This is a genomic window from Hafnia alvei, assembly GCF_900095695.1.
GTDB lineage: Bacteria > Pseudomonadota > Gammaproteobacteria > Enterobacterales > Enterobacteriaceae > Hafnia > Hafnia alvei_B.
On the sequence record NZ_FMIQ01000070.1, the window covers coordinates 57672 to 115342 of the forward strand.

The following is a 57671-nucleotide window of genomic DNA, read 5'->3' on the forward strand; positions in this document are numbered from 1 at the left end:
TGCAGGTTAGGATTCGCCGACAGGGATGTCGGCGAAAGAACGGAGGAGCCAGGATGGCGATTGCCGTTCGTTCCGTTAAAACCGAAATGACGAGATGAAGGAACCTGCGTAGCAGGCTGAGGGACGGTGCCGAGCCGGGTCGCTAGGGGGCGGCGGTGAGCCCCCTAGCACGGACGCCCGCACTATTTTGATATTAGCACCGATGCGTTAGGCGTACGTAACATCACACAGCACCTATACTCATTAAGTTACTCATTTGTAAATAAACGTTTATCCCGGCAATGATAGGTTGACGGCAAACGGTCGGCTCCGCAAAATCGCTGGCTCATTATTTCCGGTGGAAGAATTATGGAAGCGTACCTGCAACACTTGGTGACCCAATCGGTAACCTACTCTCTGATCGCCGTGTTTTTAGTGGCGTTTTTGGAGTCTTTAGCATTGGTCGGGCTGCTTTTACCAGGTACGGTGATGATGGCAACGCTGGGCGCATTAATTGGCAGCGGACAGGTGAATTTCTACTATGCGTGGGGTGTGGGGATTCTGGCGTGTTTTGCCGGCGATTGGGTCTCCTATTTTATTGGCCGCGCTTTCAAAGATCCGCTCCATCGCTGGTCATTTATCAAGAAAAACAAAGCGCTGCTTGATCGAACCGAACATGCTCTCCATCGTCATAGCATGATGACGGTGCTGATTGGCCGTTTCGTTGGCCCAACGCGGCCGGTTGTACCGATGGTGGCGGGCATGCTGGCACTGCCGCCACGCAAATTTATTCCACCTAATATTATTGGCTGTATCACGTGGCCGCCGGTGTATTTCCTGCCGGGGATCTTAGCCGGTGTCGCGATTGATATACCGGCAGGCAGCGGTAGCACGTTATTCAAAGTGTTATTGGCGTTGGTAGTGGTTTCGATTTGGATTGCGGCGTGGCTGAGTTGGCGCTGGTGGCGAGAGGGCAAACGCTCGGCGGATAAACTGTCTCAGTGGCTTACACCGTGGCGTCTACGTATTGCAGCCGTTGCCATGTGGATCGCCGCCGTAGTGAGCTTTGTGCTGATGCATAACCACCCGCTGATGCCAATTTATCGCTCGCTGCTGTGGAAGGTGGTGCAGTTTTAGTTGTGTGGGTAGATTCTTTGAAGTGTATGGAGAGCGAGTTAATCGATGGAGATGATGATGAAAACTGTAACGGTAATTTTATTGTTTTTGGTATTTAGCAGCTATTCATTTGGCGAGGAAAACAATGAACCTTCAGATATCGCTGAATTTACTATAACCGCCGAGAACTGTGAACATTTTGCAGGTGAGTGGGATAACACCCTTCCCGAAGAAAATAAGAAGATGATTGAAAAATCAATCGCTCAATATTGCGGTAAAGCAAAAAAAGACCTACCTGAGTTAAGAAAAAAATATCAAAACAATAAGGATGTTACCGAAATTTTATCAGGCTATTCATTTTAAAATACCGCTACCGCCCCAACAACGCCGCAGCCGCCGGATCTTTTCCATCTAACAGATCTTGAGTGGTGCCATCATAGGCAATGCGCCCATCGGCAACCAATAATGTACGTGTGGCGATACGTGCGGCGTCATCAAGATTATGTGACACCATCAGCAGGGTGAGATTTTGCTCTGAACAAACCTGTTCTAATAGCTGTAGCATTTCTCCTCGCAGCGCGGGATCGAGCGCGGAGAAAGGTTCGTCGAGCAGTAAAATAGGCTGGTCGCGTAACAAACAGCGTGCCAGTGCGGCGCGCTGGCGTTGACCGCCGGAAAGCTGCGACGGCAATCGCGGTAGGCAATCAAGAATTCCCACCTGCTGAGCAATTTCATTCATGCGCTTTTTCTGCGTGCCATTTAGGCGTAATCCCGCATCTAACCCCAACCCCAGATTTTGCTCAATGCTTAGATGAGAGAACAAATTGTTCTCTTGGAACAGCATCGATACCGGGCGTTTGGACGGCGGCGTACTGGTGTGATTCACGCCATCTAACGTTACTGTGCCTTTATCGGCCATCAAAAAACCAGCAATCAAGGCCAGCAGTGTACTTTTGCCCGCACCGCTCGGGCCCAAAATGGCCACGCGTTCTCCGGCGGAGATGTTAAGTGAAAAACGCATCGGCTGATGCTCATAGATATAAGTGAGATCGTTCAGCGTAATCATGATTTATCTCGCCCCGGAAGACGTTCCAGCAGAGTGAAAAGTAAGAAGCACAAGATCAGCAATAACAGCGCGGTGACCGCACCGTCTTGGCTACGATAGGCGCCGATTTGCTGATACAGGTAGAAAGGCAGCGTACGGAATTGCTCGTTGCCAAACAGGGCAACCACGCCAAAATCGCCTAAGGACAGCACGCAGGCAAACGCCATGGCTTGAGAAAGCGGGCGTTTGAGCGCGCGCAGCTCTATCAGCCTTAATCGGTTGAACCCCTGAATTCGCAGCGATAGACAGAGCGGATTGTAGCGCTCGGCCAAATCGCGCATAGGGTTTTCTAACACTTTAAGCGCGTAGGGAATGGCCATTAATGCGTTGGTTAAAATCACCAGTCCATAGGCCGATTGTGGAATGCCAATAGTATCGGTTAGCAGTAAAAAGAAGCCTGTTGCGAGCACGATACCGGGCATGGCTAATATCAGCATTCCGGTCAGTTCCATACCTTGTCCTAACCAGCGATGCTGGCGTAGCAGAAGTTCACGGCTGCTCCATAGCAACATCATCGTTAGCGTTACGGCCAGCAAGCCAGCGCCTAGCGCAATTTTTAACGATGTGAACGTGGCCTGCCATAGCACGGGCTGAGTCAGCACGCTGGCAAAAGCATGATTCGCGCCGTCTGCTATCACCGCGAGCAGCGGAGGAAGGATAAGCAACAGCGCGCAGAAAATCACGCCGCTATCCAGCAACCGCGCCGCCACGTTATCGACGGGATTACGCCATTTCAGCGCTCGCGTATGACCGACTGGCAGGATGCCGCTAAGCTTTTGACTCAGCAAAACTAAACCCAAACAGCACAACAGTTGCAGTATGGCCAGCAGTGCGGCGCGGCTGAGATCATAGTCGTAGCTTAAAGCCTGATAGATCGCCAGCTCGATGGTGGTTGCCTGCGGGCCGCCGCCGAGAGAAAGCACGGTGGCAAAGCTGGCGAAACACAACATGAATATCAGCGCGCCGGCGGGCAGAATTTGGCGGCGTAGATAAGGCCATTCAACAAAACGGAACTGTTGCCAATTGCTCATGCCAAGCTGGGCGGCTAGTTGGCGCTGTTCGGTCGGAATATTTTCTAAGGCCTGAAGTAGTAAACGTGCGGCGAGCGGCAGGTTAAAGAAAATATGTGCCAGCAAAATGCCCTGTAAGCCGTAGGGCGAAAAGGTGTAATCAAGGCCGAGAAACTGACAAATCTGTGCCAGCCAGCCCTGTCTGCCATACACGCTGAGGATCCCAAAGACCGCGACCAGCACGGGCAATACCAGCGTCATGGCGCACAGGCGTAGCAATAGCTGACGGCCTAAAAAACGGCGGCGAAACAGCGCCCGAGCCAGCAAAATAGCCGGTAGAACCGAGCAAACGGCGGAGAGAAACGCCTGCCAGAAGGTGAAACGAATAACGTGCCACAGATAATCGTCTTGCCACAGGCTACGCCAATCCGACTCTGGCGCATGGCGCCAGAGTGAACCAAATGATGCCGCTGCGATGGCAATAATCGCCATCGCAGCGAACAATCCAGGGATTAACCAGAACGGAATTAACGGCTGACGGCGGCTTGCCATGAGCGGATCCATGTTGCGCGGTTTTCAGCCACTTCGGCAGGCGTAAATTCTAAGGCTTTTGCTGGAACTTTCAGCTGTTCAAAACCCGCAGGCAGCGTGGTTTTAATCACCGGATACATCCAGTTGCCGGTTGGCATTTCGTTCTGGAAAGCTGGAGTGGTAATAAACTGCATAAATTTCTGTGCTAGCTGCGGTTGCTTGCTACCGGCGAGCTGAGCCGCAACTTCTACCTGTAAGTAGTGGCCTTCGCTTAATTCGGCGGCTGCGTAGTTCTCTTTTTTCTCTTCGATAATGTGATACGCCGGCGACGTGGTGTAGCTCAGTACCAAATCTGCTTCGCCTTTCAAGAACAGGCCATAGGCCTCACTCCATCCCTTGGTCACCGTCACGGTTTTCTTCGCCAGTTTTTGCCACGCCTGCGGAGCGTCGTTGCCGTAAACCTTTTGCATCCAAAGCATTAAACCTAACCCCGGCGTGCTGGTGCGCGGATCTTGATAAATCACTTTCCATTTCTCAGGACCATCGACCAGCTGTTTCAGACTGGTAGGCGGGTTTTTCAGCGTGTTTTTGTTGTAAACGAAAGCGAAATAGCCGTAGTCATAAGGCACAAAGGTTTTATTCTGCCAGCCACCGGGAACGGTGAGCGACTGAGCATCGACTTCGCTAGGTACAAACAGGCCGGTTTTTTCGGCGGCTTGCACTAAATTATTGTCCAACCCCAATACTACGTCGGCGCTGCTTTTTTTGCCTTCCATGCGAACTCGGTTAAGCACCGAAACGCCGTCTTCCAGCGCCACAAACTTCAGCTCGCAGCCACACTCTTTTTCAAACGCCGCTTTAACCTTCGGGCCAGGGCCCCATTCAGCGGCAAAAGAATCGTAGGTATAAACAGTGAGAACGGGTTTATCAGCGCTGTGAGCCAACATAGGTGCGGCGATCAGCATTAAGGCAGGAATCAATCGTTTCAACACTTTGCACTCCGTGAGTTAAGTCAGGTCGCAAAGGTCTTTGAGCAAGCGTGGGTACACTCTCAAATCCCTCCGCCGGTGTTAGCCGGATCAGGTTCGACGGGTATCTCTCAGCAAAAACGTGCTGCGCAGGCGTTGATCCGATGTCGGGTAGTGCTCAGAATCCTCACATACTTTGTGTATGCTCCGGTTCTTCCGCGCTGACCGACACCAGCTGAACGCAGCTCGCGACGTTTTTAGATCGGCGATGGAAATTGCCGGTCTATTTTTTTGCACCCCGTTGAGAACAGGGCGCTATTGTAAAGAGAGCGTCTGTTATTAGAAAGGATTAATAACGTTACCGAGGTTTTTCACAACCGGTGGAAACGGTTAATTCATGCACATGACTGTCCGTGGGGAGCTCCGGTGGGGAGAACCACGCGGATTTGAAATCGAACCAGCCGAGCGTATTCATGCGCACGCCGCGCATGCTGTGTTGTCCGTGCAGTTTTAGCCAATGATGGAATAGGGGGTGAAGCTGATGTTCCTGCACCAAGCGTTGGCACCATTCGGCCATGGGGAGGGCATTGCTGCGCCATCGGCTGGCGTCTTGCTGTAGATCACCGCTGAGGCAGTACTGGAGCAAGGGGAGTTCATAGAGCATTGAAAATACGGAAAACTCTAGCGGCAAATAGAAATTAGCACTGCCGACCCAGAGATCGCTTTGCGCATCGCCTTCGTGCCAGCGACTGTAGCTTATCTCCTGCATGGTAAGCTCAACGCCATATTCGGCCAGCAACGGCTTAAGCGCTAAATAGATAGCGTGGAATTCTGAATGCTTGGTGTAGACCGTTAATGTTAAATGAGTGAGATGCTCGGGTTTTTTATTTTCACTGATCAATAAATTATGGTGCCAGCGCGGTAGGATGCCGTAGGCCGGTGACCAGTAACGTTGATGAATTTTTCCGGCTTTATTGAGCAGGGCAATCGGCGTCATGACCTGACAGAGCCATTCGCGCACCGCCGGATCGGAGGTCAACGGCGAACGTTGGTCGAACAGCATAAAGTAGCAGCCTTCTTCCAAGCGGCTTTCCAGCTCATCTTTACCCGTATCGTCGGATTGGAGCTGCACGCCTGCGTGTACCAATTCTTCTGAAATTTCAGGCAGAACCCAGATGTTAACTTCGTCAATTAGCGCACGGAAACCAAAGTAGTCGTCGTAAGCACGGATTTTCAGCTGTGTCTGCGTGTTACGCACCACCTGATAAGGGCCGGTGCCGATAGGCGAGCGCGTGAAGTTCGGTAGTGATTGCCATTCGTGTGGCAGGATCATGGCGCTGACGCTGCCCAGCAGCCACGGTAGCCATGCATCGGGCGTGCTTAAGTGGATGTCGATGACGTAAGGGTTGGGTGAGGTAATTGTTTTTAGATGTGAAAATAGCGGCTGATCGCGTAAACGCTCGAGCGATTGGATAACGTCGATCATTTCGAGTTCGCGGCCATGATGGAAACGGATCGCGGGACGTAGATAGAAGCGCCAGTGCAGGGGCGTAATTGCCTGCCAGTGATGGGCAAGATCGGATTCTAGTTCCCCATTTTCCTCATTTAGCTGGGTAAGTCCGCTGAAGATTTGCCGCGCCAAATGGGTTTCAGAGCGGCGCATTGGCGTTCCGGGGAGCAGATTAAACAACGGGCGATAGTAAAGAATGCGCAGAATATGCTTACCTTGGCGGAAGCTTCGGCCTAGCTGGGAGAGTAGCATTTGGCGTACTGAGCTGCGGTCGCCCACCAGTTGAACCAGTTGCTCAATATGATCCTGTTCCAGCAACTCCTCTGCGCGTAGCTGCTGTACCTGAAGGCCCGTTGACTGGAACGTTAGCGTTGAGCGCTTTCCTCGGCCAGACTCGGCCTGCCAATGCAGCCAACCTTGTTGTTGCATTGAGTTTAATAAGGTTCTGACATGACGACGTGAACAACTTAGCGTTTCTGCAAGCTCGCCCAGCGTGGTTTCCGCAGACTGGCCTTTGAAGCTTTGCCATAAACGTATGAACTGATGTTGTAATCGCGATGTCGCCATAAAAGAGGAACCTTTTTAGGTAAAGCTATCAATTTTTCTTTCCCTATATTACGCAGATAATTTCAGCAGATGAAAGAGAAAGAGGTGAGTAATCATTTGTCTCTCCGACATCAAAGAGTGTTTCTGAGTAATGGTGCTTTTCACCGACCAGCAGGTTTGCCTGCTGGTTTTTTTATATCCGTGTTCTGTTATCGTACGACACGCCGTATTTGCTCATGCCAGCTTAGGAAATCAGGATGACCTCTTTGTTGACTGCCCGCCGCCGAATTAACCCTATCTACGCCGCGTTTCTTATTGTTGCCTTTCTAACGGGGATTGCGGGCGCGCTTCAGGCTCCCACGCTGAGCTTATTTTTGACGACCGAGGTTAAGGTTCGCCCCCTGTGGGTTGGGCTGTTTTATACCGTCAATGCGATCGTCGGGATCGCGGTGAGTTTCCTACTGGCCAAACGATCCGATCGTCAGGGCGATCGCCGTAAACTGATTATGTTTTGCTGCGCTATGGCGGTTGGAAACTGCCTGCTATTCGCTTTCTGTCGCAGCTACTTGCTGCTGATTTCTGCCGGGGTATTTTTAGCCGCGCTGGCGAATACGGGAATGCCACAGATTTTTGCCTTGGCGCGTGAATATGCCGATCGTTCGGCAAGCGAAGTGGTGATGTTTAGCTCGGTGATGCGTGCGCAGCTTTCCTTGGCATGGGTTATTGGCCCGCCGTTGTCGTTTATGCTGGCGCTGAACTACGGCTTTACGTTTATGTATTTGATTGCCGCAGGCGTATTTGTGCTGGCGATCGTACTGGTAGCGTTGATGTTGCCGTCGATGCCGCGCACCGAAAGCGTGGGCGAAGCGGTCGTTATCCCGACCAATGCGTTTGGTGACAAGAATGTGGTTCTGCTGTTCATATCCTCCATGCTGATGTGGACCTGCAACACCATGTATATTATTGATATGCCGCTGTATATCACGCAAGATCTCGGCCTGCCTGAGAATTTGGCTGGTCTGCTGATGGGTATCGCTGCGGGTCTAGAGATCCCCGCCATGATTCTGGCGGGTTACTATGTGAAACGCTTTGGCAAACGTAACATGATGCTGTTTGCAGTGGCGGCCGGTATCCTGTTTTATGCGGGTTTGGTGCTGTTTAAATTTAAGCTGGCGCTGATGGTGTTACAGCTGTTTAACGCCGTTTTCATTGGCATTATTGCCGGTATCGGCATGCTCTATTTTCAGGATTTGATGCCGGGTAGGGCGGGCAGCGCGACTACCTTATTTACCAACAGTATTTCAACCGGTGTGATTATGGCGGGTGTTCTGCAGGGGGCATTAGCTGAAACTGTGGGACATCATGCGGTTTATTGGCTGGCGGCGGCGCTGGCGATTATGGCCCTAATTTTGTGTTCTCGTGTACGAGAGGCCTAGTTTGAGATTTAGGGTCGTATGAAAATGCGATCCTATTTAACTGCTAAGAAAATAACCAATTTGTCGTTTTTTGATACTGCGCAACGCCTTAGCCGAGCTATTCAGATAGCGTTAATGCAAGTGCATAGGCGTTACCTGCAAACAAAACATTTCAATTCACCTTGCCTGCGCACTAAACTCCTCTGCTTTTATTTATCTCCACCGGTACGGAGATGCCGACTCACCTAGGAAGAGTTGATAATAATATGGGTAAATTAACACCGCTAAAGCCTATACCTTCTCTAATTTCCATCGCCATCGCCCTGATTATCTGGTTTGTCATTCCCGTGCCTGAAGGCGTGAGCCCCAATGCATGGCATCTGCTTGCGCTATTTGTGGGTACCATCGCCGCTATCATCGGTAAAGCGATGCCGATTGGCGCGGTATCAATAATTGCTATTGCCTTAGTTGCGCTGACGCAGGTGACCAATCCGGGCAAACCCACCGCGGCTTTGGATGATGCGCTGAGTGGTTTTTCCAACCAGCTGATTTGGTTAATCGGGATTTCCATCATGATATCGCTCAGCCTGAATAAAACCGGGCTTGGGGCACGTATCGGTTACTATTTCATTTCGCTGTTTGGTAAGAAAACGTTGGGCATTGCCTATGCGTTGGCGTTGGCAGAAACCACGTTAGCGCCGGTAACACCAAGTAACACCGCGCGCGGTGGCGGCATCATTCACCCTATTATGAAGTCCATTGCCGACAGTTTTGGTTCGAAGCCAGAACCGGGCTCCACGCAGAAGATTGGTCGATACCTGGCACTGGTGAATTACAACATTAACCCGGTTACATCGGCGATGTTTATTACCGCCACGGCGCCAAACCCATTGATTGTAAATTTATTGCTGAAAGGCACTGGCTCAACGTTTGAACTCACATGGTCAATGTGGGCGATTGCTGCCTTGGTGCCGGGGATAATCTCTCTGTTGGTGATGCCGTTGATTGTTTACTGGCTATATCCGCCAACCATCAAACGAACGCCCAACGCGCCGCGCTTTGCCAAAGATAAGTTGGCGGAGCTTGGGAGTATTTCGTTAGCAGAAAAAATCACGCTGGGGGTATTTGCGTTATTGCTGTGCCTTTGGGCGGGAATACCTGCATTCCTTTTCGGCAGTGCGTGGGTGGTTAATCCAACCACGGCGGCGTTTATCGGGCTGGCGATCCTCTTGGCGACCGGCGTTCTAAGCTGGGACGACGTGCTGAAACACAAAGGTGCGTGGGACACGGTGGTGTGGTTTGCCGCGCTGGTGATGATGGCGACCTATTTAGGCAAGCTGGGCTTGATCAGCTGGCTTTCACAAAGTGTTGGCAATGCCATTTCTCATCTCGGTATGGGATGGGTAGGCGGGATGATCTTGCTGACGTTGGTTTATGTCTATTCGCACTACTTTTTTGCTAGCACCACGGCGCACATCACCGCGATGTTCGCCGCATTCTTCGCTGCGGGTCTGGCACTGGGCGCGCCACCCGCCTTGTTAGGTTTAGTGCTGGCGTTCTCTTCATCATTGATGATGTCATTGACGCACTATGGTACGGGCACTGCGCCGATTATCTTTGGTTCGGGCTACGTAACTTTGGGCGAGTGGTGGAAAACCGGATTTATTCTCAGCGTAGTGAACCTACTGATTTGGATTGTGATCGGAAGTTTGTGGTGGAAGTGGTTGGGGTATTGGTGATGAGTGAATTTTAGTTCCTCCATAGCACCCCACCCTAACCCTCCCCTTCGCAGGGGAGGGAACCGTTTCGTGATGTTATCTCGATCTAATTCTCCCTCTGGTAAGGGGGCGCTTGGTGGGGTAAGTAAGGGATTAAATTAGCGCAAAAACTCCGGTAATTTTTCCTCATAAGCGGATATAGCCGCTTCGTGCTGTAGCGTCAGACCAATGCTATCCAAGCCATTCATCATGCAGTGGCGACGGAAACTGTCTAGCTCGAACTTATAGGTTTTGCTTCCCGCATGAACGGTTTGCGTTTCCAGATCGACGGTAAACGATATTCCGGGGTTGGCTTTGACCTGTTCAAACAATTCATCGACTTCGGATTCGCTTAGCGTGACGGGCAACAGCTGATTGTTAAATGAGTTGCCGTAGAAAATGTCTGCGAAGCTTGGCGCAATCACCACTTTAAAGCCGTAATCGGTTAATGCCCATGGGGCGTGCTCGCGTGATGAGCCACAGCCGAAGTTTTCGCGCGTCAGTAAGATGCTTGCGCCTGTGAATGCAGGCTGGTTCAGGATGAAATCAGGGTTAGGTTGCTGGCCTGCATCGTCTAAAAAACGCCAGTCGTTAAACAGATGCTGACCAAAGCCGGTACGGGTGACCTTCTGTAAAAACTGCTTAGGGATAATCGCATCGGTGTCGACGTTCGCGGCGTCCAAAGGAACAACGATGCCGCTGTGCTGAATAAATTTAGCCATGTGTAGTGCTCCTTATCAGATCGCTGCGGTCGCTAATTCACGAATATCGGCAAAGTGCCCGCTTACTGCGGCGGCGGCGGCCATTGCAGGGCTGACCAGATGCGTACGGCCACCGCGGCCTTGGCGGCCTTCAAAGTTACGGTTGCTGGTGGATGCGCAGCGCTCGCCTGGATTCAGACGATCGTTGTTCATCGCCAAGCACATTGAGCAACCCGGTAAACGCCATTCAAAACCGGCCTCGATGAAAATTTTATCCAGACCTTCGGATTCCGCCTGTGCTTTCACAGGACCTGAACCCGGAACCACAATGGCCTGCACGCCGTTGGCAACCTTACGCCCTTTGGCGATAGCCGCAGCGGCACGTAAATCTTCGATGCGTGAGTTGGTGCAGGAGCCGATAAAGACCTTGTCGATGGCAACGTCGGTCAGCTTAACTCCGGCTTCTAAATTCATGTAAGCCAGCGCTTTTTCTGCCGAGGCACGCTCCATGGGATCGCTGAATGATTCAGGTGCAGGGATTGGCTGGTTGATGGCAATCACCTGACCTGGATTGGTTCCCCACGTGACCTGAGGGGCGATGTCGCTGGCGTTCAAGGTAACGGTGGCGTCAAATTGTGCTCCCGTATCTGACTTCAGCGTGCGCCAGTATTCCACGGCTTTGGTCCAGTTTTCGCCTTTTGGCGCAAACTGACGGCCTTTCAGATAATCAAAGGTCGTTTCGTCTGGTGCCACTAAGCCGGCTTTTGCGCCCATTTCTATGGCCATATTGCACAGCGTCATGCGGCCTTCCATCGACAGGGCTTCTACGGCTTTGCCGCAGAATTCCACTACGTGTCCGGTACCACCGGCGTGACCGATTTTGCCAATCACGGCCAGCACGATATCTTTGGCCGTAATGCCTTCGGCGGCATCGCCAGCAATTTCAATTTTCATGGTTTTTGCTCGGCCTTGCTTCAGCGTTTGAGTCGCTAAAACATGTTCGACTTCGGAAGTGCCGATACCGAAGGCCAATGCGCCGAATGCGCCATGGGTGGCGGTGTGAGAATCGCCGCAAACAATGGTGTTACCCGGTAATGTCATGCCTTGCTCGGGGCCGATAACGTGAACGATACCTTGGAAGGGATGATTCAAATCGTATAACTGCACGCCAAATTCTTTGCAGTTTTTCATCAGTTCTTGCATCTGGATACGTGCCATATCGCCGCAGGCGTTAATATCTTTGGTCTGCGTAGAAACGTTGTGATCCATGGTGGCAAAGGTTTTGCTGGTTTGGCGAACAGGGCGGCCCATTGCACGCAGACCATCAAACGCCTGTGGTGACGTGACTTCGTGCACCAAGTGGCGGTCGATATACAGCAGCGGCGTTTCGTTTTCAGCTTCATAAACGACGTGAGCATCAAACAATTTTTGATATAAAGTTTTCGCCATGATCAGGCCTCCTGTGCGATAAAGCGGGCAATTGCATCGCCCATCTCTGAGGTTGAAATCGCTTTACCATCACCCGCTAAATCGCTGGTGCGGAAGCCTTGCTCTAATGCTTGATTAACAGCTTGCTCAACGGCGTTAGCCGCATCGTCTGCATTCAGGCTGTAGCGCAGCAGCAGGGCAAATGACAGAATTTGAGCAATAGGATTGGCAATGTTCTTTCCTGCGATATCCGGGGCAGAGCCACCCGCAGGTTCATACAGACCGAAGCCTTGTTCATTCAGGCTGGCGGAAGGCAGCATGCCCATCGAGCCGGTGATCATGGCGCACTCGTCCGACAAAATATCGCCGAAGATGTTGGAGCACAGCATGACGTCAAACTGCGACGGATCTTTAATCAGCTGCATGGTCGCGTTGTCGATATACATGTGATTCAGCTCGACGTCTGGGTAGTCTTTGCCGATCTCAGTAGCAATTTCGCGCCACAAAATAGAGCTTTGCAGCACGTTCGCTTTATCAATGGAGGTCACTTTGCCACGACGTTTGCGCGCGGCTTCGAAGGCGATACGTGCGATACGTTCGATTTCAAAGCGATGATAAACCTCGGTATCGAAAGCTCGCTCATGCATACCTTGGCCTTCTCGGCCTTTCGGCTGGCCGAAGTAGATCCCGCCGGTTAATTCACGCACGCACAGAATATCGAAGCCGCGAGCGGCGATATCGCTACGCAGCGGGCAAAACTCTTCTAATCCTTCATATAAGCGCGCTGGGCGCAGGTTGCTAAACAGTTTGAAGTGTTTACGCAATGGCAATAATGCGCCGCGTTCAGGCTGCTGTGCGGGCGGTAGGTTCTCCCATTTTGGGCCACCGACGGAGCCAAACAGAATCGCGCTGGCTTGTTCACAGCCTGCAATGGTGGCTGCGGGCAAAGGCGTGCCGTGCTTGTCGATGGCTGCGCCACCGACGTCATATTCGCTGGTAGAAATTCTCAGGCCAAAGCGCTGGCGCACGGCGTCGATGACTTTGTAGGCCTGCGCCATAATTTCTGGACCGATGCCGTCTCCGGGTAAAACGGCAATGTGATGTGTTTGGCTCATAATTAGATCGCTTCCTGATTAGAATGAGAAGGTGATGTTTGTGTTTGGTGGATGCGCTGTTTTTCTTTTTCGACCTGCTGCGCACGCCAGATATTATTCAGTACGTTAATCAACGCCTGAGCGGAAGACTCGACGATGTCGGTAGTAATGCCGACGCCGTGGAAGCGGCGGCCGTTGTAATTGGCAACGATATCAACCTGACCCAGAGCATCTTTGCCTTGGCCTTTTGCTGAAAGCTGATATTTAATAATATCAATGTCATAGCCAGCGATACGGTTGATAGCTTGATAAACAGCGTCGACAGGCCCATTGCCAGTTGCGGCTTCTGCGCTGATTTCTCCGCCGATGTTTAATTTCACCGATGCGGTTGCCATCACGCTGGTACCCGACTGGACGCTGAAGTAATCCAAGCTGAAGTGCTCAGGCTCTTCCTGCTGCTTATTAATAAAGGCCAGCGCCTCTAAGTCGTAGTCGAATACCTGCCCTTTTTTGTCAGCCAGTTTCAGGAAGGCATCGTATAAGGTGTCCAGATTGAAGTCGGTACCTTCCTGATAACCCATCTCTTCCATGTGATGTTTCACGGCAGCGCGGCCAGAGCGAGAGGTCAGATTCAGCTGTACCTGATTCAAACCAATCGATTCTGGGGTCATGATTTCGTAGTTTTCGCGGTTTTTCAGCACGCCGTCTTGGTGGATGCCAGAAGAGTGCGCGAAAGCATTAGAGCCCACAATGGCCTTATTACCCGGGATGGGCATATTGCACATTTGGCTGATGAATTGGCTGGTGCGGTAAATTTCCTGATGGCGAATATTGGTATGCACACCCAGCATTTCGGAACGTGTACGGATGGCCATGATGACTTCTTCCAATGCACAGTTGCCTGCTCGCTCGCCAATACCGTTGATTGTCCCTTCGACCTGACGTGCACCGGCCTGAACCGCAGTAATGGAGTTGGCGACCGACATGCCCAAATCGTCATGACAGTGAACGGAAATGATGGCTTTATCGATGTTAGGCACGCGCTCGTACAGATTGGTGATGATGCCACCAAATTGATAAGGCGTGGTGTAACCGACAGTGTCGGGAATGTTGATGGTGGTGGCACCGGCCTTGATGGCGGACTCAACGATGCGGCACAGATTGTCTAACGGAGTACGGCCCGCATCTTCGCAGGAAAACTCAACGTCATCCGTGTAGTTACGCGCACGTTTCACGGAATGCACCGCCATTGCCACGACATCCTCAAAGGATTTTTTCAGCTTTGATTCAACATGCAGCGTGGAGGTGGCCAAAAATACATGAATGCGGAAGGCTTCAGCGACGCGCAGCGCTTCAGCGGCGACATCGATATCTTTATCTACGCAGCGTGCCAGTCCGCAGACTCGGCTGTTTTTGATGTTACGCGCAATGGTTTGTACCGATTCAAAGTCACCAGGGGAAGAAACGGGGAAGCCAACTTCCATAACGTCAATCCCCATGCGTTCTAATGCCATCGCGATTTGCATCTTCTCTTTGACGCTCAGACTTGCTTGTAATGCTTGTTCACCATCGCGCAGCGTGGTGTCGAAAATAATCACTTGTTGGCTCATGCAGGTTGCTCCTCAATCGTTCTTATTTGTCGCGTTGCGCTGCTTTTGATGTAAAAAAAAGCCCGCGCATTTGCGCGGGCTTTCTTGTGTTTGGTTGGAATCAGTTTTGATTACCGCCCACAGGCTCACCGCGCATGCTGGATGCGAGAAGGAGGAGGCTGAGGAGGCGAGTCGTCTGGATCATGTGATTCCGCTCTTAATCTGGGTGAGTAATTTCAATACTTAAAGTGATACTGGATAGCTAAAGTCTTGTCAACGGGTATTTCAGTAGGTGAGAAAAACTCATATCCGATGGGCCTAGTGATAAATATTCTTCTTATGAAGTAGTACAGGATTGTGAGGTGTCTCAGAAATTTTAATGAAACATTAGTTGGCTAATTACGATAGGGCTGTTCTATAACTTGGTTTGTTTCGGTGATAACTAATTGGATGAGAAGCGTATTTTTTAAAATATACATACTTATTATTCTTTGTTAGTTAACTATTGCTTCCTTGAATTTTAAGTACAACTAAATCATTAATCACTAGAATGCATTGGTGTTGAATGAATGAAAGGTTGATGAGTGACAGATGGCCTTTTGTGTCATTTTAATTCTAAATAAATCAATTTGTATTTATTGCTGTGTTTATTTTTATAGCTAGGGATAGCGTTTAAAAATTCCCAAACTGGACGGCTGAGCGGGGTTTGAATTTTCGGCTGTTTTCATATCTTAATTAATTCGTGGTTTTATTTTCTAATCGCGATGCTGAAATATAAATTATATTAGGTGATGTATGTCAGTACAAAACGAAGCTATGTCTTTGGCCGAGAATGGAAGTACAGAACTGGTTCAACTCAGAAACGTTGACCTTAATTTGCTGACTGTCTTTGATGCGGTTATGCAGGTGCAAAATATCACGCGTGCGGCACATGCCTTAGGTATGTCTCAGCCCGCGGTGAGTAACGCTGTTGCTCGATTGAAAGTCATGTTCAACGACGAACTCTTCATGCGCTATGGCCGCGGTATCCAGCCAACGCATCGGGCATATCAGCTGTTTGGTTCGATTCGCCAAGCATTGCAGATTGTTCAGAATGAACTCCCTGGCGCTGGCTTTAACCCGCTAGTAAGTGAACGTGTATTTAATGTGGCGATTTGTAGCCCATTAGATATTCGACTAACAGCAAAGCTATTTAATCAAATTAAAGAGAGCGCATCTCACGTTCAGTTACATTTAAACTCATCAGTAAATGAAAATATTGAACGTAAATTACGCTATCAAGAAAAAGACTTCTTGATTAGCTACAGTCATTTTGAAAGTGAAGAATACTCTTGCGAACCTCTATTTAAAGATGAGTTCGTTTTAGCCGTATCTAAGAATCACCCAAGAATTAATAATATGGTCAGCTATCAGCAGCTATTGGTTGAGCAACATGCTGTTGTTGGTTTGAATTTATTCTCATCGCTAAGCCGTAGTTATTATGAGGCGAGTGAGTTAGCCCGTTGTGTTGCATATCAAGGTACCGATATGAACAGCGTACTGAGCGTGGTATCTAAAACTGAAATGGTGGCTATTGCCCCACGCTGGCTGGTTGAGGATTATGCAGAACACTTGAATCTTTCTGTGGTGTTACTCAGTGATTTGGAGAGAGAACGTACCTGCTATCTGAGCTGGCACCATGCCGCAGAGCGTGATAGCGGTCATCAATGGATGAAAGCCGTACTGAGTGACTTTGGTAGTAAATTTTAAACTTCATGTTTAAATAATTAAGTTAATAAAGAGAGAGCATTAAGCTCTCTCTTTGCATATCTGGGGTTTGTCGCGCTGGTAGTGGTTTATAGATGCTAATAGCGGTTTTATTAGTTTTTTATATTATTTTGAATTCTTTTCATTCGTGGCGAACGGACCCAGTATTTACATTATTCTCTGCCATAGCTTGATGGATAATTATTCAAGAAACCCGTCTTTACTCACATTTTGATGTTCAATAATCGTTGACCCTTCGGCTAGAACAGGTAGACTTCGGCGAAAAGAGCGCACAGCTGTAAGCTGAATAAGATTTTTCACTCATATCTTACTGCGACATCCATTCCGATAAATTCAATGAACTTCTTCTATGATCAATGAGTTAAATAAATATCATTTAGTTGAACGAATTCAGCAGCAGATCAAAACCATACCGCAGCGTGTTGCGTTACGTGAGTGGTCTGCTCAAGGCGAAACTTCATTTACTTGGCAACAGGTAGGGCGTCGGGTTGAGAAACTCGCGCTGGCACTGTGCGCTTTAGGCGTTGATGTGCAGGATCGCGTGGCTATTTTTGCTCACAATTCAGTTTCTTGGACCTTGGTTGATCTGGCTATTTTGCATCTGCGAGCAATAACCGTTCCGGTGTACTCCACAAACACCGCGGGACAGACCGCCTTTGTGCTTAATGATGCTGACGTGCGCATCCTGTTTGTTGATGGCCAATCTCAATATAATGCGGCGCTGGCTCTGCGTGGTGTTTGTCCGCAGTTAGAACGCATTATTGTTATGTCGGACAGCATTGACATGCAGGGCTGTGAAATCGCCTGCACACTTGAAGATTTCGCTGCTAGCGCACAAGAATCTTATTTGCCTCAGTTGGCTGAACGTATTGCACAAGCTGATATGAGCGATCTGTTCACGCTTATCTATACCTCAGGCACGACGGGCGAGCCAAAAGGCGTGATGCTTAATTACACCAATATGGGCGCGCAGCTTCGCTTGCATGATGAGCGTTTAACCGTAACGGCCGATGATGTTTCTCTGTGCTTCCTGCCGCTTTCTCACGTATTTGAACGTGCATGGAGTTTCTATGTCATGCACTCTGGGGCGCAGAATGTGTACCTTGGCGATACCAATCAGGTTCGAGAGGCGATGCAATCGGTGAAGCCTACCGTTATGTGTGCAGTTCCGCGTTTTTACGAGAAAATTTTTAGCGCTATTCATGAAAAAGTGGCTCAGGCGAAGTGGCATAAGCGTGCCATGTTCAAGTGGGCTATTTGGGTGGGGGAAAAATGTTTCCTGACCGAGCGTACTGGGAACAAACCAAGCCCTGCGCTGATCGCGATGCATAAGTTAGCCGACAAGCTAGTTCTCAGCAAACTACGTGGAATTTTAGGTGGGCGAGTGCGTTTTCTGCCAGCCGCAGGTGCAAAGCTGGATGATAATGTCATCCTGTTTTTCCAAGCGCTGGGTGCCAACATTAAATACGGTTATGGCATGACAGAAACCTGTGCCACGGTATCTTGCTGGGAAGAGAACGATTTCCGCTTTGGTTCTATTGGTAAACCATTGCCTGACGTTGAAGTCCGTATCGGTCATGAAAATGAAATTCAGGTACGTGGCCCTATCGTCATGTGTGGTTATTTTAACAAGCCGTTGGAAACCGCCGCGACCTTTACTGAAGATGGCTGGTTAAAAACCGGTGACGCAGGGGCATTAGATGAGAACGGTAATTTGTTTATTACCGAGCGCTTGAAAGATTTGATGAAGACCTCTAACGGTAAATACATTGCGCCACAGATGGTTGAAGGCACCTTAGCGCAGGATCGTTTTATCGAGCAGGTTGCGGTTATCGCCGACGCGCGTAAATTTGTGTCTGCGCTGATCGTTCCGTGTTTTGAATCTTTGGAAGAGTACGCTAAGTCGATCAACCTGAAATATCACGATCGCTTAGATCTGCTGCGTCATAGTCATATCGTTGAGATGTTTGAGTTACGCCTGCGTGAAATGCAGAAAGGCTTAGCCAAATTTGAGCAGGTTAAACGCTTTACACTGCTGCCAGAGGCTTTCTCCATGGAACAAGGCGAGCTGACACCAACGCTTAAACTGCGTCGCAAGATTATTAACTCGCGTTACCAGATGGAAATCGAATCCATGTATTTGGAACGATAGTTGTAAACTGATCGTTGTAAACTGATTTTGCTCACCGGCCAGTATTTTTACTGGCCGTTTTGTTTTCTCAAACGGTCCTAACGTATTTTGGCGTGAGAGAATGATTTAGTTCTGTAATTTGGCTGAGCGCAGCGATAAGCGCGGAGCTAATTCCATAACTCTCAGCGTTTTATCCCTAAAAAATGGCTGAATACAGCAAGGTTGTCACTTCCTCTCTTTTCCCCACAGGTTTGTCGTTTGCGCACTTGTTATTCCCACGTTAAGGTAATGAATCAAACACAACACACAAAAAAACAGGGATCCACCCTGAATATGATACCTACGCAAAGTCAGCCTGGAGGCAAACCCATGGAGATGTTGTCAGGAGCCGAGATGGTCGTTCGATCGCTAATCGATCAGGGCGTAAAGCATGTATTCGGTTATCCGGGCGGGGCCGTTCTTGATATTTATGACGCCCTGCACACGGTTGGAGGAATTGAACACGTCCTCGTGCGCCACGAACAGGGCGCAGTGCACATGGCCGACGGATTTGCGCGTGCGACCGGAGAAGTGGGCGTGGTGTTGGTGACTTCAGGTCCTGGGGCAACAAATGCTATCACCGGTATTGCGACCGCTTATATGGACTCGGTTCCGATGGTCGTTATTTCCGGACAAGTCGCCACGTCTCTGATTGGTAATGATGCCTTTCAGGAGTGTGACATGGTCGGGATTTCACGCCCGGTGGTGAAGCACAGTTTTTTAGTGAAGCATACTGAAGATATTCCAACCATTATCAAAAAAGCTTTCTATTTGGCCTCGACAGGGCGTCCGGGGCCGGTCGTGGTTGATTTGCCCAAAGACATCATGAATCCGGCGATCAAACTGCCGTATTCGTATCCTGAAAATGTCAAAATGCGCTCGTACAGCCCGACGTTGCAAGGGCATCGTGGCCAGATTAAGCGCGCGCTACAAACGTTGCTGGCGGCGAAACAGCCGATTATTTATGCCGGTGGCGGCGTGATTAGCTCAGGCTGTCATGAGGAACTGCGCCAGTTAGCCGAACGCTTGAATATTCCAGTGACAACTTCACTGATGGGCTTAGGTGGGTTCCCTGCATCTCATGCTCAAAGCCTCGGCATGCTGGGTATGCATGGCACTTACGAAGCTAATATGGCGATGCACAACGCTGACGTTATTTTTGCCGTCGGTGTGCGTTTCGACGATCGTACCACTAACAATCTGGCAAAATACTGTCCTAATGCGACAGTGCTACATATCGATATCGATCCTACCTCGATCTCCAAAACCGTTGATGCTGATATTCCGATTGTGGGTGATGCCAAAGAGGCGTTGGCGACTTTCTTGGAGCAGCTAGGGCAGAAAGAAGCCAAGCAAGATTTCGATGGCCTGCGTGATTGGTGGCAAAACATTGCTCAATGGCGTGCCCGTAAATGCCTGAGCTATGACACGACCAGCGGCCGCATTAAACCGCAGCAGGTTATTGAAACTCTCCACCGATTAACCAAAGGTGAAGCTTACGTTGCTTCGGACGTGGGTCAGCACCAGATGTTTGCCGCCTTGTACTACGGTTTTGATAAACCGCGCCGCTGGGTGAATTCGGGAGGCCTAGGCACCATGGGCTTTGGCCTACCGGCTGCGCTGGGGATCAAATTAGCCTTGCCGGAAGAAACTGTAATTTGTGTCACCGGCGACGGCAGTATCCAGATGAACATCCAAGAGCTGTCAACGGCGCTGCAATATGATTTGCCAGTTGTGGTGGTGAATCTTAACAACCGCTTCCTTGGCATGGTTAAGCAGTGGCAAGACATGATTTATGCCGGGCGTCATTCACAGTCTTACATGGAATCATTACCGGATTTTGTGAAGCTGGCTGAGGCTTACGGGCACGTTGGGATCGCTATCCGCACGCCTGATGAACTGGAAAGCAAGCTGGAGCAGGCGCTGGCGGTGAAGAATCGTTTAGTGTTTGTCGACGTGACCATTGATGAAACTGAGCACGTTTATCCAATGCAAATTCGCGGTGGATCAATGGACGAAATGTGGTTAAGCAAAACGGAGAGGACTTAATAATGCGCCGGATTTTATCTGTATTACTGGAAAACGAATCAGGCGCACTGTCCCGCGTGGTCGGCCTGTTCTCTCAGCGTGGCTATAACATTGAAAGTTTGACCGTAGCCCCTACGGACGATCCCACGCTTTCGCGTATGACGATCCAAACCGTCGGCGATGCGAAAGTGCTTGAGCAAATTGAAAAACAGCTCCACAAACTGGTCGATGTGCTGCGCGTGAGTGAGTTGGTGCAGGGTTCGCACGTTGAGCGTGAAATCATGTTAGTGAAGCTACAGGCAACGGGCTACGGACGTGAAGAAGTGAAGCGTAGCACCGATATTTTCCGCGGACAGATTGTGGATGTCACTGCGGCGCTTTACACAGTTCAGCTAGCTGGCACCAGCGATAAGCTCGATGCCTTCCTAAGTGCCGTGCGAGAGGTTGCTGAAATTGTTGAAGTCGCTCGTTCAGGCGTGGTTGGGGTATCTCGTGGTGACAAAATAATGCGTTAACACAGGTCAATTTTCTGCGTAATAGTGCTATTTAGGGGCTCAGCTTTGTGCTGGGCCTCTTACTTTTTCTTATTTGCTGATGCCATTCAGCAAAAGCGGTTGCTCCTTTCTTCTTTATGCGGTTAGATCATTTGTATCGATGGCCATTCGGTCTTCTTAATTAATTTGATGCGTAAGGGGATAACGTGAAGTTGGATGAAATCGCGCGTCTTGCTGGAGTTTCGCGGACGACGGCCAGTTATGTCATTAACGGTAAGGCCAAACAGTACCGTGTGAGTGATAAAACGGTTGAAAAAGTGATGGCTGTGGTACGTGAGCATAACTATCATCCAAACGCCGTGGCTGCAGGTTTACGTGCTGGCCGCACCCGTTCTATTGGGCTGGTCATTCCTGATTTGGAAAATACCAGCTACACCCGCATTGCAAACTATTTGGAGCGTCAGGCACGTCAAAGAGGCTATCAGCTGTTGATCGCCTGCTCAGAAGATCAGCCAGACAATGAAATGCGTTGTATCGAGCACCTCTTACAGCGTCAGGTTGATGCCATTATTGTTTCAACCGCGCTGCCGCCGGAACACCCGTTCTATCAGCGCTGGGTCAACGATCCTTTGCCGATCATTGCGCTGGATCGCGCGTTAGATCCTGAAAACTTTATTAGCGTTGTGGGAGCCGATCGTGAGGATTCTGAGATGTTGGCGGAAGAATTACGCAAATTCCCAGCTAAATCGGTTCTGTATCTCGGGGCTTTGCCTGAGCTGTCGGTGAGCTTTTTACGCGAGCAGGGATTTCGAGACGCATGGCGTGACGATCCGCGTGAAGTGCAATATCTTTACACCAATAGCTACGAACGTGATGCTGCAGGCGTGGCGTTCTCTAATTGGCTGAAAGATAATGAAATGCCACAGGCTTTGTTCACTACGTCATTCCCGCTTCTGCAGGGGGTTCTGGATGTCACGTTGAAGCATCATGGTCATTTGCCAACCGACCTTGCGATCGCCACCTTTGGTGACAATGAACTACTGGATTTCCTCGATTGCCCCGTTTTGTCGGTGGGACAGCGCCATCGTGATATCGCCGAGCGCGTACTGGAATTAGTGTTAGCGAGTTTGGATGAACCGAAGAAGCCGAAAGCGGGTTTAAGCCGAATGCGCCGTGTACTGCTCAAACGTGGCCGTCTTAACCGAATGTAACGCCGAAAGAATTAAGTAAAAAATAAAACGATGAAGTGAGAATGCGCCGGTGCTAAACCGGCGCTTTTTTTATGCCTGTACTTTATTGACTCGCACTTTATTGTTATGGACAGACACTTTAAACAGCCTGCGGCAATAATCTAAAAAATAGCCGTAGGCGACACCCATTGCCATAGATACCACGGCGTTGCTGGTGACCGCCGCGATAATTTGCGCGCCGTCGGCACCCACAGACCACAAAATAATGGCATATACCGGCGACTGAAAAGAGACATAGGCAACTAGGTCAGCCACGATTTTTGCAGCTCCTGTTGGGCTATAACGCTGTGACTGACGAATAAACCAATCACGATATATTCCATAGGGCCAGGCAATAAGAATATTGACCGGAATGGAAAGTAGGCGAGATGACAGTGATTGGCTAAAGCTCATTCCTGATAGAAAAACTTCAATCACCATACCGACGATGAAGGAATAAACCACCAGTGCAAAAATATCGGCGGCGGCGCTGCGAGCACGAGAATCGGATGAAAACATAACGGCTAACTCCATATTGAAACTAGTCATTAACGCTGGGTTTATGCGATCATAATGGTTATATGAGCTACTTATTTTTATACAAGTAGCATACATGTTTGATCTGTGTTTTTTAACTAGTGAAAAATTTTTATTTAAAGATGGATTTGCTACAAAAGGCTGCGCAAATGGCAAGGGTAGGCAAAACGCATGATTTCTCACCATGGCGTTAATTTTTATGTTTTTATTCAATTTGTTGGGTGAAAATCGTACAGTACAAGAAATCGGGTCATTTATGCTGTTCTAATAATGGTCTGAATAAAATAAAAATGAATATTTGAGAACTATCTGAGGTAGAAAAAATTGTGCGAGGGAATTACTCAATTACTTTTGAAAAAAGGTAGTTAGATAATTAATCCTCAAACCGATTATTATCTCGGGATAAAGTGAGATAAAATAGTTGTCAGAAAAATTATGTTGAATAGTAATTAAGTTATTTTATTGATTTTTAAAGGTTTTTTTAATTTCCAGACTACGATTAGCTTGCGGCAAATTAGCTTTCTATTTACTACTGTAAAGCGTATGTAAATTATACAAGACATGTTCAAAATGAGAGCTATATTGCAAAGTCTGGTTAAATTTTAATTTTTGGTAAAAGTTTTGTGTTTCTCGTTAGTAACACTCCCTTCCAAGAATTTCCCTTAATTTATCATGATGTTAATTTTATTATTTCTCTTTCAGAGTTTTCGTAGTGATTGGTTTTAATTTCACTTCAGGCAAAAATAATCCCAAACCGCATCCGCTCTGGCTTGACAAGGTTTTCCTACCCTCCGTAAACTTCCTTATGTGGGAATTTGTGGTGTAAAGTGGTGAGATGGGGCAACGAGGGGTAATTTGGGTATGTTTCGTGGCGCAACAACCATCAACCTTGACGGTAAAGGACGCTTAGCGGTTCCAATGCGCTATCGCGAATTACTGCTTGAGGAATCGCAAGGTCAAATGGTTTGCACCATCGATCTCCACCAGCCATGCCTGTTGCTTTATACCCTTCCGCAGTGGGAAGTGATTGAACAAAAACTATCGCGTCTTTCGAGTATGAATCCTGTCGAGCGTCGCATTCAGCGTCTGCTGCTAGGTCATGCCAGCGAATGCCAGATGGATAGCGCCGGTCGATTGTTGATTGCAAGTACGTTGCGTCAGCATGCTGGGCTTACAAAACAAGTGATGCTAGTTGGGCAGTTCAATAAGTTTGAACTGTGGGATGAAGAAAACTGGTATCAACAGGTCAAGGAAGATATTGACGCACAACAGACCGCAACGGAGCCTTTATCCGAGCGGCTACAGGATTTGTCGTTATAGTCATGTCAGAAGAAAATTACCAACACAAGACCGTGTTGCTGGATGAGGCTGTTAATGGCCTCAATCTGCGCAGTAACGGCATTTACATTGATGGCACTTTTGGTCGCGGTGGTCATTCACGTCTTATTTTGTCCCAGCTTGGGCCAGAAGGACGCTTAGTGGCTATCGATCGTGACCCGCAGGCTATTGCCGCCGCAGCAGAAATCACCGATCCACGTTTCTCTATCGTTCATGGCCCGTTTTCCGATATGGCGAACTATGTACGTGAACTCGGCCTAGAAGGCCAAATCAATGGCGTTCTTCTCGATTTGGGCGTTTCCTCTCCACAGCTCGATGACGCCGAACGCGGCTTCTCTTTCATGCGAGATGGACCATTGGACATGCGTATGGACCCAACGCGTGGTTTGTCCGCGGCTGAATGGCTGATGAAAGCAGAAGAAGAGGATATTGCTTGGGTGCTGAAGACGTTTGGCGAAGAGCGTTTTGCCAAGCGTATTGCGCGCGCCATCGTGGAGCGTAATCGCCTAGAGCCAATGACCCGCACACATGAGCTGGCAACGCTGATTGCAAACGCTAGCCCATTCCGTGAAAAACACAAGCATCCGGCAACGCGCAGCTTCCAAGCGATTCGTATTTATATCAACAGCGAACTGGAGGAGATCGAACGTGCACTGAACGGCGCGCTGGAGATTCTGGCCCCAGAAGGTCGCCTGTCGATTATCAGTTTCCACTCGCTGGAAGACCGTATTGTAAAACAGTTTATTCGTCACCATAGCCGTGGACCACAGGTCCCTGCGGGTATTCCTTTGACAGAGGCGCAGCTGCGCAGTCAGGGCGGACGTAAGCTGAAGGCATTGGGCAAAATGAAACCGAGCGGTGAGGAAGTTAACGTTAACCCACGTGCTCGTAGCTCGGTGCTGCGCTTTGCCGAAAGGACGACAGAATGATTGGCAATGAGCGCCATACGCTAGTTGCCGTTATCGGCGGAGATATTCTCCGCCACGGTAAACTGCCTCTGATCCTATTTATCGGTGTTTTGGTATCTGCAGTGTTTGTGGTGACGACCACGCACAAAACGCGCTTGCTGACCGCACAGCGTGAGCAACTGGTGCTTGAACGCGATGCTCTGGATATTGAGTGGCGCAACCTGATCTTGGAAGAGAATGCGTTGGGCGATCACAGCCGTGTCGAGCGTATCGCCACAGAGAAGTTGCAGATGCAGCACGTAGATCCATCTCAAGAAAACATCGTTGTTAAGCAATGAGTTAACAGTGTTTTCAACAAACCACCTTCGACGTAGGTAAATGTGTAATCAATGAAAGCAGTGCGACCCGGAAAGTTAAAGCGTCAGGAAGATCAGGCCAGCTTTGTCAGCTGGCGTTTTGCGTTGCTCTGTGGGTGCATATTTATTGCCTTGATGGGTTTGTTAGGCCGCGTGGCCTATTTACAGGTGATTAATCCCGACCGCTTAGTGCGTGAAGGCGATGCGCGTTCTTTGCGTACACAGCCTATTCTGACTTCGCGTGGGATGATTAGCGATCGTGCTGGCCGACCGTTGGCCGTGAGCGTGCCCGTTAATGCGATTTGGGCCGACCCGAAAGAAGTGAACGAACGCGGTGGTATAACGCTGGATTCACGTTGGAAGGCGCTGGCCGATGCGTTAGAAATGCCGCTGGATAAAATGGCTGCGCGTATCAATGCCAACCCTAAAGGGCGATTTGTCTACCTAGCTCGTCAGGTGAATCCGGCGATGGCTGATTACATCCATAAGCTGAAGCTGCCGGGTATTTTCCTCAAGCAAGAATCCCGCCGTTATTATCCTGCAGGGCAAGTAACCGCTCACATCATCGGTGTTACTAACATTGATGGTCAGGGAATCGAAGGCGTTGAAAAAAGCTTTGACCGCTGGCTAACCGGTCAGCCGGGTGAACGTACCGTCCGTAAAGACCGTTTCGGCCGCGTGATTGAAGATATTTCCTCGGTGGATAGCCAAGCCGCACATAACTTGGCGCTTAGTATCGATGAACGTCTACAGGCGCTGGTTTATCGTGAGCTGAATAACGCGGTGGCGTTTAACAAAGCAGAATCCGGTACTGCTGTGCTGGTTGACGTAAATACCGGTGAAGTGCTGGCGATGGCCAATAGCCCTTCGTATAACCCAAATAACTTAACCAATACGCCAAAAGAAACCATGCGTAACCGCGCGATCACCGACATCTTTGAACCGGGTTCCACGGTGAAGCCGATGGTGGTAATGACCGCGTTACAGCACAACGTGGTGAAAGAGAATAGCGTACTGAATACGCTCCCTTATTTTGTTAACGGGCATCAGATTAAAGACGTTGCCCGTTACTCAGAACTCTCCATTACGGGGATTCTACAGAAGTCGAGTAACGTCGGTGTATCAAAGCTGGCGTTAGCGATGCCGTCCTCTGCGCTGGTAGAAACTTACTCGCACTTTGGATTGGGTAAGGCGACCAATTTGGGGCTGGTCGGAGAAAGCAGTGGCATGTACCCAAAAAAACAACGGTGGTCTGACATAGAGAGGGCCACCTTTTCTTTCGGATATGGGCTAATGGTAACGCCGTTACAGCTAGCGCGTGTCTATGCAACGATTGGCAGCCTCGGGATTTATCGCCCGCTGTCGATTACCAAAGTCGATCCACCGGTTCCGGGCGAACGCGTATTCCCTGAGCCCATCGTTCGTACGGTTGTGCACATGATGGAAAGCGTTGCACTGCCGGGTGGTGGGGGAACTAAAGCAGCAATTAAAGGCTATCGCATCGCGATTAAAACAGGGACCGCGAAAAAAGTCGGTCCAGATGGCCGCTATGTAGACAAATACATTGCTTATACCGCTGGCGTTGCGCCAGCAAGTAATCCTCGATTTGCTCTGGTTGTGGTGATTAACGATCCGCAGGCAGGGAAGTATTACGGTGGTGCGGTATCCGCTCCGATCTTTGGCGCTATCATGGGCGGCGTTCTGCGCACCATGAACGTTGAGCCGGATGCGTTGCCCACGGGTGATAAAAACGAACTAGTGAACAATAAAAAAGAGGGTTCAGGTGGCAGATCGTAATTTGCGCGCGCTTTTGGCTCCTTGGGTAGCAGATGCTCCGGAGCGCGTTTTGCGAGAGATGACATTAGACAGCCGCGTTGCGGCTGCGGGTGATCTGTTTGTGGCGATCGTTGGCCATGCGGCAGATGGTCGCCATTATATTCCGCAAGCGATAGCGCAAGGCGTTGCTGCAGTCATCGCTGAGGCAGATGGGGAAGCAGAAGATGGCACTGTTCGTGAGAGCCACGGCGTTCCCGTTATCTACCTGAGTCAGTTAAACCAGCGCTTATCTGCGCTGGCAGGACGCTTTTACCATCAGCCGGGTGCTGATTTGCGCTTAATCGGCGTAACAGGAACCAACGGCAAAACGACCATTACCCAATTGTTGGCACAGTGGGGCCAGCTGTTAGGCGAAACCAGTGCGGTAATGGGGACGGTGGGCAATGGACTGCTGGGGCAGGTTCATCCAAGTGAAAACACAACCGGCTCTGCGGTTGATGTGCAACATTTGCTGCGCAGTTTGGTCTCTCAAGGCGCCACGCTGGCGGCGATGGAAGTTTCTTCCCATGGTTTGGTGCAAGACCGCGTTGCCGCTCTGCCGTTTGCTGCATCGGTATTCACCAATCTGAGCCGTGATCATCTGGATTACCATGGTGACATGGCGCATTACGAACAAGCCAAGTGGCTGCTGTTCTCCACCCACCATAGCGGTGAAAAAGTTATCAACGCTGACGATGAAGTCGGTCAGCGCTGGTTGGCTAAGTCTCCTGATGCCGTTGCCGTAACCATGGAACTGCGTTTGCCAGAAAATTGGTCTGGGCGCTGGGTTTCAGCGACCGACGTTGATTACCACGACGGCGGCGCAAGCATCAGCTTTGACTCATCGTGGGGTAAAGGCTTGCTGGAAAGCCGCTTGATGGGCGCATTTAACGTCAGCAATTTGCTGGTCGCTGCCGCTACCATGTTGGCTCTTGGTTATCCTTTGGATGCTTTGTGTAAAAGCTCCGCTCAATTGCAGCCTGTGTGTGGCCGTATGGAAGTGTTCACTGCTCCCGGCAAGCCAACCGTCGTTGTCGACTATGCGCATACGCCAGATGCATTAGAGAAGGCGCTTGAAGCGGCGCGTTTGCATTGCAAAGGCCAGCTGTGGTGCGTGTTTGGCTGCGGTGGCGATCGCGATAAAGGTAAGCGCCCACTTATGGGAGCGATTGCTGAGCAATATGCCGACCGAGTCGTTGTTACTGACGATAACCCGCGTAGTGAAGAGCCTCGTGCCATCATGACTGATATTCTGAACGGTATGCTTGATGCAGGCCGCGCACAGGCCGTTTCTGGCCGTGCTGAAGCCGTCACCGGTGCCATCATGCAGGCGAAGGCCGATGATGTGATTCTCGTGGCAGGCAAAGGCCATGAAGATTATCAACTGGTTGGTAATCGCCGTTTAGATTATTCAGATCGCGTGACCGTAGCACGCCTGCTGGGGGTGATAGCATGATCCCTGTATCTTTGCAGGCTATCGCCGAGGCGGTTAACGGCCAGTTGATTGGCACAGACACGCAAATTAGTGATGTTGTGACCGATACGCGCAAGCTGACCGATGGCTGCTTGTTTATCGCGCTGAAAGGCGAAAAGTTTGATGCCCATGATTTTGCGGCCGATGCCGTGAATCAGGGCGCTGGCGCTTTGCTAGTAAGTAAACACTTACCTATTGATGCTCCGCAAATTGTGGTTGCTGATACGCGCATTGCGCTGGGGTTGCTGGGCGCATGGGTTCGTCAGCAAATGCCAGCTCGCGTTATCGCGCTTACCGGCTCATCAGGCAAAACGTCGGTGAAAGAGATGAGCGCGGAAATTCTGCGTCAGTGCGGCAACGTGCTGTATACCTCCGGTAATTTTAATAATGACATTGGCGTACCGCTGACGTTATTACGCCTTGAGCCACAGCATGAATATGCGGTGATTGAGCTCGGCGCCAACCACGTGGGCGAAATTGCCTATACGGTAGATTTAGTTAAGCCAGAAAGTGCCTTAGTCAATAATCTGGCTGCGGCGCATTTGGAAGGTTTCGGTTCCTTAGCCGGCGTTGCCAAAGCCAAAGGTGAGATTTTTGATGGTTTAGCCGCACACGGTACAGCCATCATCAATGCTGATAATAACGACTGGCCGCATTGGCAAGAAAAGATTGCTAACCAGCGCGTCTGGCGTTTCTCTCCGCAGGCCGCTGAGTCCGTCGATTTCTTTGCCAGCGATGTACGAGTGACACATCAAGGCACCGAGTTTGATCTGCACACGCCGTTTGGTACTGCGTCGGTGGTTCTACCGTTGCCGGGCCGCCATAATATTGCGAATGCGCTCGCGGCGGCTGCGCTGACGATGTCGGTGGGCGCAACGCTTGAGAATGTGCGCAACGGATTACGCGAACTCAAAGCGGTTCCCGGACGCTTATTCCCGATCCGTTTGAACGCAGAACAGTTGATTCTTGATGATACCTATAACGCCAACGTGGGCTCAATGACCGCGGCAGCGCAGGTGTTGGGCTCAATGCCTGGCTATCGCGTCATGGTGGTGGGTGATATGGGCGAGTTGGGCATTGAAGAAGAAGATTGTCATCGTCAGGTGGGCATTGCGGCTCGCGAGGCGGGAGTTGATAAAGTGCTGAGCGTTGGCCGTTTAAGCCATCTCATCAGCGAGACCAGTGGTTGTGGTGAACATTTCACGGACAAAACGGCTCTGATTGAGCGCCTAAAAAACCTGTTATGCGAACATGCGGCGATCACCATTTTAGTTAAAGGTTCACGTAGTGCCGCTATGGAGCAGGTAGTACGAGGCTTATCTGTGCAGGAATTGCAGGAGAATCAATCATGTTAGTCTGGCTGGCCGAACACTTGGTCAAATATTATTCCGGCTTCAACGTCTTTTCCTACCTGACGTTTCGCGCCATTGTCAGCTTGTTGACGGCGCTGTTCCTGTCATTGTGGATTGGGCCACGAATGATTGCTCGTCTGCAAAAAATGTCTTTTGGTCAGGTTGTTCGTAACGACGGCCCTGAGTCGCATTTCAGCAAGCGTGGTACGCCAACGATGGGCGGTCTGATGATCCTGACCTCCATCACCATCTCGGTGTTGATGTGGGCATATCCCTCTAACCCTTACGTCTGGTGTGTATTGTTTGTATTGCTTGGCTATGGCGTTGTCGGTTTTGTTGATGACTATCGCAAAGTGGTACGTAAAAACACCAAAGGTCTGATTGCGCGCTGGAAGTACTTCTGGCAGTCGGTGATTGCGCTGGTGGTTTCCTTTGCCATGTACTCAATCGGTAAAGGGACTCCGGCAACCGAGCTGGTGGTTCCGTTCTTCAAGGATGTCATGCCGCAGCTGGGTCTGCTGTATATCCTGCTGAGCTACTTTGTGATCGTGGGTACCAGTAACGCCGTTAACCTCACCGATGGTTTAGACGGATTGGCTATTATGCCTACCGTTTTCGTTGCGGCGGGGATGGGGCTAGTCGCTTGGGCGACCGGTAACATGAACTTTGCTGCTTACTTGCACATTCCGTATCTGCGCCACGCCGGTGAACTGGTGATTGTCTGCACGGCAATTGTCGGTGCAGGGCTTGGATTCTTATGGTTTAACACCTATCCGGCTCAGGTCTTTATGGGTGATGTCGGTTCGCTCGCTCTGGGTGGTGCGCTGGGTACGATAGCGGTGCTGCTGCGTCAGGAATTCCTGCTGGTGATTATGGGCGGCGTGTTTGTGATGGAAACCCTCTCGGTTATTTTGCAGGTGGGCAGCTTCAAACTGCGCGGCCAGCGAATTTTCCGCATGGCGCCAATCCATCATCACTATGAACTGAAAGGCTGGCCAGAACCTCGCGTTATCGTGCGCTTCTGGATTATCTCTCTGATGCTGGTGCTGATTGGCCTAGCAACCTTGAAGGTGCGTTAATATGGTGGACTATCAGGGTAAGAAAGTCGTCATCATTGGCCTCGGGCTTACGGGCCTGTCATGCGTTGATTTCTTCTTGGCTCGTGGCGTAACGCCGCGTGTTATCGATACCCGTATTTCTCCACCGGGGCTGGATAAGCTGCCGGAAAACGTCGAGCGTCACTTGGGAGATATGAACCAAGAGTGGCTGCTGGATGCCGACCTCATCGTTGCAAGTCCCGGAATTGCACTTGCTTCCCCTGCGCTCAGCGTGGCGGCAGAAGCAGGTGTTGAGATTGTGGGTGATATCGAGCTGTTTTGCCGCGAAGCGCAGGCCCCAATTGTGGCTATTACGGGGTCTAACGGTAAAAGCACCGTGACAACCTTAGTGGGCGAAATGGCTAAATCAGCAGGCTGGAACGTTGGCGTGGGGGGCAATATCGGTTTGCCTGCGCTGATGCTGCTTAAGCAAGAGTGCGATCTTTACGTGCTTGAACTCTCTAGCTTCCAGTTAGAAACCACCAATAGCCTGCGAGCGGCTGCGGCCACGATCCTGAATGTCACCGAAGATCACATGGATCGCTACCCGCTCGGATTGCAGCAATATCGTGCTGCCAAGCTGCGTGTGTATGAAAATGCCAAAGTTTGCGTGGTTAACTCCGACGACGCACTCACGATGCCGATTCGCGGTGCGGATTCGCGCTGCGTGAGTTTTGGTGCCGACGTGGGTGATTATCATCTGAATCGCCAGCAGGGTGAGATTTGGCTGCGCGTGCGCGGTGAAAAAGTGCTCAATACACGTGAAATGAAAGTCACCGGCAAACATAACTTCACCAACGCATTGGCTGCGTTGGCGCTGGCCGATGCCGTTGGTATTCCACGTGCTTCAAGCTTAAAAGCACTAACGACGTTTACCGGTTTGGCACATCGCTTCCAGCTGTCATTGGAGCATAACGGCGTGCGTTGGATTAATGATTCCAAAGCCACCAACGTTGGCAGCACTGAAGCGGCGCTCAATGGCCTGCACGTTGACGGCACTTTGCATCTGTTGCTCGGCGGCGATGGTAAATCAGCAGACTTCAGCGCATTGGCGCAATACCTGCAAGGCGATAACGTGCGTTTGTACTGTTTTGGCCGAGATGGCGCGCAGCTCGCTGCTTTGCATCCTGAAATTGCCGAGCAGACAGAGACCATGGAACAAGCCATGCGGATAATCGCTGCCAAGGTGAAAACCGGCGATATGGTTCTGTTGTCTCCGGCCTGCGCTAGCCTTGACCAGTTTAAAAACTTTGAACAACGCGGCGACGAATTCAGCCGTTTAGCCAAGGAGCTTGGCTGATGCGTCTGCGACTCCCGCGGTTACCGCGCCCTAAATTCTCGTTGCCGCATTTTGGCTTAATCACGCGTTTGCGTGAGTGGGTGATGGGGGCGGGCGAGAGCGATGCGGCGATGGTGGTGCTGTACGATCGTACCTTGCTCTGGTTGACCTTTGGTTTAGCGGCGATTGGCTTTGTGATGGTGACATCAGCATCCATGCCAATTGGCCAGCGTTTAGCAGACGATCCTTTCCTGTTTGCAAAACGTGATGCCTTGTATCTGGCATTGGCGTTTGGATTGGCCATGGTGACGCTGCGCGTGCCGATGGAAATCTGGCAGCGCTATAGCAACGCGTTATTACTGATGGCCGTTGCGATGCTGCTGATTGTTCTCGTGGTCGGGAGCTCGGTGAACGGTGCTTCGCGTTGGATTGCGTTTGGTCCACTGCGTATTCAGCCCGCAGAGATCTCTAAGCTAGCGCTGTTTTGCTATCTCTCCAGCTATCTGGTGCGCAAAGTTGAAGAGGTTCGTTCGAACTTCTGGGGCTTCTGTAAACCGATGGGTGTGATGGTGGTATTAGCGGTGCTGCTGCTGGCTCAGCCTGACTTGGGCACGGTGGTGGTGCTATTCGTTACCACGTTAGGTTTGCTGTTCTTGGCGGGTGCCAAGATGTGGCAATTCTTAGCCATTATCGGCTCCGGTATTTTTGCCGTTGTGCTACTGATTATTGCCGAACCGTATCGTATGCGCCGCGTGACGTCGTTCTGGAATCCATGGGCCGATCCTTTCGGCAGCGGTTACCAGCTAACGCAATCGCTGATGGCTTTTGGCCGCGGTGAATTCTGGGGACAGGGCTTGGGTAACTCGGTGCAAAAACTGGAGTATTTACCTGAGGCGCACACCGACTTTATTTTCTCAATTTTAGGCGAGGAACTTGGGTATTTCGGTGTGGTTCTTGCTTTGTTAATGGTATTCTTCGTCGCTTTTCGTGCTATGTCCATCGGACGTCGTGCGTTAGAGGCAGATCAGCGTTTTTCCGGTTTTTTAGCCTGCGCCATCGGTATTTGGTTTAGTTTTCAGGCACTGGTTAACGTTGGGGCTGCCGCAGGGATGTTGCCGACGAAAGGTCTGACGCTGCCGCTAATTAGTTACGGTGGTTCCAGCTTGCTGATTATGTCGACCGCATTGGTATTACTGTTACGCATTGATTATGAAACTCGTCTGGAAAAAGCACAGGCGGTAGTAAGGGGTTCCCGATGAGTAGCAACGCTGATCATCAACAGAATAAACGCCTGATGGTAATGGCGGGTGGCACCGGGGGTCATGTGTTCCCTGGTTTAGCTGTCGCCCATTATTTGCAGGCCCAAGGATGGCAGGTGCGTTGGTTAGGCACCGCCGATCGAATGGAAGCCCAGTTGGTCCCACAGCACGGTATCGAAATCGATTTTATTCAGATTTCTGGCCTGCGTGGTAAAGGATTGAAGGCCCAGCTAGGCGCGCCAATCCGCATTTTTCGCGCGGTCTGCCAAGCTAAAGCCATTATGAAGGCCTACAAGCCAGACGCTGTTTTAGGCATGGGTGGATATGTTTCAGGCCCAGGCGGTTTGGCTGCGTGGCTGTGCGGTGTTCCTATTGTGCTGCATGAACAAAATGGGATTGCGGGTTTAACCAACCGCTGGCTGTCTAAAATCGCTAAGCGTGTATTGCAGGCTTTTCCGGGCGCGTTTCCGAATGCGCCAGTGGTGGGTAATCCAGTGCGTGAAGACGTTCTGGCGTTGCCGACTCCACAGCAGCGTTTAGCTGGCCGTATGGGGCCGATTCGAGTGCTGGTGGTTGGTGGCAGCCAAGGGGCTCGCATCCTGAACCAAACCATGCCGAAAGTTGCTGAACAACTGGGAAACAGAATTACGCTGTGGCATCAAGTAGGGAAGGGCGCTTTGCCAACGGTATTAGCCGACTATGAAAAAGTCGGTCAGACGCAGCACAAAGTGACTGAGTTTATTGATGACATGGCGGCGGCCTATGACTGGGCAGACGTCGTAGTATGCCGCTCAGGCGCTCTGACGGTTAGCGAAATCGCGGCCGCTGGGCTGCCAGCATTGTTCGTACCGTTCATGCATAAAGATCGCCAACAGTATTGGAATGCGTTGCCGCTAGAAAAAGCAGGTGCTGCAAAAATCATTGAACAACCACAGTTGACCGTGGAGTCAGTGACGGCGACGTTGGCAGGATGGGATCGTCAAACCCTGTTAGAAATGGCAGAGAAAGCTCGCGCTGCCGCAATTCCCGATGCGACTGAACGTGTCGCCGCCGTGATTTGTGAAGTTGCGAAATAATTTACCGCTGAGCGGGTTGCTAGTTGTTAGCACCGGCCAAAATGACAGAACTGAGAAACAGTGAATAAGAACGTAAATACTCAACAACTCGCGAAACTGCGTACCATGGTGCCTGAGATGCGTCGCGTCCGGCACATTCACTTTGTCGGCATCGGCGGTGCTGGCATGGGCGGTATTGCCGAAGTGTTGGCTAATGAAGGCTATCAAATTAGCGGTTCTGATTTAGCGCCGAACCCCGTCACGCAGCAGTTAGCCGAACTGGGGGCGCAGATCTACTTCAACCATCGCCCTGAAAACGTCAAAGACGCGAGCGTGGTAGTAGTTTCGACGGCGATTTCTGCGGATAACCCAGAGATCGTTGCGGCGCGTGAAGCCCGTATTCCCGTTATTCGCCGCGCTGAAATGCTGGCCGAGCTGATGCGTTTTCGTCATGGTATTGCCATTGCGGGCACTCATGGCAAAACAACGACAACGGCGATGGTTTCCAGCATTTATGCGGAAGCGGGCTTAGATCCAACGTTTGTAAACGGTGGTTTGGTTAAAGCTGCAGGAACGCATGCGCGTTTAGGTTCTAGCCGTTATCTGATTGCCGAAGCGGACGAAAGCGATGCATCCTTCCTGCATTTACAGCCGATGGTTGCCGTGGTGACCAATATCGAAGCCGATCATATGGATACTTACCATGGCGACTTCGAGAACCTGAAGCAGACGTTTATCAATTTCCTGCATAACCTGCCGTTCTATGGCCTCGCAGTGATGTGTATTGATGATCCTGTGGTGCGTGAATTACTGCCGCGCGTAGGACGTCACATCATTACCTACGGTTTTAGCGATGATGCGGATGTGCGTATCGAGTCCTATCAGCAAAATGGCGCACAAGGCACTTTCTTTATCTGTCGCCAGGATAAGCCTCGTTTAGCCGTAACGTTAAATGCGCCAGGCCGCCACAACGCCCTGAACGCGGCAGCAGCCGTTTCTGTTGCCACCGAAGAGGGGATTGCGGATGAAGACATTCTACGTGCGCTAGAAGGCTTCCAAGGCACCGGGCGTCGCTTTGATTTCCTTGGCGAGTATTCGCTGGAGAATGTGAACGGCAAAGAAGGTAAAGCTATGCTGGTGGATGACTATGGTCATCACCCAACCGAAGTGGACGCCACAATTAAAGCTGCTCGCGCGGGATGGCCGGATCGCCGTTTGGTGATGGTATTCCAGCCGCACCGTTTCACGCGAACTCGCGACCTGTATGATGATTTTGCGAATGTGTTGTGTCAGGTTGATGTTTTATTGATGCTGGATGTTTACTCCGCCGGTGAAACGCCAATTCCGGGGGCCGATAGCCGCTCCCTGTGCCGCACCATTCGTAGCCGTGGCAAGTTAGATCCAGTACTGGTGTCTGACGCTGCAACATTGCCAGCAACGCTGGCTCAGTTTTTAGAAAATGACGACCTGATTTTGACTCAGGGCGCCGGAAATATTGGCAAAGTGGCGCGGACTTTGGCTGAGCAGAAATTGCAGCCGATTAACGTTGACAGAACAAGTACGGATGAAAAACATCATGGCTGAGAAAGTTGCTGTATTACTGGGTGGTACCTCCGCAGAGCGTGAAGTCTCTTTACAGTCAGGCCAAGCAGTTCTTAATGGTCTGAAAGAGGCGGGTATTGACGCGCATCCGGTGGATATAAAAGACTTCCCTGCGACACAATTAAAAGACGCGGGCTTTGATAAGGTCTTTATCGCTCTGCATGGCCGTGGTGGTGAAGATGGAACGCTGCAAGGGGTTCTGGAATTCCTGCAACTGCCTTATACCGGCAGCGGCGTAATGGCTTCGGCGCTGACCATGGACAAACTACGTACCAAGCTGGTTTGGCAGGCGTCTGGCTTACCGGTATCTCCTTTTGTCGCCATCAGCCGTGACCAGTTTGATGAAGGCTTAACCCAAGAAATGTTGGTTGAGCTGAATGCGCTCGGTTTACCGCTGATTGTTAAGCCGAGCCGCGAAGGTTCAAGCGTCGGTATGAGTAAAGTAAGCGATGTCAGCGAGTTTGATGACGCGCTGGTCGAAGCTTTCCGCCATGACGACGACGTGCTAGTTGAGAAGTGGTTAAGCGGCCCTGAATACACCGTGGCTTTCTTGGGTGAAGAGATTTTACCGTCAATTCGTATACAAGCGCCGGGAGTCTTCTATGATTATGAAGCTAAGTACTTGTCGGATAAGACTGAATACTTCTGCCCAAGCGGTTTGAGCGAAGAGCGCGAACGTGAACTGGCTGAGCTGGCGCGTAAGGCCTATAAATCGCTGGATTGCAGCGGCTGGGGACGCGTAGACGTTATGATGGACGCTGACGGAGAGTTCTATTTGCTGGAAGTGAATACGGCACCGGGAATGACCAGCCATAGTCTGGTACCAATGGCGGCGCGCCAGTATGGGTTGAGCTTCTCTCAGCTAGTTGCCCGCATCTTGGAGCTGGCTAACTGATATGTCGCAGGCAGCCCTGAACACTCGCGACCGTGAACCGACCGGTTCTGGCCAACGCCGTAGTGGTGCAGGTCTGCGTCGCAGTAATGGTATTCGTTTGTTTGGTATGATTTTTTTACTAATCATACTGGGTTCAATAGTGGTTAGTGGCTGGATGGTGGTGAGCTGGATGAAAGACGCCAGCCGCATGCCGCTTTCCAAGCTGGTAGTAACCGGTGAGCGTCATTTCACGAAGAATGACGATATTCGGCAGGCGATTTTGTCGTTGGGTGCTCCGGGCACGTTCATGACGCAAAACGTCGATGTTATCCAGCAACAGATTGAGCGTTTACCGTGGATTAAGCAGGCCAGCGTGCGTAAGCAGTGGCCTAATGAACTCAAGATCCATTTAGTGGAGTATGTTCCGGTCGCGCGTTGGAATGACCTACGTTTGGTCGATGCCGAAGGCAAATCGTTCAGCGTGCCAGCAGAGCGTACAGTGCAGCAGAAAATGCCGTTGCTGTATGGCCCAGAGGGCAGCGAAAATGATGTGCTGGAAGGCTATCACTCAATGAGTCAGGAACTGGCGAAGAATAATTTTAAGCTGAAAATGGTGTCAATGAGTGCACGCCACTCATGGCAGCTAGGTCTGGATAACGACATTCGTCTTGAGCTGGGGCGTGATGATCCTTCTGGACGACTGGCGCGGTTTGAGGAACTTTATCCCGCGTTACAGCAGCAGGCGCAGGCAACCAATCAACGTATTAGCTACGTTGATCTGCGCTATGACACCGGCGCCGCCGTGGGATGGGCTCCAGCGCCGCTTGACCAGCAGACACAGCAAAACGCTAATCAGCAACAGAATCAGGCACAGGTTAAACAACAATGATCAAGTCGACGGACAGAAAACTGGTAGTTGGACTGGAGATCGGAACGGCGAAAGTAGCCGCTCTGGTAGGGGAAGTTCTGCCCGATGGCATGGTCAATATCATCGGTGTGGGCAGTTGCCCATCCCGTGGCATGGATAAGGGCGGTGTTAACGATCTGGAATCCGTCGTTAAATGCGTCCAACGCGCGATTGATCAAGCCGAACTGATGGCAGATTGCCAAATTTCTTCAGTCTATTTGGCTCTTTCTGGCAAACATATCAGTTGTCAGAACGAAATAGGGATGGTTCCTATTTCCGAAGAAGAAGTGACGCTGGAAGATGTAGAGAATGTGGTTCATACCGCGAAGTCTGTTCGCGTGCGTGATGAGCACCGCGTTCTGCATGTTATCCCGCAGGAATATGCCATCGACTATCAAGAAGGCATCAAAAATCCGGTTGGCCTTTCTGGCGTGCGTATGCAAGCTAAGGTTCATCTGATTACCTGCCATAATGATATGGCAAAGAATATTGTCAAAGCAGTTGAGCGCTGTGGGCTTAAGGTCGATCAACTGATTTTTGCGGGACTTGCAGCGAGTTATGCTGTATTGACCGAGGATGAGCGCGAACTGGGCGTTTGTGTGGTAGATATCGGCGGTGGCACCATGGATATGGCAGTCTATACCGGTGGAGCACTGCGTCATACCAAGGTTATCCCATATGCAGGTAACGTGGTAACGAGCGATATTGCCTATGCATTTGGAACGCCTCCAACTGACGCCGAAGCGATTAAAGTGCGTTACGGATGCGCGATGGGGACGTTGGTCAGCAAAGACGAAAGCGTCGAGGTACCAAGTGTTGGTGGACGTCCACCGCGCAGCTTGCAGCGTCAGACGCTCGCTGAGGTTATCGAACCACGTTATACAGAACTGTTAAATCTGGTGAATGATGAAATTCTGCAGTTGCAGGAACAGCTTCGCCAGCAGGGTGTCAAACATCATCTGGCAGCAGGGATCGTGTTAACCGGTGGTGCCGCGCAGATCGACGGATTGGCAGCGTGTGCACAACAGGTTTTCCATACGCAAGTACGTATTGGACAGCCTCTGAATATCACTGGCCTGACAGATTATGCGCAGGAACCTTACTACTCAACGGCGGTTGGGTTGCTGCATTACGGAAAAGAGTCGCACCTTAGCGGTGAGGCTGAAGTAGAAAAAAGAGCTTCAGTGGGCAATTGGTTCAAGAAAATCAACGGCTGGCTGAGAAAAGAGTTTTAATGTTTAAAAAAAGAGATCATCCTTACGCGTTATGATCTCGAAGCGACAGGCACAAAACGGAGAGAAACTATGTTTGAACCAATGGAATTAACCAATGACGCGGTGATTAAAGTCATCGGCGTCGGCGGCGGCGGTGGCAATGCCGTAGAGCACATGGTGCGCGAGCGTATCGAGGGCGTAGAGTTCTTCGCCGTTAACACGGATGCTCAGGCGTTGCGTAAAACAGCTGTCGGCCAAACCATTCAGATCGGTAGTGGTATCACTAAAGGTTTGGGTGCGGGTGCAAACCCTGAAGTCGGTCGTAACTCTGCAGAGGAAGACCGTGAAGGTCTGCGCGCTGCATTGGAAGGTGCTGACATGGTCTTCATCGCAGCCGGTATGGGCGGTGGTACAGGCACTGGTGCTGCGCCCGTTGTGGCTGAAGTAGCCAAAGATTTAGGTATTCTGACTGTTGCCGTGGTGACTAAGCCTTTCAACTTTGAAGGCAAAAAGCGCATGGCGTTTGCAGAACAGGGTATTGCTGAACTGTCCAAACACGTGGACTCCCTGATCACTATTCCGAACGATAAGCTGTTAAAAGTTCTGGGTCGTGGTATTTCCCTGTTAGACGCATTCGGCGCGGCTAACGACGTACTGAAAGGTGCGGTGCAGGGTATTGCGGAACTGATTACACGCCCAGGTCTGATGAACGTCGACTTCGCGGACGTGCGTACCGTCATGTCTGAAATGGGTTATGCCATGATGGGTTCGGGTATTGCCTGCGGTGAAGACCGTGCGGAAGAAGCGGCTGAAATGGCTATCTCTTCTCCACTGTTGGAAGATATCGATCTGTCTGGTGCGCGCGGCGTGCTGGTTAACATCACTGCGGGCTTCGACCTGCGTTTAGATGAGTTCGAAACCGTTGGTAACACTATTCGTGCATTCGCTTCTGACAATGCAACCGTAGTTATCGGTACTTCTCTGGATCCAGAGATGAACGATGAACTGCGTGTGACCGTCGTTGCGACCGGCATCGGCATGGATAAGCGTCCTGAGATTACACTGGTAACAAGCAAACAGGCTCCACAGCCGGTTATTGACCAGCGTTATCAGCAGCACGGCTTGTCTCCGTTACCACAAGAAAACAAACCTGCAGCGGCCAAAGTCGTTAACGACCAAACCGCTCAGGGGAGCAATAAAGAACCAGATTATCTGGATATTCCAGCCTTCTTGCGTAAGCAAGCTGACTAATTTACTCAGATATTTGGCATCTCCGCTCTTTGTGCTAAACTGTCCCGCCGCCCTTAGTATAAAGTTAACTTTGCTAAAGGTGGTTGGATGGATAAACACTGCGAGATAAAACGATGATCAAACAACGGACATTAAAACGTATTATTCAGGCGACTGGTGTCGGTCTTCATACCGGCAAGAAGGTCACACTGACTATGCGCCCAGCCGCGGCTAACACCGGGGTCATCTATCGTCGCACTGACTTGAATCCACCGGTTGATTTTCCGGCTGATGCAAAATCCGTGCGTGATACCATGCTCTGTACTTGCCTGGTTAATGAGCATGACGTACGTATTTCTACCGTAGAACACTTAAACGCTGCTCTGGCAGGTTTAGGTATCGACAACTTAATTATTGAAGTTGATGCGGCAGAAATTCCTATCATGGATGGCAGCGCCAGTCCTTTCGTTTATCTGCTGTTAGAAGCGGGTATCGAAGAGCTGAACTGTGCGAAGAAATTCCTTCGCCTGAAGCAGACTGTGCGTGTTGAAGATGGCGATAAGTGGGCTGAACTGTCTCCGTATAACGGTTTCAGCTTAGACTTTACTATCGACTTCAATCATCCAGCGATTGATTCCAGCTCACAGCGTTACCGGATGGATTTCTCCGCCGAATCGTTTGTGCGCCAAATTAGCCGTGCGCGTACTTTTGGTTTTATGCGTGATATCGAATATTTACAGTCCCGTGGTTTGTGCCTGGGCGGTAGTTTCGATTGTGCCATCGTAGTGGACGATTACCGCGTTCTTAACGAAGATGGCCTGCGTTTTGAAGACGAATTCGTTCGTCACAAAATGCTGGATGCGATTGGTGACTTGTTCATGTGTGGACATAACATCATTGGTGCGTTCACCGCATTCAAATCAGGTCATGCATTGAACAACAAACTGTTACAAGCAGTATTGGCTAAGCAGGAAGCTTGGGAATACGTAACGTTTGAAGATGATGCCGAAATGCCAATCGCATTCCGCGCACCAACAACAGTTTTGGCTTAACGCCTACTGTTTCTGATCACGACTGGCGGAGTTAGTACTCTCTCCGGCTAATGAAGCCAGTCGTTCTAATTTTTATTCCTGCTTAAATCTTCTATTAGCGCTTTATTCCCTGCTTTAATTCTTCATAATCAAACTACTATGATGTAAACGCATCATTATTATTGTTTCTATCGAGTGGTATTGATGAATCCTGATGTGGATTGATAATAATAATGGTAAAATCTGCGGCCTATGTGTAGTGGAAATACGGAAATCTGATGTGATTGGTATTCTCAATCGTTGGCGACAATTTGGCAGACGCTATTTTTGGCCGCATCTCCTATGGGGGATGGTCGCGGCTACGCTTGGTGTGCCTACTGCATTAGCGAATACCGAACAGACTAAAGTTGCCGATCCTTCTACCAGCTTGCAGCGTTTAATCAACGCCCATAACACGAATGAATTCGCCTGGCTTCAGGCCAGCAAACGCCGCGGTAGTTTTCAATCCGTGGATTATTGGCATCAGCATGCGCTGCGCACGGCGATTCGGCATCTAAGCTATCGCATGACCCCGCAGGCAGCGACGAGTGAGCCCGTCAATGATATCAAGGCTGGTGAGCTGCATGCTCAGCAGCTGGTGTTACTCAGTTCTTTAAGCTCGCTGTTAACGCTACAGCCGGCTATCACGCCTTCTACCCCCGTTTTATTGATGCCTGAGTCGGATACTGCGCCTATCGCGCATAAGCCAGCACTCTGGGTTGCTCAGGTTCAGGGCATTCGTGCCGGACCCCAGCTACGCCATATCTAATTGTTTTTTATACCATCTCATCACTATAAAATTTGGGCGATCGTCAAGCATCGCTCCCTAAGAGATATTAAGAATTATGTTAATTAAATTATTGACCAAGGTTTTTGGTAGCCGTAACGATCGTACGCTGCGCCGTATGCGCAAAGCTGTAGCACTGATTAATCAGATGGAACCGGAGATGGAAAAACTCTCCGACGACGAGCTGAAAGCAAAAACCAATGAGTTCCGTGAGCGTTTGGCAAAAGGCGCAACGGTAGAAAGCTTGTTGCCAGAAGCTTTTGCGACCGTTCGTGAAGCGAGTAAGCGCGTGTTTGGTATGCGTCACTTCGACGTTCAGCTGTTAGGCGGTATGGTTCTGAATGACCGCTGTATCGCAGAAATGCGTACTGGTGAAGGTAAGACCCTGACCGCAACCCTGCCGGCATATCTGAATGCGCTGAGCGGCAAAGGCGTACACGTTGTTACCGTGAACGACTACTTGGCACAGCGTGATGCCGAAAACAACCGTCCACTGTTCGAGTTCCTCGGCCTGTCTGTTGGTATCAACCTGCCTGGTATGACCGCACCAGCGAAACGCGCCGCTTACGCCGCTGATATCACCTACGGTACTAACAACGAATACGGCTTTGACTACCTGCGCGACAACATGGCGTTTAGCCCTGAAGAACGCGTTCAGCGCAAATTGCACTATGCGCTGGTGGATGAGGTTGACTCCATTCTGATCGATGAAGCGCGTACGCCGCTGATTATCTCTGGCCCTGCAGAAGACAGCTCCGAGATGTACATCCGTGTGAATAAACTTATTCCTAAGCTGATCCGTCAGGAAAAAGAAGACTCTGATACCTTCCAAGGTGAAGGTCACTTCTCCGTTGATGAGAAAAGCCGTCAGGTTAACCTGACCGAACGTGGTCTGATCCTGATTGAAGAGATGCTGGTTGAAGCGGGCATCATGGAAGAAGGTGAGTCTCTGTACTCTCCGGCTAACATTATGCTGATGCATCACGTTACCGCGGCATTGCGCGCACACGTGCTGTTTACGCGTGACGTTGACTACATTGTTAAAGATGGCGAAGTTATCATCGTCGATGAGCACACCGGCCGTACCATGCAAGGTCGTCGCTGGTCTGATGGTCTGCATCAGGCGGTTGAAGCGAAAGAAGGCGTTGAGATCCAAAACGAAAACCAAACGCTGGCTTCTATTACCTTCCAGAATTACTTCCGTCTGTATGAAAAATTAGCCGGTATGACCGGTACTGCTGATACTGAAGCATTCGAATTCAGCTCTATCTACAAACTGGATACCATCGTTGTTCCAACCAACCGTCCAATGATCCGTAACGATATGCCTGATCTGGTCTACATGACTGAAATGGAAAAAATCGGTGCGATTATTGAAGATATCCGTGAATGTACTAAACGCGGACAGCCAGTGCTGGTGGGTACTATCTCGATTGAAAAATCAGAAGTGGTTTCTCAGGAGCTGACTAAAGCGGGTATCAAACACAACGTATTGAACGCCAAGTTCCATGCGAAAGAAGCAGATATCGTGGCCAACGCCGGTCAGCCTGGCGCGGTAACTATCGCAACCAACATGGCCGGTCGTGGTACTGACATTGTGCTGGGCGGCAGCTGGCAGACTGAAGTCGCTGATCTGGTTGAGCCTACTGACGAACAGATTGAAGAAATCAAAGCCGCGTGGAAAATTCGCCATGATGCAGTTCTGGCAGCGGGCGGTTTACACATCATTGGTACCGAGCGTCATGAATCACGCCGTATCGATAACCAGCTGCGTGGCCGTGCGGGCCGTCAGGGTGATGCCGGTTCTTCTCGCTTCTACCTGTCTATGGAAGATGCCCTGATGCGCATCTTCGCTTCTGATCGCGTTACCGGCATGATGCGTAAATTAGGTATGAAACCAGGCGAAGCCATTGAGCATCCTTGGGTGACCAAAGCAATCGCCAATGCGCAGCGCAAAGTTGAAAGCCGTAACTTTGATATTCGTAAGCAACTGCTGGAATATGATGATGTGGCCAATGACCAACGCCGTGCGATCTACACCCAGCGTAACGAACTGCTGGACGTAAGCGACGTTAGCGAAACCATTACCAGCATCCGTGAAGATGTGTTTAAAACCGTGCTTGATACCTATATCCCACCGCAGTCACTGGAAGAAATGTGGGATATCGAAGGCCTGCAAGAGCGTCTGAAGAATGACTTTGATTTGGAAATGCCAATCAAAGAGTGGCTTGATAAAGAGCCTGAATTGCATGAAGAAACTCTGCGTGAACGCATTTTCCAGCAGGCCGTTGAAGTTTATCAGCGCAAAGAAGAAGTTGTTGGCGTAGAAATGATGCGCAACTTTGAGAAGGGCGTGATGCTGCAAACGTTGGACTCCCTGTGGAAAGAACATCTGGCTGCCATGGACTACCTGCGTCAGGGCATCCATCTGCGTGGTTATGCGCAGAAAGATCCTAAGCAAGAATATAAGCGTGAATCCTTCGCGATGTTCGCGTCTATGCTGGAATCGCTGAAATACGAAGTGATCAGCGTGCTGAGCAAAGTTCAGGTGCGTATGCCAGAAGAAGTTGAAGCAATGGAACAACAGCGCCGTGAAGAAGCTGAACGTCTGGCCCGCCAGCAGCAGCTTAGCCACGTAGATGATGCCACTCTGGTTGCGCAGGATTTGGCTTCTCAGACAGGCGAACGCAAAGTTGGGCGTAACGATCCATGTCCTTGCGGTTCTGGTAAAAAATACAAACAGTGTCATGGTCGCCTGCAAGGCTAATCATTTAACGCTGTGAACATCATTGTTATCAAGGGATACGCTTTGGCGTGTCCCTTTTTCTTACCTTATCAGGTAAGAATGTCATCAGAAGGAATAAGCTATGAGCCTGAAACATTTGCACATTGCAGTGGGTATTATTCGCAATGACGAAGGGGAGATTTTCATTACTCAGCGTGGCAGCGACTCACATTTATCCGGCCTGTGGGAGTTTCCCGGCGGAAAAATTGAGGTTAATGAGAGTCCAGTTCAGGGATTGCAGCGTGAGTTATTAGAAGAGACGGGGATTGAAGTATTGGACAGTGAACTGCTGTACCAGCTGGATCATCGTTTTAGCGATCGTATTGTCACGCTCTATTTCTACTTGGTTAAGTGTTGGAATAACACGCCATACGGGCGAGAGGGCCAGCCAATGCGTTGGGTGCACCAGCATCAGCTGAAAGCTGAAGAGTTTCCCGAGCCTAACAAGCCGGTTATCGAACAGCTTAACAAGGCTTAACACTTAACGAAACTTAGATGGCGTAGGAAAACCTACGCCTGTGAACGCATTACTGCTCTTCACTCCAGTCATCACTTTCTGAAAGATCTGGATTACTCGGAATGCGCTTCTCTTCATCCGCCCATTCGCCAAGATCAATCAGCTGGCAGCGTTTGCAGCAGAATGGACGATAAGGGCTTTGCTCACCCCAAATTACGGATTTGCCGCAGATAGGGCAGTTCACCGTCATTACTTCATCTTTCATTTTCTATTTCCTTTCGTGCTCACTTTTTTGAGAACGCTTCAGCGTTGTGAGCCTTTAGTGCATTTTTAGCAGCAGGCTAGTTCAAACTGCAAACGTTCTGGAACAGAACCCTGCTCACTATCAAGTGGTAAGAAGCGGATCGCAAAACGGGTTTTGTGCCCGGAAACTTGCGGGTACACCTGCAAATTCAAAGCAATATTCATTCGCAGCAGGTCGGCATCTTCCGCGTTATCCTGATAAAAACCGTTGAGACTGATCATCGGTTTAAAAACGCCAGAGTTACGGATTAAGTTTAGGATTAACGTCAGCGTTGCGGATAATGGTTCAAGGGAAGTGAGCCAAGAATCGACCAGTTCGTCGCGGACTTCTTGCGGCTGATGCAGCCAAATGTGCAGTGTAGGAAGGTCAAAACTACAGCAACCACCGGGGATACCCAAACGCTGACGAACCAAGGCGATGAGACGATCTTCTCGCAGCTGTTGGCCAATACGCGGCGCAGCCATCAATGTGGCGGCCTGATTTTTCAGTTGGTTACGTAATTGGCGGATCATCTCCTGATCGACGCCGGGAACTTCAGTCCATTGCAACAGTTTACGCTGTTGGCGTTCAAGCTCTTTTAATAGCTCGGTGCGCACTTCGCCGCGCTCCAATACATCGAGCAGATCGGCCGTGGTACGAAAAAAGGCGAGAGCGCCAGTGATATCTTGTAGATGTCTATGTTGCTGTAATTGCTGAAGTAAGAAATCGATTCGTAGCCAAGTACGCATCTTTTCATTTAGCGGATGTTCAAACAAAACAGTCGTAGATGTATCACTCATGGTGTGGATCCTGTTGGGTCGCTGCCGCCAGATCTAGATAGTGACGATGCAGTGAGGCAACGCGCGGCGCGATGGTTTCAGGGCTACCGCTGTTCTCAATAATATCATCAGCATAGGCTAAACGCTGTGCACGTGTGGCCTGGGCTGCCAAAATGTTTGCGGCTTGTTCGCGAGAAACACCGTCGCGAGCCATCGTCCGCTGAAGCTGTACTTCAGGATCAACGTCAACTACCAAGACGCGCTGCGCTCGTTGAGTTAATCCATTTTCAATCAGCAGAGGAACCACCCATAAAGCATAAGGGGTATCAATCGTGGTCAGTTGACGCTGCGTCTCTTGATGAATCATGGGATGCAGCAGGCTATTGAGCCACATTTTTTCCTGCGGTTGATTAAAAATAATTTCTCGCAGCAATGCCCGATTTAATGAGCCATCATCCAGCAATATTTTTTGACCGAAATGTGCGGCAATTTTTTGTAGCGCGGGAGCGCCAACGGCGACAACCTGCCTGGCAATGACGTCGGCATCAACAACGGGAACGCCCAACTGACTGAACGCATCCGCGACAGTGCTTTTACCACTGCCGATCCCTCCGGTTAATGCAACGATATAGGTCATCATGCCACCTTTTCATAGCAAATTAGCGCATCAATGCTTGCTGACTAACACCTTAATTAACCCACTATGGGTGCGAGAAATAAATGCCATGCGAATCATAATGGTCCTAGCGCCAAGTGCAAGCAAGGATCTTATTGGCTCGACTATTTTGAGAAAAAAACAGGCAGAGTTGTAAGGTTTACGCTTTTTTATGCAGAAAAATGTGATCTGGAAGGGAGGAACTGGCTCGGATAAATTTATGGGAGTGTAACCTAAATTTTGATGAAAAAGCAGTCTTGTCGAGGTGGAATTCTTGCGTATGATAACGTCACTGGAACTGGCGTCATGCAACAGCCAATCGTTTGTATGATTGCATTCCCTGCGAATCGTCGCCGTTAACCAGGAAACCAAACACATGCGTATTGAAGAAGATCTGAAGTTAGGCTTTAAAGATGTCCTGATCCGCCCTAAGCGTTCAACCTTAAAAAGCCGTTCTGAAGTTGAGCTTGAGCGTGAGTACACCTTTAAGCATTCAGGATGGAAGTGGTCCGGCGTTCCGGTTATCGCAGCCAATATGGACACGGTAGGCACTTTCCGCATGGCAGAAGCGCTCGCTTCTTTCGATGTGCTGACCGCAGTTCACAAACATTACACCGTAGAACAGTGGCAGCAGTTCGTTCAGCGTTCGTCTGAAAGCGTACTGCGCCATGTTATGGTTTCTACCGGTACCTCTGAAGCTGACTTCCTGAAGATGAAGCAGATTCTGGCCTTATCCCCATCGCTGAAGTTTATCTGTATTGACGTTGCTAATGGTTATTCAGAGCACTTCGTGGCCTTCCTGCGTAAAGCGCGTGAAGCATGCCCAGATAAAGTGATTTGTGCGGGTAACGTTGTTACCGGTGAAATGGTCGAAGAGCTGATTTTGTCCGGCGCAGACATTGTAAAAGTCGGCATCGGTCCGGGCTCCGTGTGTACCACGCGTGTGAAAACCGGCGTTGGTTATCCACAGCTGTCCGCCGTGATTGAGTGTGCCGATGCTGCGCATGGTCTGGGTGGGCAAATTGTATCCGACGGTGGTTGCACCGTGCCGGGTGATGTGGCTAAAGCTTTCGGCGGTGGTGCTGATTTCGTGATGCTGGGTGGGATGCTGGCAGGGCATGATGAATGCGAAGGCCGTGTCGTTGAAGACGAAAGCGGTGATAAGTTCATGTTGTTCTATGGCATGAGCTCTGAGTCTGCCATGAATCGTCACGTTGGCGGTGTTGCGGGCTACCGTGCAGCAGAAGGTAAAACCGTGCGTCTCCCGCTGCGTGGCTCGGTAGATAACACCGTTCGTGATATCTTGGGTGGCCTACGTTCAGCTTGTACCTACGTTGGCGCAGAGCGCTTGAAAGAGCTAACCAAGCGCACGACCTTTATCCGCGTTGCGGAGCAGGAAAACCGCGTTTACGGTTCCAACTAAGTTAGCACTCTAAATGCAGCCATTCTGTTGATACAGAGTGGCTGTTTTGTTTTATGCCTTCTTTGCCCGTTATCATTTCTTATTGCAATACACTGCCCAGTTGAAAAATCGGGAGATACATTGCAAGCACTAAGCCACCGACCACAATCCCCATAATTACCATCATGATGGGTTCTATCATCTGCGCCAGCGCGTCGCTCAGGCTATTAGCTTGATGCTGATAATGCTGTGCCAAGCGCGACATCATGTGGTCAAGCCCACCGGATTCTTCACCCACCCGTATCAGTTGAAAACACAGTGTTGGAAATACTGACTGCTGCTTTATTGCCAAGCTTAGGGCATCTCCCTGTTGTAAATTCTGGCTCACATTTTCGACCGCCTGCCGAAAAATAGGATTCTGCTGCGCCTGAGTCGCATTTTCTAGCCCTTTCAACAGCGGTAATCCTGCCTGTTGGGTCATAGCGAGGCTGAAAAAAAGTTGGCTAAGATTTGCTGTTGATATCAAACGACCGATGATGGGCAACCGTAATAGCATTCGCTGTGTTTGAATTCGGAATGACGGCGAACGCTGATAACGCCATAGCGTCAGAAGCACTGCCGAAGAGATAATCCCAATAATCGACGGTGCATGCTGAATCAGCACCTGAGAGCAAGCCATCAATGCACGCGTGAATGCAGGCAAGGGGGCATTAAAGCTTCGATAGAGATCGGAAAATTGTGGCAATACCCAAACCAGCATAATGACGATCACAATGAGTGTGACGCTGAGTAAGAGAGCGGGGTAGCGCAACGCTTTGCCGATCTTGGCCTTGAGCTCGGCTTGGCGCTTCTGTTGCTCTGCCAGCGCGAAACAGCTTTGATCCAGCCGTCCTGTCAATTCTGCCGTGGCAATGGTTTTGCTATACATAGGAGGAAAGATATCTGGGAACGTGACCAGCGCCTCTGACAGAGGAATACCCATACTAACCTGCTGTGCGAGTCGTTGAAGTAAACACCGCCAATGGCGATGTGGATGATCTTCTGACAGCATCAATAGGCATTTAGCCAAAGGCAATCCCGCATGCAGTAGTGTTGCTAGCTGTTCGATGGAGTGAATGCAATCTGTATTCTTCCACGCTAAAGGACGCAGGCGATACTGCCGCTGCATTTTCAGTGGTATGAGCCCCTGTATCTGTAGCTGAAAAAGTGCCTGTTATTTTTGCTTTGCGAGACAGACGCCCGTTAGCAATTGCTGCGCTGGGTCTATCGCTAACCATGTAAAGAGCGCATAAGTCATCTGTTTTCACCGTACCTTGTCAGCATAATGCCCACCCAATACACGCACGACTTCTGCCAGCGAGGTTTCTCCTCGATGAGCGAGCTGAAGACCAGCCTGCCACAGCGATACAACGCCCTGTTGCTGTGATAGCGTGTGAATGTCTAGAGCGGAGGCTTGAGCGAGCAGTGCGAGTTGGATCTCGGGTGAAATTGGCAGGATTTCGTAGACGGCTTTTCGACCATAGTAACCGTTAAAGCAGTGTTCGCAGCCAGCGGCTATCCAGTGATGAAACTCATCGCCTTGCCACTGGCTGGGGGTGAGTTTTTGAGCGGTAAGATCGCGTTGGCGACAATGCTGACAGAGCTTGCGTACCAAGCGCTGTGCGATAACAACGCTCAGGCTGGCGGCGATAAGATAGGGCTTAACATTCAACTGAGATAAACGTACCAGCGTTTCGCTAGCAGAATTGGTATGCAGTGTGGATAGCACCAGATGACCGGTTTGCGCTGCATTAACAGCGATCTCAGCCGTCTCAGCATCGCGAATCTCACCGATCATAATGACATCAGGGTCTTGGCGTAGCAGCGCGCGTAGGACGGTGGTAAACCCGAGTGCGGCTTTGGTATTAATTGCGGTTTGGTTGACGCCTTCTAGCGGTGACTCAACCGGATCTTCTACGCTACAAATGTTGATCTCTGGTGAGCGTAAATAGTTAAGGCTGCTATAAAGCGTGGCTGTTTTTCCACTCCCCGTTGGTCCTGTGACTAAAATCAGCCCTTGGGGTTTGCTCAGTGCGGATTTAAACGTGCTAAGTGCTCGGGGTTCGAACCCTAAGCCGTCGAGCTCAAAAGGCTGGACCCCATCTTGAACCTGACGCAGCACCACTTTTTCACCGAGCCGAGTGGGTAGGGTAGAAATACGGAAGGTTGTGCTCTGTGAATTTAGCGCGATGTTAAGTTGTCCATCCTGTGGAATACGACGTTCCGCGATATCAAGCTCAGCCATCACTTTGAGCCGAGGAATAATACGCAGAGTGTCGCTGCCGTTCGGGAGCGGCAGCGGCTGCAATACGCCGTCAATGCGCAGGCGAACGTTTAGGCTGTTTAGTTTCGGTTCAAGGTGAATGTCAGAGGCTCTTCGCTTGAGCGCTTGCTGAATAATATATTCCAGTAGCTGCTTGGTTTTAACATCATCACCGGTGCCGTCTGGCGAGTTTAGCGCTGTTGCATGATGTTGCTGGGCTGACTCTAGCTGGGCTACTCCCCAACGATGCCAAACTACGGATTTCCCGCTGGCGAATTTTATTGCGTCAACGAGTTTGCTGGGAGCCACGGCGTGAGGCCCAGCGATCTGAATCGCGTGGCTATCTTCTTCAATCATGACGCAGCCAAATTGGTGGCATAGCTGCTCAATATGCCGCCGGTTCACTGGGTGTCTCCTGCGGATGGAAAGCGTAGAACTTGATCGCAGGCGGTGACAAGTGAGCTGTTTTCACCTGATGCCTGACAGTTTTTTTGCCAGCTCAGATCGCCGCTCGTGCTGTCTAACTGCGGTGTGAGCGATGCCGTGAGTCCGTTTAACGCCTGTTGCCCTACCGCAGTGATAACGCCTTGGGACACGTTAAGGGTGCTGACATACGTCGTACTTTTGCTTTGGGGAATACCACTTGCCCCAATGTTGCATTCAGAGAGGCTGCCTTGCTCCAGAGCGCACAGTTCAATCGCCGTTTTATAGGGCATCATGGCCTGCAACATATCTGTCATCGCCGCTTTTTGAATATAGCTTTGGTACGCTGGAATTCCTGCGGCACTAAGAATGGCGATGATGGCGATCACGACCATTAGCTCAATAAGCGTAAAGCCGCTTTGGCGGTGGGCTATTAAGTGAGGAACCTGTGTTTGCTGCATGATGAGTCTCCGCTGTGTTGTGCAGCGCAGCATGCAATGAGCATTGGTGGTAGCCAAGTACTGAAGGAGAAGACTGGAAAGGCGATTGACGAGAAATTCAAACCTGTTACAGGTTTCCACGCCATAGTGCGAACAGCGCCGCAATATGGCGTGGGTGAATGCTTATTGGTTTAACCTGGTGTTACTGAAAGCGCATGGAGAGATCGAGCGCTTTGATATGTTTAGTGAGTGCTCCGACTGAAATGAAATCAACGCCGGTCTCAGCAAACTCGCGCAGCGTTTCATCGGTCACATTGCCAGACACTTCTAACTGGGCGAGATCGCCGGTTAGCGCCACCGCTTCACGCATCATATCGGTGGTGAAATTATCCAGCATAATAATATCGGCACCGGCATCCAGCGCTTCTCTGAGCTCGTCGATGGATTCGACTTCCACTTCAACGGGTACATCGGTATGCATCCAAAATGCTTGTTCGACGGCTTTTTTTATCGAACCTGCGGCGATGATGTGGTTTTCTTTAATCAGAAAAGCGTCTGAAAGCCCAAGGCGATGATTGCTTCCGCCTCCGCACAATACCGCATACTTCAGTGCGGTGCGCATACCGGGGATGGTTTTCCGCGTGTCGAGCAACTGCGTTTTTGTTCCGGCTAAAATATTCACATAGTGGCTGACCGTAGTCGATACGCCGCTGAGCGTTTGTAAAAAGTTTAACGCGGTTCTCTCGCCGGTCAGCAGGATGCGGGCAGGGCCGGTCAGTTTGCACAGGCATTGGTTCGGAACCAGTGCGTCACCATCTTTCACTTGCCACTCGATAGTGACTTTCCGCCCTAGTTGCAGAAAGACCTCTTCTAACCAGCGAACACCGCAAAAAACGCCAGCTTCACGGGTGATGATGGTGGCGGTGGCTTCCCTATCGCTTGGCAATAGTTGTGCAGAGATATCACGGTCAGCGTCTACTTCGCCGCCCAAATCTTCTCGTAGAGCCAGAGACACCGCGTAAGGGATGTCGTTTTCAATACGTTCTAACAGCTCGGCTCGGCGCGAATCGGCGCTGTAGCGGCGTGTCGGCATAATAAAAACTCCGAAAGTAGCAGGTGATGACCTTTAGGCCATAAACATGGACTGTTGATATAGGTCCAAGTATTAAGAATAATCATGCTACTCTGTTGCCGCTATAAGTACCATATATAGCCGTCATACTTGAAGCTGCATCTGCGTTGGCTGCAACTCCAATTACTTTGGCTATAGACAACACTCATTCGGTCAGGAGTAGCAGTAAGAAATGCGATTAGAAGACGGCTGGATTGTTGGCGTTGAGCGCGTGCCCTCGCCTCATTTTGACGATCGCCCAGATAGCGAAGCGCCGTCATTGCTGGTGGTGCATAATATTAGCCTACCGCCGGGCGAGTTTGGCGGACCGTATATCAGCCAGCTTTTTACCGGTACATTACGTGCCGATGAGCATCCTTTTTTTGCTGAAATTCAACATTTGCGCGTTTCTGCACACTGCCTGATACGCCGTGATGGAACCGTGATTCAGTATGTGCCTTTTAATCGCCGAGCATGGCACGCAGGAGTCTCTTGTTTTGAGGGGCGCGAACGCTGCAATGATTTTTCGATTGGCATTGAGTTGGAAGGCACTGATACCCAAGCGTTTGAGCCTGAGCAATATTGCAAGCTGGCAGAAATTAACGCATTGCTGATGGATGAATACCCGATAACACCTCAGCGTGTGACTGGACATAGCGATATTGCGCCAGGGCGAAAAACCGATCCAGGCCCGATGTTTTTCTGGGATGAATATCGCCAGATTTTAAGTCGTTACATAAAAAATAAATAAAAAGAAGGGAGTTAAGAAGCATGACTCTGTTTTCGTTGTTACTGGTATTAGCGTGGGAGCGTCTGTTTAAGCTCGGGCACCATTGGCAAATTGATCACCGTTTTGAGCCGATATTTCGGATGGGCTCTGGAGCATCGTTGCCCAAAACATTGCTGATGACGATTGTTTGGATGGCGGTGGTGTTTGCCGTTTTGTGGGCTGCACACGGTATGTTCTTCGGGGTGCTGTCATTGGCATTGTGGATTCTAATTGCGCTGTTTTGCATTGGGGCGGGAGAAATCCGTAAACACTACCGTGCTTATCTCGCGGCTGCGCGCAAAGGCGATGAACACGCGACCGATCAGATGGCGACCGAGCTGGCATTGATTCATGGTTTGCCCACGGATTGTACGGCTGATGTGCGTTTGCGTGAACTGCAAAATGCGCTGGTTTGGATTAACTTTCGTTTCTATCTTGCGCCGCTGTTTTGGTTTGTGGTGGCAGGCCCGTATGGTCCTGTTGCATTAGCGGGATATGCCATGCTGCGTGCTTACCAAACATGGCTAACACGTCAGGGGTCGCCGCTGTTACGTGCGCAGTCGGGTGTGGATTTGGTTCTGAACTGGCTTGATTGGATCCCCGTGCGTTTAGCCGGTGTGACCTATGCGCTGCTAGGCCATGGTGAAAGGGCGCTGCCTGCATGGCTCGCTTCACTGGGTGATGTGCATTCGTCGCAATATAAAGTGCTGACCAATTTGGCACAGTTCTCCTTAGCGCGCGATCCGCATCTCGATCCGATTAAAACGCCGCGTGCGGCGGTAACGCTAGCGCGAAAAATCACCATGGTGTTGCTGGTGGTTGTAGCGCTGCTGACGATTTATGGGGCGTTGATGTAGGTGGAGTGGGGCTTCGTGCGCCAGTACTGTATATGTTAGAATTGTGAAAGGTTTCGTCCGCCAGTGAACATGAGCATTTCCATGAAACCAATGGCGTAGGCGTCCGATGAGAGCCCCGTTGCGCGGGGGCTCTCAACTCGCGCGCTTTTATCCGAGACGCCATTTCCGCTACGGTTTGGTATCGCCCATCCAGGGCGCCCCAAACTCCGCCGGTACATCCTTGTACCGGCGGCTCTCCCTACCAAGACTTAAACAATTAAAAGAAAATAAAAAGATAGAAAATATCTTTTGTCTTTTGTCTTTTGTCTTTTGGTGTTTGGCCTTTTCCGGCACGTTGTTCTTCAGCTGAATGGAGGAATGTAGGCTAGGATTTGCCGACTGGACGTCGGCAAAAGAACGACGGAGGCATGGATGCCGATTGTCGTTCGTTCCGTTAAAGCCGGAATGACGCAATGAAGGAACCCGCGTAGCGGGCTGGAGAGCGGTGCCAAGCCCGGATGCAAGGCGGCGGCGATTGAGCCGCCTTGCTCGGACGCCAGCACAATGTCTATGTGAAACTCGGTGTATTCGGCGTACGAAAACTTTCACAGTTCTAACATATACACATACAGTACCGGCAGACGAAACCTTACCCCATAAGTTGAATTGCCCCCCTGATGCCCTCCTACCTATTATCCCCCAACGGCTCCCCAAACACCGGCATCCCTTGTTCATCCCACTCGAAGGTTTTAATACGCGTATGGCGGTTTGGGTCATACAACGGATCGCCTTCGATTTCAGTGTAGTTGCGCGCGTGATAGACCAGTACGTTGTCGCCCTCTTGGGTTTGAGTAAAACTGTTATGTCCTGGGCCAAATTGGCGGTTATGGCGTGCGGTGCCAAATACGGGCTTTTGCGCTTTATGCCATTGAGCGGCATCTAGAATATCAACGCCGTCCTTCGCCCATAGCATCCCCATACAGTAGTTTTCATCGGTGGCGCTGGCGGAATAAGTGATAAAAATTCTTCCGCCATGGTGAATGACCGCAGGTCCCTCGTTGACCCAAAAACCTCTCGTCTCCCATTCCAGCTCTGGCTTGCTCAGCATCACCGGCTGGCCTTTTATCGTCCATGCGTTTTCAAGTTCAGCGAGATAAAGATTAGAGTTGCCATAAATCTCAGGATCTTTCTGCGCCCAAAGGTAGTAGCGTTTACCTTGGTATTCAAAACTGGTGGCGTCGAGTGAAAACGTATCCAGCGGCGTGATGATTCTGCCTCGCTCAACCCAGTTTCCGCTTAGCGGATCGGCGTCGTTGCAGGTCAGGGCGAACATACGGTGCTGGAATAGCCCTTCTTTAATCTCCGGTGAATGCGCGGCAGCAAAATAAATCACCCATTGTCCATTGAAGAAATGCAGCTCTGGGGCCCAAATCAGGTGGCTCATTGGACCATTTTCTGGCTTGTGCCAAACAGTCACGGGTTTTGCGTCGGCCAGTTGCTCTAGCGTTTGGGCACGGCGTAGTTCCAAACGATCGTATTCGGGCACCGAAGCGATAAAGTAATACCAACCATCCTGATGCAAATGAATATAGGGATCGGCGCGCTGTTCAATCAGCGGGTTAGGAAAAACGGTCATTTATAGCTCCCTGATATCTCATGGATTAAACAGTATGTGGCTTCGCCTGCTTGGCATCGATTAGCGCATTGAGCTCTTGATAGTTTTCGCGGCGTTTAGCCAGATCGCTCTGAATTTGAATCATCATGGTGCGGTCAACTTTCAATAGGCGTACAACGCCTGCGGTAATCAAATAGCCAATTCCTGGGATGATGGTGAAAAGCAGAATAATACCGCCCACAGCGGTGTCGCTCTGGCGTGCCGCACCGGCGTCGTAGCCGTAGGCTGAAAGCAAGAACCCTACCATTGCGCCCGCCACGGCTAAGCCCACTTTGAGGAAAAACAGGTTGCCTGAGAAGCTAATTCCGGTGCTGCGTTTCCCCGTTTTCCATTCACCGTAGTCGTCAACGTCGGCCATCAGCGACCAGTGCAGTGGGGAAGGGAGCTGATGCAGAATATTGAGCAAGAAATAGAGCACTAGAACTAAAGTGGTCGCGTGTGGGTTTACCCAATAGAAGCCACAGGAGAAAATTGCGAGCACAATATTGGTCCAGAAGAAGACCTTAAGTTTGCAGTAGCGATCGGTTAACGGTTTCGCCAGCGCGCTGCCGAACATCATGCCAATCACGCCTAAGCTGATAAACAGGGTGGCGAAATGCGTGCTTTTTTCCATCACCCACACTACGTAATACATGGTGGCTGCCATACGAATAAAGCCTGGGCAGACGTTGCAGAACGTGAGCAGCAGAATGCGCACCCACTGATCGTTCTTCCAAACGTCGCGTAAATCCTGCTTCAGCGCATCATTGCTCGGAACGGCGGGTTTAATGCGCTCGCGAACGGTGGCAAAGCAGAACAGAAACATAAATAAGCCGATCAGCGCCGGCACGCCCATCGCCATTTGATAGCCTTTCGCTTTGTCTTCGCCGCCAAACCAATCTGCCATCGGTAGAAGGGTAGAGGATAAAATCAAGGTGGCGATCCCAACCATGATGAAACGGTAAGACTGGCAGGAAACGCGCTCTTTGGGATCGGCGGTGATAACACCACCTAGCGAGCAATAAGGAATATTGATGGCGGTGTAGGTCAGCGACATCAAGAAGTAGGTTACGAATGCATAGATAACTTTGCTGTTATAGGTCCATTCTGGCGTGGTAAACATCAATACGCTGAAAATGACGTAAGGGAATGATACCCAGAGCAGATAAGGACGAAAACGCCCC

At 50.4% G+C, this 57671-nt stretch carries 48 protein-coding genes, 1 other RNA gene and 1 pseudogene (1 of these 50 only partly in view); 32 read left to right on the plus strand and 18 right to left on the minus strand.

Annotated elements, in window-relative coordinates; all coding sequences use genetic code 11:
- The first annotated feature begins 348 nt into the window (after window positions 1–348).
- On the plus strand, window positions 349–1116 hold the full coding sequence (locus BN1044_RS19225) for a DedA family protein (RefSeq protein ID WP_072310030.1): 768 nt from the start codon (window positions 349–351) through the stop codon (window positions 1114–1116).
- A gap of 57 nt (window positions 1117–1173) precedes the next feature.
- Window positions 1174–1458: a hypothetical protein gene (locus BN1044_RS19230; RefSeq protein ID WP_081329630.1), complete on the plus strand. Its 285-nt coding sequence runs from the start codon at window positions 1174–1176 to the stop codon at window positions 1456–1458.
- Window positions 1459–1465: 7 nt separating this feature from the next.
- Here the strand turns inward: BN1044_RS19230 and thiQ are convergent, their stop codons facing one another.
- The 3 genes from thiQ to thiB are packed head-to-tail and all read right to left on the minus strand — an operon-like array spanning window position 1466 to window position 4706.
- Window positions 1466–2161: a thiamine ABC transporter ATP-binding protein ThiQ gene (thiQ, locus tag BN1044_RS19235; protein ID WP_072310031.1), complete on the minus strand. Its 696-nt coding sequence runs from the start codon at window positions 2159–2161 to the stop codon at window positions 1466–1468.
- Window positions 2158–3762 (minus strand): thiamine/thiamine pyrophosphate ABC transporter permease ThiP, encoded by a 1605-nt coding sequence (gene thiP, locus BN1044_RS19240; protein ID WP_072310032.1) that lies wholly within the window; start codon window positions 3760–3762, stop codon window positions 2158–2160. The genes thiQ and thiP overlap by 4 nt, the downstream gene beginning before the upstream one ends.
- Complete coding sequence (gene thiB / locus BN1044_RS19245) at window positions 3738–4706, minus strand: thiamine ABC transporter substrate binding subunit (protein WP_211095727.1); 969 nt, start codon at window positions 4704–4706, stop codon at window positions 3738–3740. The genes thiP and thiB overlap by 25 nt, the downstream gene beginning before the upstream one ends.
- A 192-nt stretch (window positions 4707–4898) precedes the next feature.
- On the opposite strand from thiB, the gene BN1044_RS19250 reads away from it, so the two are divergent.
- Window positions 4899–4974: non-coding RNA, sX9 sRNA (locus tag BN1044_RS19250), on the plus strand.
- A gap of 93 nt (window positions 4975–5067) precedes the next feature.
- Here the strand turns inward: BN1044_RS19250 and sgrR are convergent.
- Window positions 5068–6786 carry an HTH-type transcriptional regulator SgrR gene (sgrR, locus tag BN1044_RS19255; RefSeq protein WP_072310034.1) on the minus strand — a complete coding sequence of 573 codons (1719 nt, stop codon included), beginning with the start codon at window positions 6784–6786 and terminating at the stop codon, window positions 5068–5070.
- A gap of 236 nt (window positions 6787–7022) precedes the next feature.
- Between sgrR and BN1044_RS19260 the strand changes: the two genes are divergently transcribed.
- Together BN1044_RS19260 and BN1044_RS19265 are read left to right on the plus strand one after the other, a co-directional pair.
- The gene (locus BN1044_RS19260) at window positions 7023–8201 is read left to right on the plus strand and encodes a sugar efflux transporter (protein ID WP_072310035.1); all 1179 of its coding nucleotides are present in this window, start codon (window positions 7023–7025) and stop codon (window positions 8199–8201) included.
- 245 nt (window positions 8202–8446) lie between these two features.
- Window positions 8447–9919, plus strand: coding sequence for a DASS family sodium-coupled anion symporter (locus tag BN1044_RS19265; RefSeq protein WP_072310036.1), 1473 nt, complete (start codon window positions 8447–8449; stop codon window positions 9917–9919).
- A gap of 137 nt (window positions 9920–10056) precedes the next feature.
- On the opposite strand, the gene leuD is transcribed toward BN1044_RS19265, so the two are convergent.
- From leuD to leuA, 4 genes are read right to left on the minus strand one after another with little or no spacing between them, the layout of a single operon-like run.
- Window positions 10057–10659, minus strand: coding sequence for a 3-isopropylmalate dehydratase small subunit (gene leuD / locus BN1044_RS19270; RefSeq protein ID WP_072310037.1), 603 nt, complete (start codon window positions 10657–10659; stop codon window positions 10057–10059).
- Window positions 10660–10674: 15 nt separating this feature from the next.
- Complete coding sequence (gene leuC, locus BN1044_RS19275) at window positions 10675–12087, minus strand: 3-isopropylmalate dehydratase large subunit (RefSeq protein ID WP_072310038.1); 1413 nt, start codon at window positions 12085–12087, stop codon at window positions 10675–10677.
- A 2-nt stretch (window positions 12088–12089) separates the two neighbouring features.
- On the minus strand, window positions 12090–13181 hold the full coding sequence (gene leuB / locus BN1044_RS19280; RefSeq protein WP_072310039.1) for a 3-isopropylmalate dehydrogenase: 1092 nt from the start codon (window positions 13179–13181) through the stop codon (window positions 12090–12092).
- Between the two features lie 2 nt (window positions 13182–13183).
- Window positions 13184–14770: a 2-isopropylmalate synthase gene (leuA, locus tag BN1044_RS19285; RefSeq protein WP_072310040.1), complete on the minus strand. Its 1587-nt coding sequence runs from the start codon at window positions 14768–14770 to the stop codon at window positions 13184–13186.
- Between the two features lie 774 nt (window positions 14771–15544).
- Between leuA and leuO the strand changes: the two genes are divergently transcribed.
- From leuO to cra, 5 genes are all read left to right on the plus strand, one after another.
- Complete coding sequence (leuO, locus tag BN1044_RS19290; protein WP_072310041.1) at window positions 15545–16498, plus strand: transcriptional regulator LeuO; 954 nt, start codon at window positions 15545–15547, stop codon at window positions 16496–16498.
- Between the two features lie 367 nt (window positions 16499–16865).
- Window positions 16866–18668 carry an AMP-dependent synthetase/ligase gene (locus tag BN1044_RS19295; RefSeq protein WP_072310042.1) on the plus strand — a complete coding sequence of 601 codons (1803 nt, stop codon included), beginning with the start codon at window positions 16866–16868 and terminating at the stop codon, window positions 18666–18668.
- A gap of 348 nt (window positions 18669–19016) precedes the next feature.
- The gene (gene ilvI, locus BN1044_RS19300) at window positions 19017–20735 is read left to right on the plus strand and encodes an acetolactate synthase 3 large subunit (protein ID WP_072310043.1); all 1719 of its coding nucleotides are present in this window, start codon (window positions 19017–19019) and stop codon (window positions 20733–20735) included.
- 2 nt (window positions 20736–20737) lie between these two features.
- The gene (gene ilvN / locus BN1044_RS19305) at window positions 20738–21229 is read left to right on the plus strand and encodes an acetolactate synthase small subunit (protein WP_168780284.1); all 492 of its coding nucleotides are present in this window, start codon (window positions 20738–20740) and stop codon (window positions 21227–21229) included.
- Window positions 21230–21414: 185 nt separating this feature from the next.
- Window positions 21415–22419 carry a catabolite repressor/activator gene (cra, locus tag BN1044_RS19310; protein WP_025800372.1) on the plus strand — a complete coding sequence of 335 codons (1005 nt, stop codon included), beginning with the start codon at window positions 21415–21417 and terminating at the stop codon, window positions 22417–22419.
- A 69-nt stretch (window positions 22420–22488) separates the two neighbouring features.
- On the opposite strand, the gene BN1044_RS19315 is transcribed toward cra, so the two are convergent.
- Window positions 22489–22956 carry an L-alanine exporter AlaE gene (locus BN1044_RS19315; RefSeq protein WP_072310045.1) on the minus strand — a complete coding sequence of 156 codons (468 nt, stop codon included), beginning with the start codon at window positions 22954–22956 and terminating at the stop codon, window positions 22489–22491.
- Between the two features lie 879 nt (window positions 22957–23835).
- On the opposite strand from BN1044_RS19315, the gene mraZ reads away from it, so the two are divergent.
- From mraZ to mutT, 19 genes are all read left to right on the plus strand, one after another.
- Window positions 23836–24294, plus strand: coding sequence for a division/cell wall cluster transcriptional repressor MraZ (mraZ, locus tag BN1044_RS19320; protein WP_004094563.1), 459 nt, complete (start codon window positions 23836–23838; stop codon window positions 24292–24294).
- A 2-nt stretch (window positions 24295–24296) separates the two neighbouring features.
- On the plus strand, window positions 24297–25241 hold the full coding sequence (gene rsmH / locus BN1044_RS19325) for a 16S rRNA (cytosine(1402)-N(4))-methyltransferase RsmH (RefSeq protein WP_072310046.1): 945 nt from the start codon (window positions 24297–24299) through the stop codon (window positions 25239–25241).
- Entirely contained in the window at window positions 25238–25558 is a 321-nt protein-coding gene (gene ftsL, locus BN1044_RS19330; protein WP_072310047.1) for a cell division protein FtsL, read from the plus strand. The genes rsmH and ftsL overlap by 4 nt, the downstream gene beginning before the upstream one ends.
- 51 nt (window positions 25559–25609) lie before the next feature.
- On the plus strand, window positions 25610–27373 hold the full coding sequence (locus BN1044_RS19335) for a peptidoglycan glycosyltransferase FtsI (RefSeq protein WP_072310048.1): 1764 nt from the start codon (window positions 25610–25612) through the stop codon (window positions 27371–27373).
- Window positions 27360–28847 carry a UDP-N-acetylmuramoyl-L-alanyl-D-glutamate--2,6-diaminopimelate ligase gene (gene murE, locus BN1044_RS19340; RefSeq protein WP_072310049.1) on the plus strand — a complete coding sequence of 496 codons (1488 nt, stop codon included), beginning with the start codon at window positions 27360–27362 and terminating at the stop codon, window positions 28845–28847. The genes BN1044_RS19335 and murE overlap by 14 nt, the downstream gene beginning before the upstream one ends.
- Complete coding sequence (gene murF / locus BN1044_RS19345; RefSeq protein WP_072310050.1) at window positions 28844–30220, plus strand: UDP-N-acetylmuramoyl-tripeptide--D-alanyl-D-alanine ligase; 1377 nt, start codon at window positions 28844–28846, stop codon at window positions 30218–30220. Before murE ends, murF begins: the two co-directional genes overlap by 4 nt.
- Window positions 30214–31296 carry a phospho-N-acetylmuramoyl-pentapeptide-transferase gene (mraY, locus tag BN1044_RS19350; protein ID WP_004094552.1) on the plus strand — a complete coding sequence of 361 codons (1083 nt, stop codon included), beginning with the start codon at window positions 30214–30216 and terminating at the stop codon, window positions 31294–31296. Before murF ends, mraY begins: the two co-directional genes overlap by 7 nt.
- A gap of 1 nt (window position 31297) precedes the next feature.
- The gene (gene murD, locus BN1044_RS19355; RefSeq protein WP_072310051.1) at window positions 31298–32614 is read left to right on the plus strand and encodes a UDP-N-acetylmuramoyl-L-alanine--D-glutamate ligase; all 1317 of its coding nucleotides are present in this window, start codon (window positions 31298–31300) and stop codon (window positions 32612–32614) included.
- Window positions 32615–32697: 83 nt separating this feature from the next.
- Window positions 32698–33852 (plus strand): cell division protein FtsW, encoded by a 1155-nt coding sequence (ftsW, locus tag BN1044_RS19360; RefSeq protein ID WP_230676541.1) that lies wholly within the window; start codon window positions 32698–32700, stop codon window positions 33850–33852.
- Window positions 33849–34928, plus strand: coding sequence for an undecaprenyldiphospho-muramoylpentapeptide beta-N-acetylglucosaminyltransferase (gene murG / locus BN1044_RS19365; protein WP_072310052.1), 1080 nt, complete (start codon window positions 33849–33851; stop codon window positions 34926–34928). Before ftsW ends, murG begins: the two co-directional genes overlap by 4 nt.
- A gap of 105 nt (window positions 34929–35033) precedes the next feature.
- Entirely contained in the window at window positions 35034–36491 is a 1458-nt protein-coding gene (gene murC / locus BN1044_RS19370; protein ID WP_211095729.1) for a UDP-N-acetylmuramate--L-alanine ligase, read from the plus strand.
- Window positions 36484–37404, plus strand: coding sequence for a D-alanine--D-alanine ligase (locus BN1044_RS19375; protein WP_072310054.1), 921 nt, complete (start codon window positions 36484–36486; stop codon window positions 37402–37404). Before murC ends, BN1044_RS19375 begins: the two co-directional genes overlap by 8 nt.
- 1 nt (window position 37405) lies before the next feature.
- Entirely contained in the window at window positions 37406–38272 is an 867-nt protein-coding gene (gene ftsQ / locus BN1044_RS19380; protein WP_025800359.1) for a cell division protein FtsQ, read from the plus strand.
- Complete coding sequence (gene ftsA, locus BN1044_RS19385; RefSeq protein WP_004094542.1) at window positions 38269–39525, plus strand: cell division protein FtsA; 1257 nt, start codon at window positions 38269–38271, stop codon at window positions 39523–39525. Before ftsQ ends, ftsA begins: the two co-directional genes overlap by 4 nt.
- A gap of 69 nt (window positions 39526–39594) precedes the next feature.
- Window positions 39595–40755, plus strand: coding sequence for a cell division protein FtsZ (gene ftsZ, locus BN1044_RS19390; RefSeq protein WP_025800357.1), 1161 nt, complete (start codon window positions 39595–39597; stop codon window positions 40753–40755).
- Between the two features lie 113 nt (window positions 40756–40868).
- Window positions 40869–41786: a UDP-3-O-acyl-N-acetylglucosamine deacetylase gene (gene lpxC / locus BN1044_RS19395; protein ID WP_025800356.1), complete on the plus strand. Its 918-nt coding sequence runs from the start codon at window positions 40869–40871 to the stop codon at window positions 41784–41786.
- 259 nt (window positions 41787–42045) lie between these two features.
- A complete protein-coding gene (gene secM / locus BN1044_RS19400; RefSeq protein WP_072310089.1) occupies window positions 42046–42573 on the plus strand; it encodes a secA translation cis-regulator SecM in 528 nt (175 codons plus the stop codon).
- A 76-nt stretch (window positions 42574–42649) separates the two neighbouring features.
- Window positions 42650–45358: a preprotein translocase subunit SecA gene (secA, locus tag BN1044_RS19405; RefSeq protein ID WP_072310055.1), complete on the plus strand. Its 2709-nt coding sequence runs from the start codon at window positions 42650–42652 to the stop codon at window positions 45356–45358.
- Between the two features lie 106 nt (window positions 45359–45464).
- The gene (gene mutT, locus BN1044_RS19410; RefSeq protein ID WP_168780286.1) at window positions 45465–45854 is read left to right on the plus strand and encodes an 8-oxo-dGTP diphosphatase MutT; all 390 of its coding nucleotides are present in this window, start codon (window positions 45465–45467) and stop codon (window positions 45852–45854) included.
- A gap of 49 nt (window positions 45855–45903) precedes the next feature.
- Here mutT and yacG read toward each other — a convergent pair whose 3' ends face one another.
- The 3 genes from yacG to coaE form a co-directional block, all read right to left on the minus strand.
- Complete coding sequence (gene yacG, locus BN1044_RS19415; RefSeq protein ID WP_072310057.1) at window positions 45904–46098, minus strand: DNA gyrase inhibitor YacG; 195 nt, start codon at window positions 46096–46098, stop codon at window positions 45904–45906.
- 65 nt (window positions 46099–46163) lie between these two features.
- Window positions 46164–46916 carry a cell division protein ZapD gene (gene zapD, locus BN1044_RS19420; RefSeq protein ID WP_072310058.1) on the minus strand — a complete coding sequence of 251 codons (753 nt, stop codon included), beginning with the start codon at window positions 46914–46916 and terminating at the stop codon, window positions 46164–46166.
- Window positions 46909–47532, minus strand: coding sequence for a dephospho-CoA kinase (gene coaE / locus BN1044_RS19425; protein ID WP_072310090.1), 624 nt, complete (start codon window positions 47530–47532; stop codon window positions 46909–46911). The genes zapD and coaE overlap by 8 nt, the downstream gene beginning before the upstream one ends.
- 394 nt (window positions 47533–47926) lie before the next feature.
- On the opposite strand from coaE, the gene BN1044_RS19430 reads away from it, so the two are divergent.
- On the plus strand, window positions 47927–48973 hold the full coding sequence (locus BN1044_RS19430; protein WP_072310059.1) for a GMP reductase: 1047 nt from the start codon (window positions 47927–47929) through the stop codon (window positions 48971–48973).
- A 79-nt stretch (window positions 48974–49052) separates the two neighbouring features.
- Here the strand turns inward: BN1044_RS19430 and hofC are convergent.
- From hofC to nadC, 4 genes and pseudogenes are all read right to left on the minus strand, one after another.
- A pseudogene (gene hofC, locus BN1044_RS19435) lies at window positions 49053–50147 on the minus strand (protein transport protein HofC); the annotation flags it as partial.
- Between the two features lie 108 nt (window positions 50148–50255).
- A complete protein-coding gene (locus BN1044_RS19440; RefSeq protein WP_081329631.1) occupies window positions 50256–51611 on the minus strand; it encodes an ATPase, T2SS/T4P/T4SS family in 1356 nt (451 codons plus the stop codon).
- A gap of 44 nt (window positions 51612–51655) precedes the next feature.
- Window positions 51656–52138, minus strand: coding sequence for a prepilin peptidase-dependent pilin (ppdD, locus tag BN1044_RS19445; RefSeq protein ID WP_072310061.1), 483 nt, complete (start codon window positions 52136–52138; stop codon window positions 51656–51658).
- Between the two features lie 181 nt (window positions 52139–52319).
- Complete coding sequence (nadC, locus tag BN1044_RS19450; RefSeq protein ID WP_072310062.1) at window positions 52320–53210, minus strand: carboxylating nicotinate-nucleotide diphosphorylase; 891 nt, start codon at window positions 53208–53210, stop codon at window positions 52320–52322.
- Between the two features lie 211 nt (window positions 53211–53421).
- Here nadC and ampD point away from each other — a divergent pair, with 211 nt between their 5' ends.
- Window positions 53422–53979, plus strand: a complete 558-nt coding sequence (gene ampD, locus BN1044_RS19455) for a 1,6-anhydro-N-acetylmuramyl-L-alanine amidase AmpD (protein WP_072310063.1) — start codon at window positions 53422–53424, stop codon at window positions 53977–53979.
- 20 nt (window positions 53980–53999) lie between these two features.
- Window positions 54000–54854, plus strand: coding sequence for a beta-lactamase regulator AmpE (gene ampE, locus BN1044_RS19460; RefSeq protein WP_072310064.1), 855 nt, complete (start codon window positions 54000–54002; stop codon window positions 54852–54854).
- Between the two features lie 664 nt (window positions 54855–55518).
- Here ampE and BN1044_RS19470 read toward each other — a convergent pair.
- Window positions 55519–56469, minus strand: a complete 951-nt coding sequence (locus BN1044_RS19470) for a glycoside hydrolase family 43 protein (protein WP_072310065.1) — start codon at window positions 56467–56469, stop codon at window positions 55519–55521.
- A gap of 25 nt (window positions 56470–56494) precedes the next feature.
- A protein-coding gene (locus BN1044_RS19475; protein WP_072310066.1) for a glycoside-pentoside-hexuronide (GPH):cation symporter crosses the window boundary here: on the minus strand, window positions 56495–57671 show its 3' portion. 227 nt of this gene lie beyond the right edge of the window; 1177 of the gene's 1404 nt are visible here — the last part of the coding sequence; its start codon lies beyond the right edge, outside the window; its stop codon occupies window positions 56495–56497.

Coding starts and splice junctions, on each gene's coding strand:
- murD (WP_072310051.1), top strand. CDS start 31,298: ATGGTGGACTATCAGGGTAAGAAAGTCGTCATCATTGGCCTCGGGCTT.
- sgrR (WP_072310034.1), bottom strand. CDS start 6,786: ATGGCGACATCGCGATTACAACATCAGTTCATACGTTTATGGCAAAGC.
- nadC (WP_072310062.1), bottom strand. CDS start 53,210: ATGCCGACACGCCGCTACAGCGCCGATTCGCGCCGAGCCGAGCTGTTA.
- BN1044_RS19335 (WP_072310048.1), top strand. CDS start 25,610: ATGAAAGCAGTGCGACCCGGAAAGTTAAAGCGTCAGGAAGATCAGGCC.
- ftsQ (WP_025800359.1), top strand. CDS start 37,406: ATGTCGCAGGCAGCCCTGAACACTCGCGACCGTGAACCGACCGGTTCT.
- BN1044_RS19440 (WP_081329631.1), bottom strand. CDS start 51,611: ATGATTGAAGAAGATAGCCACGCGATTCAGATCGCTGGGCCTCACGCC.
- rsmH (WP_072310046.1), top strand. CDS start 24,297: ATGTCAGAAGAAAATTACCAACACAAGACCGTGTTGCTGGATGAGGCT.
- murG (WP_072310052.1), top strand. CDS start 33,849: ATGAGTAGCAACGCTGATCATCAACAGAATAAACGCCTGATGGTAATG.
- zapD (WP_072310058.1), bottom strand. CDS start 46,916: ATGAGTGATACATCTACGACTGTTTTGTTTGAACATCCGCTAAATGAA.
- BN1044_RS19295 (WP_072310042.1), top strand. CDS start 16,866: ATGATCAATGAGTTAAATAAATATCATTTAGTTGAACGAATTCAGCAG.
- ftsL (WP_072310047.1), top strand. CDS start 25,238: ATGATTGGCAATGAGCGCCATACGCTAGTTGCCGTTATCGGCGGAGAT.
- BN1044_RS19230 (WP_081329630.1), top strand. CDS start 1,174: ATGAAAACTGTAACGGTAATTTTATTGTTTTTGGTATTTAGCAGCTAT.
- BN1044_RS19430 (WP_072310059.1), top strand. CDS start 47,927: ATGCGTATTGAAGAAGATCTGAAGTTAGGCTTTAAAGATGTCCTGATC.
- ftsZ (WP_025800357.1), top strand. CDS start 39,595: ATGTTTGAACCAATGGAATTAACCAATGACGCGGTGATTAAAGTCATC.
- murF (WP_072310050.1), top strand. CDS start 28,844: ATGATCCCTGTATCTTTGCAGGCTATCGCCGAGGCGGTTAACGGCCAG.
- ppdD (WP_072310061.1), bottom strand. CDS start 52,138: ATGCAGCAAACACAGGTTCCTCACTTAATAGCCCACCGCCAAAGCGGC.
- secA (WP_072310055.1), top strand. CDS start 42,650: ATGTTAATTAAATTATTGACCAAGGTTTTTGGTAGCCGTAACGATCGT.
- murC (WP_211095729.1), top strand. CDS start 35,034: ATGGTGCCTGAGATGCGTCGCGTCCGGCACATTCACTTTGTCGGCATC.
- mraY (WP_004094552.1), top strand. CDS start 30,214: ATGTTAGTCTGGCTGGCCGAACACTTGGTCAAATATTATTCCGGCTTC.
- ftsA (WP_004094542.1), top strand. CDS start 38,269: ATGATCAAGTCGACGGACAGAAAACTGGTAGTTGGACTGGAGATCGGA.
- ilvI (WP_072310043.1), top strand. CDS start 19,017: ATGGAGATGTTGTCAGGAGCCGAGATGGTCGTTCGATCGCTAATCGAT.
- thiQ (WP_072310031.1), bottom strand. CDS start 2,161: ATGATTACGCTGAACGATCTCACTTATATCTATGAGCATCAGCCGATG.
- ampE (WP_072310064.1), top strand. CDS start 54,000: ATGACTCTGTTTTCGTTGTTACTGGTATTAGCGTGGGAGCGTCTGTTT.
- leuB (WP_072310039.1), bottom strand. CDS start 13,181: ATGAGCCAAACACATCACATTGCCGTTTTACCCGGAGACGGCATCGGT.
- leuD (WP_072310037.1), bottom strand. CDS start 10,659: ATGGCTAAATTTATTCAGCACAGCGGCATCGTTGTTCCTTTGGACGCC.
- BN1044_RS19225 (WP_072310030.1), top strand. CDS start 349: ATGGAAGCGTACCTGCAACACTTGGTGACCCAATCGGTAACCTACTCT.
- ilvN (WP_168780284.1), top strand. CDS start 20,738: ATGCGCCGGATTTTATCTGTATTACTGGAAAACGAATCAGGCGCACTG.
- BN1044_RS19375 (WP_072310054.1), top strand. CDS start 36,484: ATGGCTGAGAAAGTTGCTGTATTACTGGGTGGTACCTCCGCAGAGCGT.
- thiP (WP_072310032.1), bottom strand. CDS start 3,762: ATGGCAAGCCGCCGTCAGCCGTTAATTCCGTTCTGGTTAATCCCTGGA.
- BN1044_RS19470 (WP_072310065.1), bottom strand. CDS start 56,469: ATGACCGTTTTTCCTAACCCGCTGATTGAACAGCGCGCCGATCCCTAT.
- mraZ (WP_004094563.1), top strand. CDS start 23,836: ATGTTTCGTGGCGCAACAACCATCAACCTTGACGGTAAAGGACGCTTA.
- BN1044_RS19315 (WP_072310045.1), bottom strand. CDS start 22,956: ATGTTTTCATCCGATTCTCGTGCTCGCAGCGCCGCCGCCGATATTTTT.
- yacG (WP_072310057.1), bottom strand. CDS start 46,098: ATGAAAGATGAAGTAATGACGGTGAACTGCCCTATCTGCGGCAAATCC.
- lpxC (WP_025800356.1), top strand. CDS start 40,869: ATGATCAAACAACGGACATTAAAACGTATTATTCAGGCGACTGGTGTC.
- ftsW (WP_230676541.1), top strand. CDS start 32,698: ATGGGGGCGGGCGAGAGCGATGCGGCGATGGTGGTGCTGTACGATCGT.
- BN1044_RS19260 (WP_072310035.1), top strand. CDS start 7,023: ATGACCTCTTTGTTGACTGCCCGCCGCCGAATTAACCCTATCTACGCC.
- thiB (WP_211095727.1), bottom strand. CDS start 4,706: ATGCTGATCGCCGCACCTATGTTGGCTCACAGCGCTGATAAACCCGTT.
- leuA (WP_072310040.1), bottom strand. CDS start 14,770: ATGAGCCAACAAGTGATTATTTTCGACACCACGCTGCGCGATGGTGAA.
- ampD (WP_072310063.1), top strand. CDS start 53,422: ATGCGATTAGAAGACGGCTGGATTGTTGGCGTTGAGCGCGTGCCCTCG.
- coaE (WP_072310090.1), bottom strand. CDS start 47,532: ATGACCTATATCGTTGCATTAACCGGAGGGATCGGCAGTGGTAAAAGC.
- leuO (WP_072310041.1), top strand. CDS start 15,545: ATGTCAGTACAAAACGAAGCTATGTCTTTGGCCGAGAATGGAAGTACA.
- leuC (WP_072310038.1), bottom strand. CDS start 12,087: ATGGCGAAAACTTTATATCAAAAATTGTTTGATGCTCACGTCGTTTAT.
- BN1044_RS19265 (WP_072310036.1), top strand. CDS start 8,447: ATGGGTAAATTAACACCGCTAAAGCCTATACCTTCTCTAATTTCCATC.